46 protein-coding genes and 1 tRNA gene (1 of these 47 running past the window's edge) are annotated in these 57,671 nt (G+C 37.5%); 23 read left to right on the top strand and 24 right to left on the bottom strand.

Annotation, left to right across the window (positions count from 1 at the left end; genetic code table 11):
- The 5 genes from AC1W31_RS01480 to AC1W31_RS01460 all read right to left on the bottom strand — a co-directional run.
- Positions 1–281, bottom strand: partial view of a site-specific integrase gene (locus tag AC1W31_RS01480; RefSeq protein ID WP_481732622.1) — the 5' end (the start) only. 886 nt of this gene lie to the left of the window's left edge; the window shows 281 of its 1,167 coding nt (coding positions 1–281); its start codon is at positions 279–281; its stop codon lies beyond the left edge, outside the window.
- Between the two features lie 192 nt (positions 282–473).
- Positions 474–544, bottom strand: a tRNA-Cys gene (locus AC1W31_RS01475).
- 206 nt (positions 545–750) lie between these two features.
- The gene (gene rpsA, locus AC1W31_RS01470) at positions 751–2,577 is read right to left on the bottom strand and encodes a 30S ribosomal protein S1 (RefSeq protein WP_481732621.1); all 1,827 of its coding nucleotides are present in this window, start codon (positions 2,575–2,577) and stop codon (positions 751–753) included.
- 128 nt (positions 2,578–2,705) lie between these two features.
- Complete coding sequence (locus AC1W31_RS01465; protein WP_481732620.1) at positions 2,706–3,380, bottom strand: TVP38/TMEM64 family protein; 675 nt, start codon at positions 3,378–3,380, stop codon at positions 2,706–2,708.
- A gap of 95 nt (positions 3,381–3,475) precedes the next feature.
- Positions 3,476–3,952 carry a cytidine deaminase gene (locus tag AC1W31_RS01460; protein ID WP_481732619.1) on the bottom strand — a complete coding sequence of 159 codons (477 nt, stop codon included), beginning with the start codon at positions 3,950–3,952 and terminating at the stop codon, positions 3,476–3,478.
- A gap of 281 nt (positions 3,953–4,233) precedes the next feature.
- On the opposite strand from AC1W31_RS01460, the gene AC1W31_RS01455 reads away from it, so the two are divergent.
- Complete coding sequence (locus AC1W31_RS01455; RefSeq protein WP_481732618.1) at positions 4,234–4,794, top strand: Riean_0653 family protein; 561 nt, start codon at positions 4,234–4,236, stop codon at positions 4,792–4,794.
- Here the strand turns inward: AC1W31_RS01455 and AC1W31_RS01450 are convergent.
- Complete coding sequence (locus tag AC1W31_RS01450) at positions 4,781–4,975, bottom strand: hypothetical protein (protein ID WP_481732617.1); 195 nt, start codon at positions 4,973–4,975, stop codon at positions 4,781–4,783. The two genes, AC1W31_RS01455 and AC1W31_RS01450, sit on opposite strands and share 14 nt — an antisense overlap.
- A gap of 172 nt (positions 4,976–5,147) precedes the next feature.
- On the opposite strand from AC1W31_RS01450, the gene AC1W31_RS01445 reads away from it, so the two are divergent.
- The 3 genes from AC1W31_RS01445 (at position 5,148) to AC1W31_RS01435 (ending at position 6,740) form a co-directional block, all read left to right on the top strand.
- A complete protein-coding gene (locus AC1W31_RS01445) occupies positions 5,148–5,555 on the top strand; it encodes a DinB family protein (protein ID WP_481732616.1) in 408 nt (135 codons plus the stop codon).
- 173 nt (positions 5,556–5,728) lie between these two features.
- On the top strand, positions 5,729–6,238 hold the full coding sequence (locus tag AC1W31_RS01440; protein WP_481732615.1) for a gamma carbonic anhydrase family protein: 510 nt from the start codon (positions 5,729–5,731) through the stop codon (positions 6,236–6,238).
- Between the two features lie 112 nt (positions 6,239–6,350).
- The gene (locus AC1W31_RS01435; protein WP_481732614.1) at positions 6,351–6,740 is read left to right on the top strand and encodes an HIT family protein; all 390 of its coding nucleotides are present in this window, start codon (positions 6,351–6,353) and stop codon (positions 6,738–6,740) included.
- Positions 6,741–6,811: 71 nt separating this feature from the next.
- Here AC1W31_RS01435 and AC1W31_RS01430 read toward each other — a convergent pair whose 3' ends face one another.
- Positions 6,812–8,452 carry an ABC-F family ATP-binding cassette domain-containing protein gene (locus tag AC1W31_RS01430; protein ID WP_481732613.1) on the bottom strand — a complete coding sequence of 547 codons (1,641 nt, stop codon included), beginning with the start codon at positions 8,450–8,452 and terminating at the stop codon, positions 6,812–6,814.
- Between the two features lie 122 nt (positions 8,453–8,574).
- On the opposite strand from AC1W31_RS01430, the gene AC1W31_RS01425 reads away from it, so the two are divergent.
- From AC1W31_RS01425 to AC1W31_RS01410, 4 genes are all read left to right on the top strand, one after another.
- Positions 8,575–9,315 carry a hypothetical protein gene (locus tag AC1W31_RS01425; protein WP_481732612.1) on the top strand — a complete coding sequence of 247 codons (741 nt, stop codon included), beginning with the start codon at positions 8,575–8,577 and terminating at the stop codon, positions 9,313–9,315.
- 7 nt (positions 9,316–9,322) lie between these two features.
- Entirely contained in the window at positions 9,323–10,648 is a 1,326-nt protein-coding gene (locus AC1W31_RS01420; RefSeq protein WP_481732611.1) for a glycerophosphodiester phosphodiesterase, read from the top strand.
- Between the two features lies 1 nt (position 10,649).
- Positions 10,650–11,267: a hypothetical protein gene (locus AC1W31_RS01415; RefSeq protein ID WP_481732610.1), complete on the top strand. Its 618-nt coding sequence runs from the start codon at positions 10,650–10,652 to the stop codon at positions 11,265–11,267.
- A gap of 128 nt (positions 11,268–11,395) precedes the next feature.
- Complete coding sequence (locus AC1W31_RS01410; RefSeq protein ID WP_481732609.1) at positions 11,396–12,370, top strand: DUF4382 domain-containing protein; 975 nt, start codon at positions 11,396–11,398, stop codon at positions 12,368–12,370.
- Between the two features lie 58 nt (positions 12,371–12,428).
- Here the strand turns inward: AC1W31_RS01410 and AC1W31_RS01405 are convergent, their stop codons facing one another.
- The gene (locus AC1W31_RS01405; protein ID WP_481732608.1) at positions 12,429–13,454 is read right to left on the bottom strand and encodes an NAD(P)H-dependent glycerol-3-phosphate dehydrogenase; all 1,026 of its coding nucleotides are present in this window, start codon (positions 13,452–13,454) and stop codon (positions 12,429–12,431) included.
- Between the two features lie 246 nt (positions 13,455–13,700).
- On the opposite strand from AC1W31_RS01405, the gene AC1W31_RS01400 reads away from it, so the two are divergent.
- Positions 13,701–14,270: a hypothetical protein gene (locus tag AC1W31_RS01400; RefSeq protein WP_481732607.1), complete on the top strand. Its 570-nt coding sequence runs from the start codon at positions 13,701–13,703 to the stop codon at positions 14,268–14,270.
- A gap of 267 nt (positions 14,271–14,537) precedes the next feature.
- On the opposite strand, the gene AC1W31_RS01395 is transcribed toward AC1W31_RS01400, so the two are convergent.
- The 3 genes from AC1W31_RS01395 to AC1W31_RS01385 all read right to left on the bottom strand — a co-directional run bounded on the left by AC1W31_RS01395 (position 14,538) and on the right by AC1W31_RS01385 (position 20,651).
- The gene (locus tag AC1W31_RS01395) at positions 14,538–18,230 is read right to left on the bottom strand and encodes a PVC-type heme-binding CxxCH protein (protein WP_481732606.1); all 3,693 of its coding nucleotides are present in this window, start codon (positions 18,228–18,230) and stop codon (positions 14,538–14,540) included.
- A 441-nt stretch (positions 18,231–18,671) separates the two neighbouring features.
- The gene (locus AC1W31_RS01390; protein WP_481732605.1) at positions 18,672–19,784 is read right to left on the bottom strand and encodes a Gfo/Idh/MocA family protein; all 1,113 of its coding nucleotides are present in this window, start codon (positions 19,782–19,784) and stop codon (positions 18,672–18,674) included.
- 45 nt (positions 19,785–19,829) lie between these two features.
- Positions 19,830–20,651 carry a sugar phosphate isomerase/epimerase family protein gene (locus AC1W31_RS01385; protein ID WP_481732604.1) on the bottom strand — a complete coding sequence of 274 codons (822 nt, stop codon included), beginning with the start codon at positions 20,649–20,651 and terminating at the stop codon, positions 19,830–19,832.
- Positions 20,652–20,786: 135 nt separating this feature from the next.
- On the opposite strand from AC1W31_RS01385, the gene AC1W31_RS01380 reads away from it, so the two are divergent.
- Positions 20,787–21,638, top strand: a complete 852-nt coding sequence (locus tag AC1W31_RS01380) for an AraC family transcriptional regulator (protein WP_481732603.1) — start codon at positions 20,787–20,789, stop codon at positions 21,636–21,638.
- Between the two features lie 115 nt (positions 21,639–21,753).
- On the opposite strand, the gene AC1W31_RS01375 is transcribed toward AC1W31_RS01380, so the two are convergent.
- The 3 genes from AC1W31_RS01375 to AC1W31_RS01365 form a co-directional block, all read right to left on the bottom strand.
- Positions 21,754–22,197, bottom strand: a complete 444-nt coding sequence (locus AC1W31_RS01375; RefSeq protein ID WP_481732602.1) for a transcription elongation factor — start codon at positions 22,195–22,197, stop codon at positions 21,754–21,756.
- A gap of 135 nt (positions 22,198–22,332) precedes the next feature.
- Positions 22,333–23,343: a GntR family transcriptional regulator gene (locus AC1W31_RS01370; RefSeq protein WP_481732601.1), complete on the bottom strand. Its 1,011-nt coding sequence runs from the start codon at positions 23,341–23,343 to the stop codon at positions 22,333–22,335.
- Between the two features lie 124 nt (positions 23,344–23,467).
- Positions 23,468–24,556: a Gfo/Idh/MocA family protein gene (locus AC1W31_RS01365; RefSeq protein WP_481732600.1), complete on the bottom strand. Its 1,089-nt coding sequence runs from the start codon at positions 24,554–24,556 to the stop codon at positions 23,468–23,470.
- A 412-nt stretch (positions 24,557–24,968) separates the two neighbouring features.
- On the opposite strand from AC1W31_RS01365, the gene AC1W31_RS01360 reads away from it, so the two are divergent.
- Complete coding sequence (locus AC1W31_RS01360; protein WP_481732599.1) at positions 24,969–25,394, top strand: MarR family winged helix-turn-helix transcriptional regulator; 426 nt, start codon at positions 24,969–24,971, stop codon at positions 25,392–25,394.
- A gap of 117 nt (positions 25,395–25,511) precedes the next feature.
- Here the strand turns inward: AC1W31_RS01360 and AC1W31_RS01355 are convergent, their stop codons facing one another.
- From AC1W31_RS01355 to AC1W31_RS01310, 10 genes are all read right to left on the bottom strand, one after another.
- Positions 25,512–28,070 (bottom strand): TonB-dependent receptor, encoded by a 2,559-nt coding sequence (locus AC1W31_RS01355; RefSeq protein WP_481732598.1) that lies wholly within the window; start codon positions 28,068–28,070, stop codon positions 25,512–25,514.
- 79 nt (positions 28,071–28,149) lie between these two features.
- A complete protein-coding gene (locus tag AC1W31_RS01350) occupies positions 28,150–28,887 on the bottom strand; it encodes a sulfite exporter TauE/SafE family protein (protein ID WP_481732597.1) in 738 nt (245 codons plus the stop codon).
- Positions 28,888–28,980: 93 nt separating this feature from the next.
- Positions 28,981–29,340, bottom strand: coding sequence for a winged helix-turn-helix domain-containing protein (locus tag AC1W31_RS01345; RefSeq protein ID WP_481732596.1), 360 nt, complete (start codon positions 29,338–29,340; stop codon positions 28,981–28,983).
- Between the two features lie 70 nt (positions 29,341–29,410).
- A complete protein-coding gene (locus AC1W31_RS01340; protein ID WP_481732595.1) occupies positions 29,411–29,629 on the bottom strand; it encodes a PLDc N-terminal domain-containing protein in 219 nt (72 codons plus the stop codon).
- A 53-nt stretch (positions 29,630–29,682) separates the two neighbouring features.
- Positions 29,683–30,846: an AIR synthase related protein gene (locus tag AC1W31_RS01335; RefSeq protein ID WP_481732594.1), complete on the bottom strand. Its 1,164-nt coding sequence runs from the start codon at positions 30,844–30,846 to the stop codon at positions 29,683–29,685.
- Positions 30,847–30,942: 96 nt separating this feature from the next.
- Positions 30,943–31,323 carry a HEPN domain-containing protein gene (locus tag AC1W31_RS01330; RefSeq protein ID WP_481732593.1) on the bottom strand — a complete coding sequence of 127 codons (381 nt, stop codon included), beginning with the start codon at positions 31,321–31,323 and terminating at the stop codon, positions 30,943–30,945.
- Positions 31,316–31,642, bottom strand: coding sequence for a nucleotidyltransferase domain-containing protein (locus AC1W31_RS01325; protein ID WP_481732592.1), 327 nt, complete (start codon positions 31,640–31,642; stop codon positions 31,316–31,318). The genes AC1W31_RS01330 and AC1W31_RS01325 overlap by 8 nt, the downstream gene beginning before the upstream one ends.
- Before the next feature lie 46 nt (positions 31,643–31,688).
- Positions 31,689–36,407 carry a hypothetical protein gene (locus AC1W31_RS01320; protein ID WP_481732591.1) on the bottom strand — a complete coding sequence of 1,573 codons (4,719 nt, stop codon included), beginning with the start codon at positions 36,405–36,407 and terminating at the stop codon, positions 31,689–31,691.
- A gap of 211 nt (positions 36,408–36,618) precedes the next feature.
- Positions 36,619–37,452: a 50S ribosomal protein L11 methyltransferase gene (gene prmA / locus AC1W31_RS01315; protein ID WP_481732590.1), complete on the bottom strand. Its 834-nt coding sequence runs from the start codon at positions 37,450–37,452 to the stop codon at positions 36,619–36,621.
- A 255-nt stretch (positions 37,453–37,707) separates the two neighbouring features.
- Entirely contained in the window at positions 37,708–38,868 is a 1,161-nt protein-coding gene (locus tag AC1W31_RS01310) for a LacI family DNA-binding transcriptional regulator (RefSeq protein ID WP_481732589.1), read from the bottom strand.
- A gap of 352 nt (positions 38,869–39,220) precedes the next feature.
- Here AC1W31_RS01310 and AC1W31_RS01305 point away from each other — a divergent pair, with 352 nt between their 5' ends.
- The 12 genes from AC1W31_RS01305 to AC1W31_RS01250 all read left to right on the top strand — a co-directional run bounded on the left by AC1W31_RS01305 (position 39,221) and on the right by AC1W31_RS01250 (position 57,612).
- Positions 39,221–40,558, top strand: coding sequence for a putative oxidoreductase C-terminal domain-containing protein (locus tag AC1W31_RS01305; RefSeq protein ID WP_481732588.1), 1,338 nt, complete (start codon positions 39,221–39,223; stop codon positions 40,556–40,558).
- A 110-nt stretch (positions 40,559–40,668) separates the two neighbouring features.
- Positions 40,669–42,045, top strand: coding sequence for a Gfo/Idh/MocA family protein (locus AC1W31_RS01300; RefSeq protein ID WP_481732675.1), 1,377 nt, complete (start codon positions 40,669–40,671; stop codon positions 42,043–42,045).
- 43 nt (positions 42,046–42,088) lie between these two features.
- Positions 42,089–43,255, top strand: a complete 1,167-nt coding sequence (locus AC1W31_RS01295; RefSeq protein WP_481732587.1) for a Gfo/Idh/MocA family protein — start codon at positions 42,089–42,091, stop codon at positions 43,253–43,255.
- A 242-nt stretch (positions 43,256–43,497) separates the two neighbouring features.
- Positions 43,498–45,129, top strand: coding sequence for an endo-1,4-beta-xylanase (locus AC1W31_RS01290; protein ID WP_481732586.1), 1,632 nt, complete (start codon positions 43,498–43,500; stop codon positions 45,127–45,129).
- 147 nt (positions 45,130–45,276) lie between these two features.
- Complete coding sequence (locus AC1W31_RS01285; RefSeq protein WP_481732585.1) at positions 45,277–47,856, top strand: glycosyl hydrolase 115 family protein; 2,580 nt, start codon at positions 45,277–45,279, stop codon at positions 47,854–47,856.
- Between the two features lie 80 nt (positions 47,857–47,936).
- A complete protein-coding gene (uxuA, locus tag AC1W31_RS01280; RefSeq protein WP_481732584.1) occupies positions 47,937–49,148 on the top strand; it encodes a mannonate dehydratase in 1,212 nt (403 codons plus the stop codon).
- Positions 49,149–49,161: 13 nt separating this feature from the next.
- Positions 49,162–49,677: a gluconate 2-dehydrogenase subunit 3 family protein gene (locus AC1W31_RS01275; protein ID WP_481732583.1), complete on the top strand. Its 516-nt coding sequence runs from the start codon at positions 49,162–49,164 to the stop codon at positions 49,675–49,677.
- A gap of 12 nt (positions 49,678–49,689) precedes the next feature.
- Positions 49,690–51,414, top strand: a complete 1,725-nt coding sequence (locus tag AC1W31_RS01270) for a GMC oxidoreductase (protein ID WP_481732582.1) — start codon at positions 49,690–49,692, stop codon at positions 51,412–51,414.
- 196 nt (positions 51,415–51,610) lie between these two features.
- Complete coding sequence (locus tag AC1W31_RS01265; RefSeq protein ID WP_481732581.1) at positions 51,611–53,698, top strand: alpha-glucuronidase family glycosyl hydrolase; 2,088 nt, start codon at positions 51,611–51,613, stop codon at positions 53,696–53,698.
- Between the two features lie 60 nt (positions 53,699–53,758).
- A complete protein-coding gene (locus AC1W31_RS01260; RefSeq protein ID WP_481732580.1) occupies positions 53,759–54,574 on the top strand; it encodes an SDR family NAD(P)-dependent oxidoreductase in 816 nt (271 codons plus the stop codon).
- A gap of 117 nt (positions 54,575–54,691) precedes the next feature.
- Entirely contained in the window at positions 54,692–56,608 is a 1,917-nt protein-coding gene (locus tag AC1W31_RS01255) for a sialate O-acetylesterase (RefSeq protein WP_481732579.1), read from the top strand.
- Between the two features lie 218 nt (positions 56,609–56,826).
- Positions 56,827–57,612 carry a polysaccharide deacetylase family protein gene (locus AC1W31_RS01250; protein ID WP_481732578.1) on the top strand — a complete coding sequence of 262 codons (786 nt, stop codon included), beginning with the start codon at positions 56,827–56,829 and terminating at the stop codon, positions 57,610–57,612.
- Positions 57,613–57,671: the final 59 nt, after the last annotated feature.

The raw sequence follows: 57,671 nt of genomic DNA, 5'->3' as shown, positions 1-57,671 counted from the left end.
TGGTATTGAAAATCTGTAAGAGTAAACCGCCCGTTTTTAATTCTAAAATCAGATTCAAATTTCTTTAATTCTTGGATAAGTGTTTCACAATTTCGATTAACAGAATTATCCTTTGGGCGTTTTTTCTCAATGTTCCATCCATCTGGCTTAATACTTAATCCTGTGCCTTTAATCTTGGTTTCGCCATTTTGATACATTCTAATTTCAATAGGTGCTTCACCTCTTAAATCAATACTATTTTTTCGATTAAATAGTAATGAATACCTTACAAATTCATTCATTTTACGAGTGTTTTAAAATTACAGTCGCAAACGTAGGATTAAAAGGGTTGAATCTATTGGTAACAAAAAAGGTAACAAACCTAATGAGCTATAATGTACTCTATTGTATTCTAAACGGCTTTTTAAAAATAGTCTTTGCACCCCTAAAACAGATAAAGCCCTGATAGTCAGGGCTTTATGGTGTTATTAGTGAGGTCTCGAGCGGATTCGAACCGCTGTGGAAGCTTTTGCAGAGCTCTGCCTAACCTCTCGGCCACAAGACCATCTTATGTATTGAATGGGTTGCAAAAGTAATGCCGTTTTGTTTAAAATCAAAGCATTGAAAGAAGTATTTCAATAGATTTATACGCAGTTTATATCATAAAATCAGTACAAAACTGATAATCAGATAATTACGGTAATATATTTTTAATAAAAAAACGTCCTATCAGCAAAGCCAATAGGACGTTTCTATTATTCTAAAACCAGATTATTCAGCAACTTTCGCTTTTTTATCTAATTTCTTTTTCGCTTCTTCACGAGCTGAATCTTCCATTTGAGCTTTCAAATTGGTAAGCGCATCTAAATCTCCCAAAGTTGATTTCTCAGCATTGTCAGTTGAAGATGATGATTTCTGTGAATCCTTCGTGTTTTTCTTCTTCTCTTCTACGGCAACCTCTTCTTTCGTGTCGTTGTATGTACGAACATGTGAAAGTTGAATCTTGCGGTCTTCTTTGTTGAATTCAGTTACTTTGAAATCTAATTGCTCACCAACCTCGGCTACTGAACTATCTTCTTTCACAATTTGCTTCAACGCCGACGAACCTTCAATTCCGTAAGGCAATTCTAAAGTAGCTCCTTTGTCATTTTTGGCAGTGATTGTACATTTGTGTACTGAACCTACTGTGAAGATTGACTCGAAAGTATCCCATGGATTTTCTTCCAATTGTTTGTGTCCAAGTGCTAAACGACGGTTATCTGCATCAAGTTCTAATACGATTACGTCCAATTTATCACCTACTTTCACAAACTCAGATGGATGCTTGATTTTCTTTGTCCAAGATAAATCTGAAACGTGTACTAATCCATCGATACCTTCTTCTAATTCAAGGAATAAACCGAAGTTAGTCAAGTTACGAACCGTTCCAGTATGCTTAGAACCTAAAGCGTAACGAGCTAATAAATCTTGTTTAGTCCAAGGATCTTCAGTCAATTGTTTGATACCTAATGACATTTTGCGTTCAGAACGATCAAGTGTCAAAACAACGGCTTCAATCATATCACCAACTTTCAAGAAGTCTTGTGGATTACGCAAGTGTTGCGACCATGACATTTCTGAAACGTGAATTAAACCTTCAACACCTTGAGTGATTTCTAAGAAAGCACCGTAATCTGCTACGTTTACGATTTTACCTTTTACTTTAGATCCAATTTCAGTTGTTTCTGCTAAAGCATCCCAAGGGTGAGCTTGTAATTGCTTCATACCTAATGAAATACGTTTCTTGTTTTCGTCGAAGTCCAAAACAACCACTTGGATTTTCTGATCAAGTTTAAGCATTTCTTGTGGGTGATTGATACGTCCCCACGAAATATCAGTAATGTGAAGTAAACCATCAACACCACCTAAATCGATGAATACACCGAAGTTAGTCATGTTCTTAATAACACCTTCCAATACTTGTCCTTTTTCAAGGTTAGTAAGGATTGATTGACGTTGTTGTTCAAGGTCTTTCTCAATCAATACTTTATGTGATACTACTACGTTATCGTTAGCGTGGTTGATTTTAACCACTTTAACTTCCATTTTCTTTCCAACAAAGATATCAAAATCACGGATTGGTTTCACATCAATTTGTGAACCTGGTAAGAATGCTTCAATACCATAAATATCCACGATAAGACCACCTTTTGTACGACGTTTTACAAATCCATCAATGATTGTATCTAATTCAAGAGCATCTTCAATGTTTTTCCAAGCAGTCATTACTTTAGCTAACTTACGAGAAAGAATCAATTGACCAGATTTGTCTTCTTGGTTTTCTACGTAAACGTCCACTACGTCGCCCACTTTCAAGTCGGGCATATCTCTAAATTCTGAAGTTGGTACTAAACCGTCAGATTTGAATCCGATGTTTAAGATAACTTCACGGTCAGTAATCCCTACGACCGTACCTTTTACTACTGCTTTCTCAGTTACTTGATTTAAAGTTCCTTCGATAAGCGCCTCTAATTGAGCTCTTTGTTCAGATGAGTAACCCCCTCCGAATCCTTTGGATGCGACTGAATCCCAGTCAAAATCTGCTAATTGATTAGCCATGTGTATAATTAACAGCCCTTTTTACATCATCGCCTCGGGCAAAGTGCGAAGAATTTTGTGAATCCCCATTTAATTGGGGGTGCAAAGATACAAATTTTTAGTTAATTAGTTGAAAATGAGGAGATTTTTTACACTTTTATTGCCTTTTTAATAAAATATCCTAAACCCAAAATCGAGCCACCAATTAAACCCAAAATCAAGAATTGTGTGATGTTACCTTCGCTTGGGTGTTCAATTAATTTTTTGATTTCCTGTGCTTGCGTGCCGATCCATATTGAAAGGATGGTTCTGGGTAACATTCCGAGAAATCCTGCGGTAAGAAAATTACGCAATTTAGTACCCGAAAAAGAGAATAATACATTGGTTACGGCAAAAGGCAAAACGGGCGATAATCGAGCAAGCAGAATAATTTTGAACTCGTCTTTTTGAAGATTTTCTAAGATTTGTTTCACCTTTGGTTTTTCGGAAAGAATTTGCAGAAAACGTCCTCCATCAATCATTTGGGCAGTTTTGAAACCTAAAAAGGAGGCAATCCAGTACGTAATAGCAATAGGAAAAAACGCTTGCCAACCTAAGAAATAACCACTCAGTAAGGCAATAAAGGTAGTAGGCGTGAGGGCAAAAGCCATCGTAAAACAGGCAATTATAAAAGCAATTACCCAATTTTGAAAGGTAAAATGTTGGATTTCCTGTTCGTGCGTAATGACCCAATAACTAATTGAAGCACTGACCAATAAAGGCATGAGTCCTAAGAAAAAGGTGTAAAGGATGGTGAAAGCATTTTTTTTGAGGAAATTGAGCATGGGTTAGGGATTGGGTAAGTAGGGACTATGTAATTAGAGATTAGGAGAAAATACTCTTTCCTTAATTCCTAATTACCTAATCCACAATCCCTATACTAAAATTCATTAAACTTTAAAGGTAATAAATCGCCAATTGAATCAGTAATTAATATTTGATTGTCAGCTCCCAACATCAATAAACGGATAGGTTGCTTTTGACGATTTTCGTATTCTAACATTGCCTGACGACATGCTCCGCAAGGAGGAACGCCTCGGAAAACATCGCCCGAACCTGGACGAGCAATCACGGCAATGGATTTGATTTTACGGTCGGGATAATTAGCGCCAATCCAAAAAATCGCTGATTGTTCCGCACATGAACCTGAAGGGAAAGCGGCATTTTCTTGATTATTGGCAGTAATAATTTGGTCATCATCTAACAACACCGCCGCTCCTACGTGAAATTTTGAATAAGGTGCATAAGATTTATAAGTGGCTTTGCGGGCTTCCGACAAAAGTTTTTGTTCAATTAGTGTAAGTTCGTTTTCGTTATCGTACTTTTCGAGTGAAATTATTAAATTAAGTTTCTGCATATCAGTTCATTAGTTGTTTATTTTATAAGATTTTGAGATGGGGAAATACATAACTAATTTGTGATAATAATAGTTCAAAGTTGTCTATGGCACACGGGTTTTACGGATTAGACACGCATTAAAATCTTTATTCTTCTACAGATTAAAACTGTGTGCTATCAAATTACCGTAGAATAAGTATCAATATTAAATTTCCATGAATTGTACAATTATTTCAAAATAATGTATAATTTGCAACCACATAAAAAGGATAGAAAACATCGTTCAAAAAATAGATTAAAATGAAATTAATGAAGTACGTAATCACATTATTTGCTTTTGCAGTGCTAACGAGCTGTGAAGTAAATGATTATGTACAACCACAAGAATTACCCGAACCCACACAAATGGGAAAACAGACTTTTGGTGTGAAAATTAATGACGCAATTTGGACTCCTTTTCAACGATACAGGTCTAATCCAAATTTCAAACCCGTGCCAGTTGTTTGGGGGCGTTTTCAGAGTGAAACCTTGAGATTGACCGTAACTAATCAAGAAACTCGTGAATCAATTAGCTTGATGGTTGATAAAGTAAAAGGCATTGGAACGTATAAATTTATGACGTATTTTCCAAAAAATGCCATTGAGTTTACGCCTTATGCAAGTGTATATCAGCGTTGTGTGGGTGGCAATTGCGGACAATACCCAATTGCTCAAACGGGCGAAAACGAAGTAACCATTACGCATTTTAACCCAATCACTAAAATTTATGCAGGTACATTTAGCGTAACTTTCTGTAATAAAGACAATCCTTCGGAAGTATTTAGTTTGAAAGATGGACGGTTTGATATTAAAAGTGAATAGTCGATCTCAAAATCCCCACCGCATCCTCCCTTTCCATCAAATTCATCGCCGCAAAACCCATTCGACAGGCGTTTAATCCTTCATAAGCCAAGCCATTTGATAAATAAAGTCCTTTTTTGCCTACTTTTTCGGATAACTCTACCAAAGAAATACTTTTGTCTAACTTTGTCCACATTGCCATTCCACCGTCTGGAATCCTAAAATCAATGATGTTTCCTAATTAAATGTTAGAATTTAACAGAATTATGAATATTTCACCACCGTCGCCAAGTGATAATTTTGGGAATTTTATTACCTATATCAACAAGGTTATAGCTCAAGATTTGCTGATAGGTTTGCGAGAAAATTAGCAATTGGTTGAGCAAAAAATACTTGCTCTTTCCGAAGAACAATTGAACCATGAATATCAAGTTGGCAAATGGTCAACTAAGGAAGTGATAGGACATATTATTGATACTGAACGGATTGTTGCCTACCGAGCTTTGCGTTTTGCCCGAAAAGATAAAACGTCTTTGCCAGGATATGACGAAGTGCTGTTCGGAGATACTTCAAACACAGGGCAAAGAGATATTCAAAAACTGATAGCTGAATTTGTGGCAGTTCGTCAAGCTACGATTTTATTATTTGAAAGTTTTAATGAAGAAATGCTCGCAGAAAGAGGTATTGCGAGCAATTTTGAGATTTCGGTACCAGCACTGGGTTTTGCCATTTTAGGACATTGTATTCATCATTTGCAAATAATTGACGAACGTTATTTGTAATATTTAGTGATTGAGAGAATTGCGAATTAGTGATTTTTTTATTTGATGAGCTAACGAGAAATCTTCATTAGCCTTTTTTATGGTCTTCAAAATGAGGAGGTGTATATTTGTTGGAATAAAGTCAGTTATGAAGTTCATAATACTTTGTCTATAATACCTAATACTTTCTAAATATGCCGTTAATTAAACCCGTAAAGGGAATTTCGCCCAAATTTGGGAAAAACTGTTGGTTTGCCGAAAACTCAACAATTGTGGGAGATGTGACGATGGGAGATAATTGTACGATTTGGTTTAATGCCGTTGTGCGTGGAGATGTTAATGCTATCATCATCGGTCATAATTCAAATATTCAGGATGGTGCGGTGATTCATTGTACGTACCAAAAATCACAAACGATTATTGGAAATTACGTGTCAATTGCTCATAATGCGGTGGTTCACGGATGCACAATTGAAGACAAAGTGTTGATTGGCATGGGAGCAATCGTAATGGATGGAGCGGTAATTGAAACAGGCTCAATTGTCGCAGCAGGGGCAATTGTTACGCAAAATACTCGTGTACCCGCAGGTTCAATTTACGCAGGAAATCCCGCTAAATTATTGAAAATGGTTTCTCCAGAAGCATCCGAAGTTTTTATGCGTACAGCTAATAATTATGTAATGTATTCAGAATGGTTTAAGTAGAGGAGGAAGGTAAACGGGAGGAAGGGAGAAATGAAAAATATACTACATTTCTCTTTTTACTCTGCTTTGTTTCCATTTCTCCCATCTCCTTTCCTTCTTTATTCCTAAAAAAATGACAATATTCACAAAAATCGTTAATGGCGAAATTCCTTGCCATAAAATTGCAGAAGATGAGCGTTTTTTAGCGTTCTTAGATATTACGCCTTTGGCGGATGGACACACACTCGTAATTCCGAAAAAGGAAGTCGATTATATCTTTGATTTAGAAGATGATTTACTATCAGGATTGATATTATTTGCTAAGAAAATTGCTCCCGCAATCGCACAGGCGTGTCCGTGTCGGAAAGTTGGGTTGTCAGTAATTGGCTTGGAAGTTCCTCATGCACACGTGCATTTGATTCCTTTGAATTCGATGAATGATATTAATTTCACGAGAGAAAAATTGAAGCCTTCGCAGGAAGAATTGAAGGCTACTGCGGATAGGATTGTAGGATATTTATAGCGGGTTTTAATACTTGAATTGAACTTCCCGAAAGTAAAAAGAACTTTCGGGAAGTTGTAGTAACGCTCTCTTTATTTCCCCTTCCGCTCAATTTCCTTTAAATTTTCCATTTTCTTATTCCGCAAGAAGCCGTTAATGTCTTCAAAATGCTCGGTTACTCGTTTGTTGCCAAATTCAAAGACTTTTTCAGCAAGTCCGTTTAAGAAATCTCTATCGTGAGAAATCAGAATTATCGTTCCTTCAAAAGCTTTTAAAGCATCTTTCAAAATATCCTTGGTTTTTAAATCCAAGTGATTGGTTGGCTCATCTAAGATTAATAAATTTACGGGTTCGAGGAGGAGTTTTACCATGGCCAAACGGGTTCTTTCGCCACCCGACAATACGTTTACTTTCTTGTGAACATCGTCGCCACCGAACATAAATGCCCCTAAAAGGTCTTTGATTTTTGTTCTGATTTCACCCACGGCAATATTATCAATCGTTTGGAAAACCGTTAAATCTCCGTCTAAAAGTGCCGCTTGATTTTGGGCAAAATAACCAATCATTGAGTTGTGACCCAATTTCATTTCGCCTTCAAAATCAATTTCGCCCATGATGGCTTTCACGAGTGTTGATTTCCCTTCCCCATTTTTACCCACAAACGCTACTTTTTCCCCTCTTTCTATCGTTAGTCTTGCGTCTTTGAAAACCAAGTGGTCATCGTATTTTTTAGTTAAATCTTCCACAATCACGGGATAATTTCCAGAACGTGGTGCGGGCGGAAATTTCAAATGTAAAGCCGAAGTATCCACTTCATCCACTTCCACAATGTCCAATTTTTCGAGCATTTTTACCCTTGATTGTACCTGCAAAGTCTTTGAATATGTCCCTTTGAAACGGTCAATAAATTCGGTGGTGTCCGCAATAAACCTTTGTTGTTCCGCAAACTGTTTTTGCTGTTGTTCCTGACGTTCTTTGCGAAGTTGGAGATAGTGTGAGTAATTTACTTTGTAGTCATAAATTCTACCCATCGTGATTTCAATGGTACGATTGGTAATATTATCGACAAAAGTTCTATCGTGAGAAATGACTATTACGGCTTTGGCAGAATTCATCAAAAACTCTTCTAACCATTGAATCGACTCAATATCCAAGTGGTTGGTTGGTTCATCTAAAAGAATTAAATCCGGATTTTGCAAAAGGATTTTTGCCAATTCAATCCGCATACGCCAGCCACCACTAAATTCAGAAGTTTTACGGGTAAAATCTGTTCGTAAAAAACCTAATCCGAGCAAAGCTTTTTCAACTTCTGCATCAAAATTGATTTCTTCGATAGAATAATATTTTTCACTCACTTCTGAAACCCGCTCAATAATATTCATGTAAGCGTCTGATTCATAGTCTATTCGAGTTTCTAATTGATGATTTAATTCATCAATCTCAGCTTTCATATCCAAAATTTTTGAGAAAGCCTTGGTTGTTTCTTCAAAAACGGTACTGTCATCAGTCGTTAAAAGGTGCTGAGGAAGATAGGCAATTACGGCATCACTGGGAGCCGAAATTTTGCCTCTCGTGGCTTTATCAGCTCCTGCGATAATCTTCAATAAAGTAGATTTACCCGCCCCATTTTTACCCATCAGGGCTATTCTATCTTTTTCGTTGATGTTGAAAGTTACATCACTAAACAAAGCTCGTCCACCGAACTCAACCGTTACATTATCTACTGAAATCATAATTTTCTTAAATGAGGTACAAAGATAATCATGGTTCTGATGAGATTTATGTTGAAATTCGTAATTTACTCAATCACTGGTACAGTTTTTTACAATCATTTAAGTTAAAAATCAGACCGTTAATGAAATTATTTTTTACCTTAATCATATTCCTATTTTTTAATATCTTCAATCTGTTTGCTCAAATAGACAGTTCAATAACTGTACGTCCGAGGAGAATATTTGATATTGAGAAAAATAGCTTCATTCTTCCTCACATTTGGAAGCCAGGTCAATTGAAGGCTGCCGTAGGGCTTACTTCTACTAAATTCCCGTTGGATTACGTTGAATCAGCTCTCAGAATTCCTTTGATTGATTTATCTGCTACCATTGGATTGCCCAAAGGCTTTGATTTATCCGCAAATATTACTTCCATATACATCGCAAATCAAGCAAAATTAGGCCTGCATTGGAACAGGCAAGGAAAAACGCTTTCTGCCAAAGTGGGTTACGATGTAGGTTTTATTTTTGGGGCATTGACTCAATATGGTTTTAATAATCGTACGACGGCATGGTCGCATTATCCAAATGTTTCTTTGGGCTTCAAACTCAAAGATGTGGCCTTTACGGTAAAGTCGGAAGTAAATGTGATAACCTACATAAATACCACTGCAGGAGGAATCAAAGTAACGGAGTTTTCGGATTTTTTTAATGGTGGTTCGCTGGGTGCGTATATCGAACAACGCCTCTGGGCAAATCACGTGTTGATTATCGGTTGTCGGGATAATTACGTAAAATATTATTATCCAGTTTGGCCTTCATTTAGTTCTTTTAATCGAAAATATCATAACATAGAATTTTCTTTGGGATTGATTATCAAATAGTTATCTTATGAAATTCAATAAAGTTTCTGAAAATACAAACGCAGGTAGCGTTCAAAACGCTACCTGCGTTAAAATTTACTGGTTTAACCATATATTACTTTTACTACTAATTATCACCTTAATGAGTAGTTGCAATGATTATGACCTACCCGAAATCGTAAATGTTATTCCACCAATTACAGATGGGCAATCTTTAAATAATACTTCTAAAAGAAAATTAGAAGGAATTTATAAGGTCATAAAAGGAAGAGAAATATTTGGAGATACCCTGATTTTGAAGTGGAATAATCTCAATAATTTATCCATTTTTGGAGGGTCAAATGGTTTGTATGCCGTAACGAAAGGAATGAAAAAAGATTCGTCCATATACATTTACGGATACTGGCGATATGCTCTAAATAGTGAAACGGGAGGGATAAATTTGCAATTAAATCCCAGTGAAGGCAGTAATGCTATTCTTTCAGAAAATCAGCCCAGAGTTTCTAATTTGATGATTACAGGAAAATTTGGCTTAGGGAATAATGCAGCTACTGAACCATTGGAAATAATGTTTGTTAGACCTTTTTCGGAGAAAGTTTTAAAGGATGATTTCCGAATATTAGCCCATCGTTCAGGCGGAAGGACTTCTGATTTATTAGCTATTTCCGAAAATTCATTAGAAATGATTGGTTTCACCGAAAATTTTGGCTCAACGGGCATCGAAATAGATGTAAGATTAACCAAAGATAATATCCCTGTGTTGTATCACGATGAAGACATTAATATTCGATTGACCAAAAAAAGCCCTTTGAATGGTCCTTTAATTAATTATACGTTTGCAGAAGTTTCAAGATTTATTCGATTAGTCAACGGAGAAAAAATTCCAACTTTAGAAGATGCTCTTTTGAAAGTGGTAGATAGTACAAACTTGAAAGTAGTATGGTTAGACATGAAATCGGTCAATAATGCCATGGCGAGAGTGATTCCGATTCAGCAAAAATTGTTAGAACGTGCCAAACAGAAAAATCGAAATTTATCTATTTACATTGGATTGCCCGATCCGCAAGTATTGGACTTTTTCAAAACTTATGCCAATTATCAAAATATTCAATCTCTTTGTGAATTATCGGTGGAAGATGTAAATGATATTCAAGCAAAAGTGTGGGCTCCAAGATGGACTTTGGGCTTATTAACACCCGAAGTTAGTGCAATGCACGCTCAAAATAGAAAGGTTTTTTGTTGGACATTAGACAATGAAGGCTTCATTAAAAAATACATCAAAGAAGGTGATTTTGACGGAATTTTAACTAATTATCCCACCATCGTAGCCTACAATCACTATTTAAGACAATAATATGAAAAAGCCTTTAATAACACTGTTGGTGTGCTTTTTACAACAATTTTGTGTAGCACAAAACACATGGAATACCCGTGATAGCGTGGCAAGGGGCGTAAGTGTTTATGTAAGTACGGGTATAAGTCATTACATCAATACGCTTCAAATTGACCCTTCAAGGGTTGGGTTAAGACAAAATTTTAGCTGTTCTTCCTTCAAATTTATGTGGGAACCCGAACACCGATTGAGTATGGGCGTGGAGACAGGATACTATAAAGTATATGAAGTACAATTGGCGGAGGGTAAGGATATAAATACCGCAAGTTTAACGGTAATTCCTATTTTATTTTGTGTGCAAATGAGAATTTTTAAACACTTTTTTGCAACAGTTGGCACGGGTGTTTCTATTCATCATTCCGAAGTAAATTATCAAAGAAATCATTCCGAAAGTGAAGCAATGGCATTTTCAAATTTGCAGTTTTCGGCGGGGTATATTTATCCTGTTGCCAAGCAATTTGGCTTAGGAATAAAGTGTCAATTTTTGAGTGAAAATAAAACGGAAGACGGGATTTTTTCGCTTCAAGCCGTGGCTCGCTACCAATTTAAGCGGCGGTTTAAGAGAATTAGGGAAAAATGATATAAAAGTAAAAGTCGTTGATTTTGAGGAGGTTGTATTTATTACCTAAAGGTAAACATACCGCTCACTCATTCTTTACAATCTATGATTTGTGCGTTTCGTTGTATTCTAAACAAACACATACAAATATGAATAAGTTAAAGAAAAGTTTTTCGGTAGTAATTACCATTTTGTTGGCAACTTTAGTGATGGAATCGTGTAAAAAAAATGACGATTCAGTAACGCCTGATCAAACGACAGGAGTGCAAGGAATGGTAAATGTTGAAATTACAGATGCGCCATCTGACGATGCGAATGTAAAAGGTACGTTCGTAACTGTAACGGAAGTGAGAATTGATGGCCAAAAATTTGGCGGATTTAGTGGGAAAAAGACCATTGAATTGTCTGCCTACCAAAATGGGAATGTAGCAGCTTTAGGTTTAGGAAATATTAAAGCGGGCACTTACAGTAATATTTCTCTGATATTGGATAATGCAACAGACCAGAATGGAAATTCGCCTGGATGTTACGCACTTTCAACTGATAATACAAAGTATAATTTAACGGGTTCGGTAAGCGGACAAACTGAAGTGGTCAGCTCAAAGGCGTTTGAAGTAAAAGAAAATCAACAAACCAATTTAGTGCTTGATTTTGATATTCGAAAAGCGGTAATGGATGAAAATGGGAGTGCCGTAGGTGGGTATCGTTTTGTGAGTTCGAGTGATTTGAATGCTTCAACCCGTCTTTTGGTAAAAAGTCAAGCTGGAGCTATTAAAGGGAATTGTGCTAATTACAATGAAACCAATAGCAAACTAATTGTTTATGCTTACAAAAAAGGGACTTACAATGTTTCTGAAACCAAGGCACAAGGAAGTGGAAATGTACAGTTCAAAAATGCTGTGACCAGTTGCGTGGCGGATGGAAATGGTAATTTTAATTTAGCATTTTTAGAAGCGGGAGATTATGAACTTCAATTTGCATCTCATAAAAATAGTGGTAATGGGCAGTTTGCTCTACAAAGTATGCTTAACCTAAGCAGTTTGATAAATCTAAATAGTGTTTCGGTGCAGGCTAATACGTCTGTAACACTGAGTGTGACGGTTTTGGGTTTATTACCAATATAAAAAGTACTAAAAAGCGTCCTAATTTTTAAAATTAGGACGCTTTTTAGTACTTCATTTCTTATTTCAAAAACCCCTTTAAAATCCCAATCTCAGCCATTGGATTGGCTTTTTCGTAGAGAATTCTATAAACTGCATCAATAATTGGCATTTCTACGTCGTGAATTTCGTTGATTTTATGAATACTTTTCACGGCATAATATCCCTCCGCAACCATATTCATTTCAATTTGGGCTGATTTTACAGAATATCCCCGACCAATCATGTTTCCGAACGTACGATTTCTCGAAAATTGTGAATAAGCCGTTACCAATAAATCTCCCAAATAGCCCGAACTGTGCAAATCTCGATTGGCTTGCGGGTAAACAATATCCAAAAAACGTTTGATTTCTTGCATGGCATTAGAAACCATCACCGCTTGAAAATTATCTCCAAAACCTAATCCATGCGTGATTCCGCAGGCAATGGCTATTATATTTTTGATCACCGCACAGTATTCAACGCCGTATAAATCTGCTACGGGATTTGCTTGAATGTATCGGCAAGTCATCAAATTGGCAAATTCTTGCGCTAAATGAATATTAGGCGAGCCAATGGTGAGATACGACTGTTTTTCTTGAGCAACTTCTTCGGCATGGCAAGGCCCCGCAATAACGCACATTTGCGTCAAGGGTACGCCAAAGACCTTCTCCATCCAATCGGTTACCAACATGTTTTCTTCGGGAATCATGCCTTTGATAGCTGAAATGACTTTTTTACCCGCAAAATTATTACGAGTCAAATTTTTCAAAGCATCAGGAACGAAAGCCGCCGGAACGGCAAGCACCACATAATCAACACCTTGAAGGGCATCGTACATTTTGTAATACGCTTTCACTTTGCGTGGATTCAGTGGAGCATCGGTCAAATATGACGGATTATGATTGTATTTTTTGATAAAATCAACGTCCGATTTGCGGCGTAACCACCACTTGACTCTGACGTTGTTTTCAGTCAAAATTTTAATAATTGCCGTAGCCCAACTGCCACCACCCAATACTGCAATTTGGGTTGGGAGACTCTTTTTAAATGCTGGAATTTCTGTCATGTTGCAAAGGTAAGGACTTTTTGTTTTTGCCACTAAGGCACGAAGGTACAAAGAATTTATAATGTTGATTTAAACTAAAAAAGACGGTATTGCTCTGAGCGATGCCGTCTTTAAAACCAGCCTTTAAATTTAGAACATAAGACCACGTTATTATGTTTTTACTTCAAATTTGTTATGGATTCGTGCAACAAATCTTAGAATTTTCCTGTTAAAATAATAGAAATTAACCTTACAAAACCTCATAAAATGCAAGACATTGAACCTCATTATCGTTGGGAAAATCTATACGTTGCCTCACGAGATGAACGCTCGCCTTTCTACGAGCGACTTTATAATTTGGATTATTACGAAAATGCAATCTACGGTTATTATATTCACCCCATGTGGGACGAGATAGGTTCTGAAACGCTCTATTGCAAGATTTTATACGCCGATTACGAAAAAAAATTTGCCATTATCGAGATGTTTGGCGAATGGAATGATACGATCCACAACGATATTATGTATTTCAAACGAGTGGTAATTGACCATTTAGTGAACGAGGGAATTAATAAATTTATCCTTTTGGGCGAAAACGTGTTGAATTTTCACGGTTCGTATGAAGATGATTATTATGCTGAATGGTTTGAGGAGGTGGAAGATGGTTGGATTGCTGCTTGTAATTTCCCAGACCACGTAGCCAGTGAATTTGCGAAATATAATTTGGATATTTACATCAACATGGGAGGTACTTTGAACATCGCCAATTGGCTAACGATGAAGCCTCTGCAGTTTTTTGATTTGGTTAATGGGTTGATTGTTAGGAGATTATCGTAAAAAATATTAGACCACGGATTTTGCGGATGTTACGAATTTATACGGATTTTTTCTTTTAGAAAATTCTAAATTCACTACACAATTAAATACACTGTTAATTAAGCTCAATCAACTTCCCGAAAGTTTCAAACTTTCGGGAAGTTCACCCAGAAGCTGATTTCAGCACTTTTAGAGAATAATAATTATTTAATTAACAGTGTAATAATTCTAAAATTTTATTCGTGTAAATCCTCCTAATCCGTAAAATCCGTGGTGTAATCTTAAATACTACTTCACCACTTTCATCACGCCATTCATAATACTCCAATGCCCCGGGAAAGTACACACATACGGATAATCACCCACGATTTCTGGTACTTTGAAGGTTAATTTATAACTTCCATCCGAATTCACTAAAGGCGTTGAAGCAATGATTTGAGGAATATTAGGGATATAACTTTTCTGAAGTGCATCCTTTTGCATAATCATTTTAGTGGCAGCTTTCCCTATGATTTCCAGCGACTTAGGTTTGCCAATTACCAAATTGTGTTGCATCGCATCGGAATTTTCAAAGATGATTTCTACCGTTTTTCCAGCCGGTACGGTGAACTCTTTTTTATCGTAACTCATGGCCTCTTTCACCGATTTTATCACAATCGTAATCTTATTTGGGTCGGCTACTTCGTCCGTTTTAATTTGCCACGCTTGCATCAAACGACTCAATCTATCGTTGTTTTCCGAAACCAAATTCTTTTTTAAACTTACTAAAAATGCTTTATCGGTTTCATTGACCGTTACTTTTCTCTTATAATTCCAACCATCCGTAATTCCTCGCAATAATGCTGATGCCGTGGTTTCTTCCATTTTTGGAAATTGCTTCAATAGTTGAACCACTGAATCTACTGCTGAAACCGCTGAATAACCTCTCATGGCCCTTTCGAGAGCATAATTGGTCATGTTTTGTGGAGTAGAGAAATTAACTTTTTGGGTAAATGTATTGTTCTTTTCATCACTTTCAGCGATGGTATTTGCTTTATCTAAATCAATAACAATGCTAAAATCTCCCGATACATCAGAACCAAAATTAATATCACCTGTCCAAGGGCCATTGTTTGATTTGGTAATAATGATGGATTCGCCCGCAGGAATTCCTTCATTAAAAGTACGACTGATTACATCGACTTTTCTACCCATTCCAGCAAAACGAATATCCAATGGCACAATAACTCCTTTTTCTAAGGCAATTCCTCCTTGGTTTTTCACCTCAATTTTCACATTAATATTATCCCTAACTACTGGATTTGCTGGGGTAAGAATAAGTCTGGTAATCACTAAATCTGGCTTGTTTGATGCTGTGATAGCAGTAGTTTTTGCGGCATCCTGCATCATCTTCGAGTGGTCGTGATGAGCAGCGGGCATTTCGTTTGCTTTTACCTTTGGCGAAGAAGAGTTTTGAGTAAGTTTTTGTACCAATTTCTTCAATAAATATTGTTTGTTACTGGTCAAAACGCTGGCAAAAGCATCGGGCAACCAACGGTCGTTTGTTTCATTTGATTGTTCTAAACGGTTCATCAACGCTTTTTCTGATTCAGCCGTTAAAGGCATTTCTGAAAGGGCTAAAAGTGTGTTTAAAACGACCAGCGGTTCTTTGTCGTTCAAAAGGTTTTTTTGTAATAACTCATTAACTGACTGAGTATTACGGGGTAAAATCTGAATTGCATTCTTGCGTACACCCGCACATTGATGCGTGAGTGAGGCGTACAAGGCTTGTTGCACATTTGGCTCATTCAAAACACCCAAACCTTCCAACGTTCTAAGCGCATGAATAACGGTAGGATTAATACCAATTTCGTCCAAGGATTGGTCTTTTGTTAATTCAATTAAAGTTGGCACAACGTCTTTTTGACCACGTTCAATCAATAATCTTTGGGCAGTCATTCGCCAAAATTGATTGTCGTTTTTGAGGGCGTTAATCAATTCGTTTGGATGATTTTTACTCAAACTTAAAGGCGTGTAAGCAGGCGCTTTGTTGTAGCCAACTCTATAAATTCTACCGTGGGTATAATCCCGTAAATTAGTTTCATAGGCATTACCAACACCCATCGTAAAGCCAGTTGGTTTTGGGTTATGTTGAATGATAAAACTATACCAATCCGCAATCCAAACGGCTCCGTCGGGTCCAACTTCCGCAAAAACGGGCGAAACCCATTCATCCGCTCCCGCCAAAAGATTAAAGCCTTCAACGTCTTCATAATCGGTGCCTTTTTTCTCCATTACATTTTGGTGAACGACGTGTCCCGTTGGCTCACAAACGAAGGCCGTTTTGTTCCAATATTTCTTTGGAAAAGCCCTTGCAGTGTAGAAATTATGCCCTGCGGCGGCGGTATATCCACCCCAAACATCCACTTGACGAACCCGTGGTGTGATGGTTTTCATATCTTTGTGCGAATCCGTGCTTCGACTCCCATTATTTGCCGTCGAACCATTCAAAATATTGCGGTGCGGAATGGCCATGTACCAACCGTGCGAGTTATTGGCGGTTGAGCCAAAAACATCTCCCGTTTCGTTAAAAGAAAAACCCCAAGTATTATTAGAAGTTGAAGTAATGTGTTCAAAATCAGAGCCATCGGCTTTAAATCTGAAAAAACCTTGCCCAAAATTTACAGAATCTTTTGGCGCAAATTTTGTCTTGATTCCCGAATACCCAACGCATCCCCAAATCCAATTATCGAATCCATAATGTAAGTTCGATGGCCCTGCGTGAGTATCACCCGTACCAAATCCAGAGAACAAAATTTTCTTTTCATCAGCCTTATCATCTCCATCGTTATCCTTCAAAAATAACATATTGGGTGCTTGTGAAACGATAAGTCCACCATTGGCAAAAACCATTCCTGTTGGGATGCTCAAACCATCGGCAAAGTGGGTGAATTTATCGGCTTTGCCATCTTTATTGGTATCTTCACAAAGCAAAATATAGTCACTTCCGCCCGTCTCTTTTCGTTCGTTTGGGTAGTCTTTTGTGATCAATACGTACAACCTTCCTTTTTCGTCCCAAGCCATCGCAATTGGGTGCATTACGTTGGGTTCAGAAGCGAAAACCTCCAAATTAAAATCTACGGGAATTTGCATCAATTTCACCGATTCTTCAGGCGAAAGTGGCAATTGTTGCACCTGTGGGTCGGGACGTTTTTCGTAATTGGGCAATTTAGCATTTCTAAAAACCAAAGGCTGCGGATTGAGTCCCGCATGAGCCACCCGTGCTTGGTCGTCCACTGCCCAAATGATGGCATTTTCTAAGAGTTTATGAAAATCTGGATTCTCCCAAGTCTGTTCATCGTGTCCAAAAGCGGTGTAAAAAACTCTGCCTTTGCCATAATTTCGAGTCCACGTATAAGGTTCAGTTTTGGTTTCGGGACGGTCTTTTGTTTGGTCAGCTTTGATTTCACGATTCATCAACACATTATTATCCGCTTGTAATTTGCTGTGCAAATACGTTTCGTCAAAAGCTTTTAATTTTGATAAGCCATTCATTATCTGGTGGTTAGGCTGCACAATATTGGCAGAAATAGTATCGGTAGTGTGTTTCCAGAATTGTCCACCCACCATTTTTACGTATTCGGGCGAATTTCTAAAACAGAAAGAAGCACAATGAATCGGTAAGATTCCTTTGCCCGAAGCCACGTAAGCCAAAAGGGCTGTTTCGGCTTGAGGCGTAATTTCGTCCCAATTGGCATAAATCATCAAGGCATCAAATCGGTTAAGATTTTCCAGATTGAGGTCTTCTAATTTATTGGTATAAGTGAAATTGATTCCCTTATTTCCCAAAGCCGACATGATAGAAGGCAATCTCTCCACAGGTTTATGATGCCCATTATCACCCAAAAACAAAACCTCCAATCGGCGTGGTTTTAGGGAATTTTGAGCAAACGTGGAGAGGGAAAGGAGGGTTAGAATGAGGAGGATGATGGGTTTTTTCATTGTGTTTTTGTGTTGTTTTTGCTACTAAGTCACGAAGGCTCAAAGGATTGGTAATTGTGTTTTTTTACTATTTGTCCTGTGGCTGATGTTCTACAGGAACGCCCAGTTCAGACATTATGTAACAGCAGTCTTCTGAATATATTAATATCTGATTGTCGAGTAGTTATGGTTAAACGAGTAGTTATGGTTAAAAGTGAAGGGTAAAATTGTACTTTGGATTACTATTGCACGATGCGGAAACAAATTATTTGGAATGAACTTCCCGAAAGTTTTAAAACTTTCGGGAAGTTAACATTCTGAACATTTTACAACTTATATTTCTTAAAACTTTCGTGCCTTTATTGCAAATCACAACCCCTTAAAATTCAGGCAAATAAATAATCTTCCTACGACCTATAATTACACAGAGCGTCTCGCTCATTCTACAAAATCCACAACCCCTTAAAAATCAGGCAAATAAATAATCTCCCCACCCTTCATCGCTGATTCATGAGCCAAAATTCCAACGCTCGTCCAATTGGCAGATTGTGCCGCATTTGGGAATGGGTCACGGTTTTCAATTAATGCCATCACAAACTCGTGGGCAAGGTGCGGATGCGAGCCTCCGTGTCCTCCGCCTTGGGCAAAACTTAAATGGGTATTATCGTCAGAATCATAAACGCCTTTGCCCGTAAAAGATTGAATTTCTTTGGGTAAATAATGGGCGTAATCAGGCACTTTTACCTTCTCTGGAATTTCTGATTCGGGCTTTTTGGCGGTATGAATTACGTGTTCTTCGTCTTCAATTAAGGCCCATTCAAAAGATTTTTTTGAGCCATACACCTCAAAACTTTCACGGTATTGGCGAGCCACATCAAACAGTGAACGATAGACATAAGCACTCAAATCTGAATCCTTAAATTTGATATGGGCTGATTCCACCGCAAAAGGTGAATTATGGATTTTTACAAGGTCTTCACTGATTCTACCCGATCCAAAACAAGACACATATTCGGCCTGTAATTTCAACAAACCTGCCACTGGACCCACGCAGTGTGTAGCGTAGTGCATCGGAGGAAGCCCAGGCCAATAGTCGGGCCAGCCTTCCATATCTTGCTGATGTGAGGCTTTCAGGAATTGTACTTTACCAAGTTCTCCTTTTTCGTAAAGCTCTTTTACAAACAGAAATTCACGGGCGTACACCACCGTTTCCATCATCATATATTTCTTGCCAGTTGCTTTGCACGCATCCACAATTTTCTGACAATCTTCTACCGTTGTCGCCATCGGAACGGTACACGCTACGTGCTTGCCTGCGTAAAGTGCTTTCAGACTTTGCTCGGCATGATTTGGAATCGGCGAGTTGATATGAACGGCATCAATACTGGGGTCTTTCAACAATTCATCATAATCAGAATACCGTTTTTCGATGTTAAACTCATCGCCAATGGCATTCAATTTTTCTACGTTACGCTGACAAATGGCGTACATATTGGTATGCGGATGACGTTGATAAATAGGGATAAATTCTGCCCCAAATCCTAAGCCGATGATAGCAATGTTAATTTTTTTCATGTTAATTTTATATTATGTAGGGCGTTTGCAAAGCCTATCTATCTTCTACTCCTGTTCCGTTTTACTTTTCAAAAAATCCAATCCTTCTTTCATCAAAACTTCCTCACTTTCAAACATTTTTCGCCAAATATTGGCAGCGGAGAGTTTTTGACTGAATGCTTCTATGGAGATAACATCTTGATAATCAATGTCTTTGATGGCTTTGAAAACGCCTTCCCAATCCACATTTCCTTTGCCTGGCGTACTTCGGTCATTTTCGGAAAGTTGTACAAAAGCAATCCGATTACCCATTTGTCGGATGGCATTCCCAATGTTTTTCTCTTCAATATTAGCATGAAAAGTATCAAACATGATTTTACAATTCGGGCGATTGACTTCATCCACAAAACGAATTAACTCATCGGTACAACTGGTCAAATACATTTCAAAGCGATTCAAATATTCCAAACAAATCATCACGCCCATAGTATCAGCGTATTCGGATAATTGTTGGATGCCTTCCACACCCCAAGCCCATTCTTCTGCCGTAGCAGCTTGTCCCGTAAAAATGCCCAAAGCCGAATGAAAAGGCCCCATTAATTTATCCGAACCCAAAACTAAAGCACAATCTACGCAAGATTTTAGATAGTCTAATCCTGCTTGACGAATGGCTGGGTCTGGACTAATCAGATTGGTTTCTGCTCCGCAAAATGTATCGCAAACCCTTTCCAAACCCAAATCATCCAACTTCTTGCGCCATGCGTACCAATGTTCGGGATTTGGGTTGAAAATGGGTACTTCAACGCCATCAAAACCGATAGATTTAATGAGTTCTAAGGTCGGGAAAAGACTTTCATCTACTTGTGTTCCCCATAAAAGGAGGTTCATGTACTTTTTCATAATACAAATTTATCGTAAAATAGTGCAATAAAATACGCTTATTTTGATTAACTTTGACTGTATTTTGATATTTATTAAACGTATATCATTTTTTTAAGTAAAGAATAGCTTTTGAAAAATCCCTTGAATAAAAGCATTGATTCGCCCAATCATGCTTATACCATCCAACAATTAAGAGAAAAATATTTCGAACCGAATTGGCATTTTCACCCTCATTATCAGCTTTTTGTGGTTTTAGAAGGTACTGGAACTCGTTTTATTGGCGATAGTATCAAGCACTTTGAAACTGGAGATATGGTTTTTCTGGCGCCAAACTTACCGCATCTTTGGCGAAGCGACGATTGTTATTTTCAAGAAAATTCTGAATTATTTACGCATGGTATCGTGGTCTATTTTACGGAGGATTTTTTAGGAAAAGATTTCTTTGAAAAATACGAAATGATGAAACTCAAAACCCTTTTTGCCGAAGCAGGTAGAGGTCTGGAAATAAAAGGAGATTTGCAACAAAATATCTTTAAAATCATGAAGCAACTATCTGGTTTACAAGGATTTGAAGGGATTTTGAAGCTCTTAGAAATGCTTAATCTTTTGGCAAATTCTACGGAATACGAGCCAATTAGTAGCATCGGATATTCAAATCCTTATAAAACTTCGGAGACAGAAAGGATGCGAAAAGTGCATGAATACGTGATGCAAAATTACCGAACTTCGCTTCGTTTAGATGAAGTTGCTTCTTTGGCGGGAATGGCAACGGCAGCTTTTTGCCGATATTTTAAGGCAAGAACCAATAAAACTTTTTCGGATTTTGTGAGTGAACTTCGGGTGGGTTACGCCTGTAAATTGTTGATGGAAAATAAGTTAGGGATTACGCAAATATGCTACGAAAGTGGCTTCAACACGCTTTCTAATTTCAACAAACAATTTAAAGATTTGCAAGGAAAAACACCTTCGGAATATCGGGGAGCGTTTAGGTAAGGGAGCATCCAATTAATTAAATACCCTCATTTGCCGTTCAACTTCCCGAAAGTTTTAAACTTTCGGGAAGTTCCACCGAAGTGGGTATATTTAAATTTAGAAGCTCCCTAATTTGTCATTCTATCGCTAAAATCTCCGCTTCTTTTCCTCTAAAATTAAATTTATCAGCCACCATTTTGCCCATCAATAATGCCCCAATGGGCGACTGAGGCGAAATAATCATGATTGGTTTTTCGTCAATTTTTACTTGCCCAATGCTTACAGAAAGAAAGAAATCGCCCATAGAAGTGCTTATAAATGCCCCCAAAGCCCCTTTTTTAAAATCAATATTTCCATCAATTCGTTCAATCAATTTTCGTTCTTCACGGGTTTGCTGATACATACGAGCGTGCATATCACGGTCGAGATGTCCCATTGCTCGTGAGGTTTCGTATTTATCTCCTGCCGATGATTTTGACTCTCCGTTGGCCGATTCTTGGGCGGCATTCATCGCATCCAAAGAAGTTTGCATTCGTTGGTCTAAATAGGTTTTTACGTATTGAAGAATGGTTGATTTCACGGTGTTTATTGGTGAGTTGTGATTGAGTGAAGTAGTGATTTTGGATTTTGCTTGTGTTAATAAAAATAAATCGGATTAATCTCAAGATTTGGAGGATAAATCACTATTTCACAATTCACAAAATCACCTAATTATTTAAAGCGTCTCTCTCCGAATCATATAAAACGGATTTTTTACTTTGATTTTTATATTGTCCAACATTAAAGCGGCGGCCGTTCTGCCCATCGTTTCAAAATCGGTGGTGATTACGGTAATTCCCAATAATTCTTTCAAAGTTGTTTCATTGAAAGAGATAATTCCGATGTCTTTTCCAACGATAAGACTGGACATTCGGGTTTTCTTCACTAATTCTGCCAAGTCGGTTTCTTCCACCACCACATAAACCGTTTGTGCTTGTAAAATTTCGTTTTCAACGCTCTCTTTTATCATAAATTCTTTCTGCGAATTGACGCAAAAATACCGAACTCCCCGCACAATTTCGATTGGATAATTACCATCACTCGGAAAAACCAAAACCACTCTTTGGTATTTTATCATCAAGTCATTGGCATCTTCCAAAGCCTCGGCAACGTCTCTTTCAAAATCTTGATAAACCGTTAAACATTCATGCTTGAAATCAGGCAAATCTTTATCCAACAGAACTAATTCATCCTTCGGGATTTTTTCTAATACCTTGATTGCTAAGTTTTTATCAGATTCTGGGAAAAAATGAGGCATCACAACGTAGTAATTGTATTTCCCCAAATTTTTATCAATAATTTCTTCAAAAAGTCGAGCATTATAGTGGTGGATTTGTAAATCTACGGAAGCTTTATCACCCAAAACTTTCAAAAAAGCGTAGTAAATCAATTTTTTATAAGAGCTTAATTTATTGAAAATTAGCAGAATTCGCATTTTTCTACTTTCGCCACTATTCACATAATAACCTTTTCCTTGAACGGACGTAATGAAACCTCTTTCTCGCAATTCACGATAAGCTTTTTCGACGGTATCACGGGCCAAATAATACTCTTCACTGAGTTCAGAAATGGAAGGTAATTGCTCGTTTTTCTTCAAAACATTGCGCTCAATATCTGCCATTACTGACTCAATAATCTGTTTGTATTTGGGCGTTTTATCGCTTGGATTTAAGTTTAATTTGTACATTTTTGGTGGGGGATTTTCAGAATGTAAAACTAACGATAAAATACTAAATTTGAGGCAAACTGGTCACCGACCTTTGATTGACGTGATTTCTATTCTGTAAGCTTTTTAATTTTGAATAGCCTTACTATTCAAAAAAACCTTTAGAGGTTTTCATAATCTGGTCAATTAAATGATGCTGCTTCAAAGCATCTTCAAAGTTACTTGCTTCTGACGTACCATTCCTTTTGTCACTTGCATAGGTGGCATAGAGATATAACACATCTTTTACACTGGCATCTAAATGAGAACCTATATTCAATTGATATTCATCGGGTATTGGCAGAATAGAAAGAGATATTCCTTCACCATTAACACCTTCAATAAGGTTGTCTTCTTTGTTCCCAAAAGAAAGAAGATTCGTTACTTTCAACACTCCTTCTGTACCAGTTATGTCTATTTGAAGTCCAGTACAGTGTTTTTGACCGCCTTCTATTTGAATTGAAAACAAGCCACCATTTTCCAAAGTACCAATAATCATTGCTTCGTTCGGATTTGTGGTTGGAACTTGTTCACCAGTTTCTATGATTGTAAAGAATGGAAATTGATTTTCAATCACCGAAGTCAATTTTTTCGGAAAACCAGTTGCCTGAAAAAGCATATCCATAAAATGACCTCCATAAATAGAAAGTACGTGTGAAAAATTGGAAGCGTGAAAAGCCCAAGAATGTTTTTCGGACATCAACGGTACAAAAGCATCCGCACTAACAGTCATTCGAGCAGACCTGATTTTTCCTACATATCCTTGCTTAACTAAATCTCGCATATATCTTGCACTGGGTCCCAAACGCCTTTGCAAACCCACAATGTGTTTTACACCTTTTGCTTCAGCCAAAGCCAGCAATTCTTCTGAGTCGGCAGTATTGGTAGTTAGAGGCCATTCACTATAAACATCTTTACCTGCTTCAATGACCATTTTAACAAGTCGGAAATGTTCGGGAGCAGGAGCTAAAACTGCAACAAGGTCAACATCAGGATGGTTAACCATTGCCTGTACATCATCAAATGCAAGGCGAATATTGAACTCTTTTGTATAGGCTTCTGCGATTTCTTTTTTACGACTCGCAACAGCAACAATCTCAAAATCTTCCTTCAAAGATTGTAGTGCAGGAATATGACCGTATTTTGCCCAGCCACCTAAACCAATAATTCCTACTTTAATTTTTACTTTTTCCATTTTTATATTATTGTTTATCGTAATGTGAGTTTTTAGCAAAAGGCATTTATTAAATTAATGATTCAAGCTAAATACTGTCGGAAAAATTAACTTCATAAATTTTAAGTGACTGTGTAATCAATGTATCCAAGCTGAATACATAGTTTTAAAGGGCTGTAAAACACCTATAGTTTGAAAAATATTGTTCTATTTGATACTTAATTCTTTAAATAGTGGTGCAAATATACAAGAGTCTCTTACATTATTTATATCTTTAAATTAATAAATATTTAATAAAAAGCTGAAATAATATAAATTGAGAAGTTGAAATGATATTTATATAGTATTTTTAATACAAGATTATCTTGTATCGTTATTTGTGCAAAGATTTGATTTTCAAAAAGTAGCTGTATTTTTGTGTAAAAATGAATTTATGGAAGATAGGACAGTTTGTTTAGTGCAGAGAATAGCTACGGAAGTGGAGTTAGGTATGGCAAATGCAATGACTGATATCGACATCACACCGTACCAATATACTATCATGAGTTTTATGGATAAAGACAATGGTAATTTTTCTGCGGCTCAATTATCACGCCACTTTTTGATAACGCCCCAATCAATGAATACATTGGTACAGACTTTGATGCGTAAAGAATTCATTGAAAAAATCAATGACCCGCATAACAAAAGGATTCGCCGCCTTGCCTTGACAGATAAAGGAAGAGAAGTATTAGCAGCCAGTAACACCGCCATAGATGAATCTGAAGTAGATTTATTCAAATCATTAAGTGAATTAGAACTTAAGATTTACCGTGATTTGACGGAGAAATTGTTGAACAGTAAACAAAAAAGTGCTTAATTACTATTCAACAACCTCATCTTTATCTTTCATCAATTCCCCTAATTTCTGAATAGCTTTATCAATTTTAAAATTCCACAAGGACTTTATCATTTTAGAGAAGTATAACAGTACATTCTACAAATTTACACTCACCGTCAAATAATAAAATCCACCCACACTTGGGCCTGCCAAAAAGTTGTAATAATAGTTATTCAAAAGGTTGGTTCCTCCCAATTTGAACGTCAGTTTTTGCACGGGTAATGCGTAGGTAATTTGCCCATCAAGCGTTGAATAGGCAGGTACATCTCCCGTTGCTAAGGACGATTGCCATAAAAAAGCCTCTTGCCATTTCAGATTCAAATTGAAGCCCAAACTTTCAGTAATTTTATGATTACTCACGCCAATATTCATAATCCATCGTGGCGTGTTGAACGATTCTTCCAAGCCATCATTATTCGTTTTGCTGTCCAATTGAGCGTAAGTAGCATTTCCTGAGATAATAAAATCTTTGTAGGCACGATAACGCAAGCCAAGGCTTGAGCCATAATTAAAAACCGTCGTCTTAGAATTTGTCCATAATCGATAGCGTTGGTTTTTATTTTTGTCGTTAAAAGCAAAAGCGAGTGAGTCGAGATTGGTGCTTTTTGTGAGAGGCAAATTGGTTTCAACCTGTGCCATGAAATTTTGGTATTGATTGTAATAAAAATCAACGTCAAGGTACAATCGTTTATCAAAGAAAAGCCCTTTGTAGCCAATTTCAAGGCTATTTGCCGATTCGGGTTGTAGATAAGTATAATCGTTTTTCTTTAAAAGATTTTCATTTTTAATGACGGCTTGGGCAGTTGTTAAACCATTTTTATTGACATCGTTGGTAATTGCTGTTTGAAAAGCATCAATGGAAGTCTTGAAATAAGAGTTTTCAAAAATACCATTCGACATAATCGGCAAACCACCCACTCGTTTCACACCCCCACTATTTACATTTGAAAAAGCCTCGAAAAGACTCGGAAAACGATACGCATTTTGGTAAGAAATTCTAATATTATGGTCTTCGGAAGGAGAATAAACCATGGCCAATCTCGGATTCCAACGTAAATCAAAATATTGATTTTTATCGGCTCGCAACGAACCATTCATTTTAAGTTTTCCGTCAAAAAGCAATTTGGTTAATTGAATAAATCCGCCCGTTTTGGAGTAAGTTAGATTTTTACCCGATTCTACAGGATTGATAAAATAATTGCCATCGGGATAAACTTCAAACGTTCTGAAATCCGCTCCTGCCAAAATACTCAAACCCCATTTTTCTCTTAATCCTTTCAACCATTCTTGTGTTATATCTGCCTGAAATTCAGCGTGATATAGCCAAGATTGAACCCTTAATGCGGCACCAACATCCCAATCATTGATATCGCCTAATTTTTTAGCTAAAGCATCAAATTCTGCCGAATGTGGTTGCGGACGACCTTTATCAGCTTCACTTCTTGCCGTTTGAAAGGCTTGCGTAGCGTTCATTCCTGCTATGGTATTGGCGTTAAATTGGGTCGTAAAATCAGCAAACCATTTATCGTCAGATTTAAAACTTTTGTCAATATTTTCCGCCATCGAGCGAATATTGTACGAATCGCCCGTATTTTCATGCGTTAAATAGGCTTTAACTTGAATAGAAGGCGATTTTAGGCTAATACTATGTTGGTCGATACGATAATTATTGAGTCTAAAACGGTTGGTTCGTTGGTAGAGATTGTCTAAAATACCAAAACGATAGGTGTAAGAAATTTCCCAATTCTTTTTGGGACGAACGAATAAAGCAATATCACCTTTGATATTTTTAAGCGAAAAATCGGCAATATCTTTTTCAGTATATCCCGTTCTGGCAACGGAATATCGTTTACCGTCCAAGGTTAAACTTCGTCTATTCGATGACTCATTTCCGTAAGAATTAATGCCGTCGTAAGCAGGATTGTCTTTGCCAAAAAGATTCAATGTTGCATTTCCATTGGGATTTAAATCGGTGTTATTATCCGAAATCCAATCATAACCCGTTAAATATTCAACGTTGATTTTGGTAGCAAGAACGTTATTCCAAGCCTTCGCCCAACGAATATTACTTTCACTAAAAATGTGAGCGGAAGTATTATTATCGTTAAAATGATTTGCCCCAGTTTTTTGCTGAAAACTAAGTCCTTGATAGTCAAACGGGCTTTTTGTAAAAATATTCACCAATCCATTCAAGGTATTCATACCGTACAAAGCCGAAGCCGCCCCGTGCAAAATTTCCACTTTTTCCACATCCAAATCCGTGGGTGCTAATGCCCCCGCAATGGGCGAGCCAATGTGTGGAGCTTGGTTGTCCACACCATCCACCAATTGCACAAACCGCACATTGGTTGGGTTGGCAAAACCACGAGTATTATAAACCTTAAAGCCCAAACTTGGGGTTAATAATTGCACGCCTTTGATATTTTCCAGCGCATCATAAAACGAAGGAGTTGCTGAATTTTGAATGGTTCGATTATCCAACAAAGCAATGCTAATGGGCGATTTCAAAACATTTTCGGGCGTACGTGAAGCCGACACCACAACTTCTGATAATTGTCGAACGGTATCTTTATAAATAGTTTGTTGGACTTTCTTTTGAGCTTTTACCGTAAAACTTGCCAAAAGAAGGGTAAGAATTAAGTATTTATGTTTCATTTTAATTTCGTTGTATTTTATAAAATATAACGATTGGTAAAAAATGAAGAAACTACTATGGTTTCTTCATTTTAATCAATTAAGTAAATATCAATTTTCCGCAAGCAATGATTAAACCCAAAGCAAGCATATACCGAAGCGTGGGTAAATTGAATTTTTGACTACCAAAATATGAACCCAATAAACCGCCTAAAATAGTTGCTAAAATTGCCCATTGCAGGTTTTCAGGAATCTGAAATCCACCTTTTGAAATTTGTCCGTACAAGCCAGAAATGGAATTCACGAAGATAAAAAGTGCTGAAACGGCTGCGGTTTGTTTCAATTTTGCCCACTTCATCAATAACATTACGGGACTCAATATAATACCACCACCAATGCCAATCATGCCTGATAGTAACCCAATTACACCTCCCGTTGTGAGTCCTGCCCATATGGGGATTTCACGATTTTCAGATTCTTCATTTCTAAATTGATATAACAAACGGGCAATGGAAATGAGAATACAAATGGCTAATATTTTCTTATAAATAGCGTCAGAAAGCGTCATGGTACCACCCAAATACGCCATCGGAATACTGGCAATGGCGAAAGGCCAAAAGAGTTTCCATTTAAAAAAACCTGCTCGGTAAAATCCAAAGAATGAAAATAGTGAAACGGCAAGATTCATTAGCAAAGCCGAAGATTTCATGAGGGCGGGGGCAATGCCCATAATTGCCATAATTGCCAAATAGCCACTCGCCCCACCGTGACCAACCGATGAATACAAAAATGCCACAATGGCTAAAAGTGGGAGAAAAAGTAGAAAATTTGAATCCATAAATTCGTTATATTTTTGCAAATATAACGAATGACTTATTTAGTACCGCAGGTTTTAACCTGTAAATATTTTGACAAGTTAAAACCTGTAATACTACAATTTTTGATTTTCCGCTAAAAGAAATGCTTGAAAGCGATTTTGAAGGGCTTTATAATCTTCAATGGCTTGAAGACCCTCGGCGGTTATGATGGTTCCTCCACCGCTTTTTCCCCCAGTTTGCGTGATTACGAAGGGTTTTAAAGCCTGAGAATTCATGGAATTTACTAAATCCCAAGCTCGTTTATAGGACATTTCCATGGCTTTTGCAGCTTTAGAAATAGAACCGTGTTCGATGATGAGTTGTAATAATTGAATCCGTCCTTTTCCCAAAAAACGCTCAGAACCATCGTGGCGTTCTATCCAGATTGCTCCTGTAATGTTTATTTCGGTTGGATTGGGAAGGATGTTTTTCATTGAATAATTTTACTGTTTTGTTATAGAAAAAGTCGTCTCAAACAATTTGAGACGACTTTTTCTATAATTATTAAGCCTTAATTCTTTGTTTTCTACCTATCGAGAAGTAAATCAACCATCCAAATGGAACAAAGAGACAAAGCAAAAGCCAAAAGATTTTTTGATTTCCTTCAAACTTGTTTCGAGCAATATCAATACTGGCAATTATTAGAAAGATTATCCATGACAGAAGAAATATTTGCCATAAAATGAAAATGATTTCAAATCTGATTATACTAAGAAATTCCATAATTAAAGGTTTTAAATTTAGGTATCTTGAATTGTAGATAAACGTATAAAGTCTCAATAAACAAACTCTCCAAATTCTGATTTTATCGTAACTCCTTTATTTTCAGCCGCTTCCACTCGTCCAATTATCTGTGCATTGATTCCAAACGATTTTGAAATATCAATGACCGCCTGAGCGTATTGTGGATTTATGTATATTTCCAAACGGTGTCCCATGTTAAAAACTTTGTACATTTCTTTATAATCCGTACCAGACTCGGCTTGAATCATTTTGAAAAGTGGCGGCAATTCAAACATATTGTCTTTGATAATATGAACATTATCGACAAAATGTAAAACCTTCGTTTGAGCGCCACCCGAACAATGAACCATCCCATGAATCACTGGGCGTAATTCATTCAATAAAGCCTTCACAATGGGAGCATACGTGCGAGTAGGAGAGAGGACTAATTGCCCCACATTCAAAGGACTTCCTGCTACGGAATCCGTCAATTTTTTTGAACCGCAATAAACCAAACTTTCGGGAACGGAAGGGTCAAAACTTTCGGGATATTTTGGGGCTAAATAATGCCCTAAAACATCGTGACGAGCAGAAGTCAGTCCGTTTGAACCCATTCCGCCGTTGTAAGTATTTTCGTAAGTGGCTTGTCCGTCCGAAGCCAAACCAACAATTACATCACCGTCTTGAATGGTATGATTTGAAATTACATCCGAGCGTTTCATCCGAGCAATTACCGTTGAATCCACGATGATCGTACGCACTAAATCGCCCACATCGGCCGTTTCGCCACCCGTACTCCAAATGCCAATGCCATTATCACGAAGCATCTCCAAAACTTCTTCCGTTCCGTTGATGAGTTCCGCAATAACTTCGCCTGGAATTAGGTTTTTATTACGCCCTATCGTGCTGGATAACAGCATATTATCCGTTGCTCCCACACAAATTAAATCGTCGGTATTCATCACCACGGCATCTTGGGCAATACCTCTCCACACGGAAATATCGCCTGTTTCTTTCCAATAAAGATACGCCAAAGCTGATTTTGTACCTGCCCCATCAGCGTGCATGATGTTGCAATAGTCATCATCTCCGCCCAACATATCGGGCGAAATTTTACAGAAAGCCTTTGGAAAAAGCCCTTTATCTAATTTTTCGATGGCTTTGTGGACATCTTCTTTGGAGGCAGAAACGCCTCGTTGCATATAGCGATCGGTCATTGGAATTGGTTGTCTGTAATTAGTTATTCAATAAACCACAATTTCTAATAACAGGATTTTAAAAGTAAAGTCCTCTGATATGGAGGACTTTATATATTACAATTTATCTATATTTTCTTTAACAAAAGCTAAAAACTCTTCTGTCCAATTAATCATTTCTTGTACTTCTTCTTCGGAAAAACTACTTTCCAAATCATAATCAGCTTCCTGTCTATAATCCATCAATTTAGCTAAATATTTACCATAGATTTCAGGAATAATTTCTGTCTTGATATATAATTCACTAAACTTACTTTTCACTCCATTATGAGTCTTTACAAATATATCTTTCTTAAAAAGTAATGTTTTGGCTAACCAAAAATAAGCATAATAACAACGATTAACAGTCGCTGAAATATGATTGGCTTTTAAGTCGTCTTTACCAGTTTCTAAAAAGTCTTCTGACTTTAAAATTGCTAATTCTATATTCCTATCCATAAATTAGTTTCCCGTCTTTTCTAATGAATTTGAATAAATATTCCTCTGAATGCTCATATCGGTCATTTGTTGTTGGGATTACTGATAAATCTATTAAATATTTTAAAAACAGTTTCCACAACATTTCACTAATAGAGTCTCTTTCTTGGCGAGTTTTTACCTCCTCATCGTTTAAAACTACTAATAAATCTACATCCGATTCATCATGGGCTTCTCCACGTGCATACGAACCGAAGAGAATTATCTTCGCCAGACGGTTGCCATAATGTGCTTTGGCTTGTTCCGTAAATTCTGCAATGATTGGCTGAATGTCTTTCATGAATTGTGTTACGATTTTGGAAAATCGTGCTACATTTTTTACAAATTTAAAAACCTTCCTTGACTTCCTCCTTCTTTTTCTCTTCTTTTTTCAATTCGTCTTTTTTTACGACTTTTTTACCCTTTTCGGTTTTGGTTCTGAATGTGTCGGTAAAATGCTCAGTAAAGGCAAATTTTTCTTCTGCCCCAACGCCCAAGAAAACGTAGGCATTTTTGCCACTGCCTTTTTTCACCCCTTTCGATTTGGCAGATACGGCATTGTTAAACTCACCGTCGGACGATATGACACCCATTTCGTTTTTCAAATATCCCATGAAATACCAAACATCGGTTGAGGGTTCTAAATACAAATAAAATTCATCTCCTTCGGGCGTTTTTTTAATTTCAACCATGCCTTCAATTTCCGAATTAATATCCGTTCCTCCGATGCTGGCAATGCTCAATTTTCCAACTGAATAAAAGGATGATGCTTGTTCAGAATAACGTAAATTTGCCTTTGAAATTACCATTGTCGTATTCAATTTGGCATTAATTGTGTGTAAAGGTACGTGTTCATTTTTTAGTCTTCGCTCGGATGCGTCAATGGTTTTTCCTCCTAAAATATTCGCTAATTTCGATATTAAATGTTCTTTATCTTCTGGTTCATCGGCACTTGCATTGTCTCTACTATCAAGATTGGTTTTCACAATTTTATCCGCCATTGCTTTCAAAACTTCTATGGGCATCGGGAAATTCAAAACCATCATTTGGTCGAATTTATACTTGCCACTATCAACCCGCATTTCCGCAAAACCAGCCGTTTGAATGTAACTTGAAGGATTATAAAAATTAAAATTACCTTCTAATTTCAACGTTCGCTTGTCATCGTCATACGTGTATCGACTCGCTTCGTACGATTTATTTTTATCATCTGGACCAATTTCAAAACGAGATGTTTTCGGAATATCTCGTAATTGACCATTCACCGTAAAAATATCCTCGTCTTTAGGGTCTTCTTTGCTCGTCAAGAAAGTTGTATATAAACCCGTAGAGGTTGTTCTGGCGTGTAAACCTGCGTATATAGGGGTGTTTAAATCGCCTTTCATATTGGCTTGAATCTGAATATTTACATCGTTTGTACTATTGCCTTTATACGCAACCCAATTGACCACATCCGCCCGATTTTTGTATTCTGGACGCACGAAACCATTGAGCATCAGGTTTTTGTCGGTTGCTACCATCGTAATATCACCCCGATATAGTATTTTGGAAGAGAGGTGAAATTTATCGGTTTGTTCAACCGTTGCCTTTGCCGTGGTGGTGTATCCTTTGATTTTTTTACGACCATCAACGATTGATTCTTTAAAATCAAAATTACCCATTTTGACATTCATCGTATCTCCCGCAAGATTTGGAAATCTATACGTAGCATCGCCTTCAAACTTAATTCTTGAAATAATTCTGATATTTCCATTCACTAAATTGTGGTAGCCATTGACGGTATCAATCTGCAATTTTGCATTATAAAATCCCCGCATCTCCGCATCTCTACGGATAGAAACGGCCCCTTTATCGGGAATTATTTTCGCATCTGCCGACTTGATAAAAGGTACACCCGTAATGTTAAGTGACTGTTTGTCAATCTCATACAAAGCCTCGGAGCCATTAAATGAAAGTCCCTCTTGTGATGGTTCGATGGAGGTGAATGTAGTATTTTTAACGTCACCTTTCATCGTAATGGTTTTCTTGTTAATATCCCATTCGGCACTGTTGATAGATGTTCTGTAAGCCGTGTAAGGGAAATATAAACTCGTAGAATCGTCCAATTTAAGGTTAGTTGGCGTTTTAATACTGACTAATCCTGTTGCTAAATTAAAGCTGACGTTCATATTATTACCGAGTAAAGCGGGTTTAGAAACTTTCAAATTATTACCTACCGAAAGTGTTGCCATGTCTGCTGTGAAAGCTTCTTTTCCGAATTTAATATTGTTAGATTCCGTCTCAGAATCTTGGCGTTTCACTTTCCCAAAACCAAATAAACCCGTTTGACGTACCAATAATTTTCCTTCTAATTTTGAACTCGCCGCATAAAAATCAAACGAATTGCCTTTGGTTTCAATCAACATACTATCCGACTTGGGTTGCCATTTCAAGGAGTAATTTTTAATATCAACTTTCGTATAATATGATTGTCCAACTGTGCCTTCGTTGATGATACCCGTTGTGCCATTTGCCGTAACAGAATCAATGGTAAAAAGGGCATATTTTGCTTGAATTTGGGAAGTCAAATGGTTGATTTCACACTCTGCATGAAGCCCTTGTTTATCCATCAAAAGCGGTTTTTCAAACTTCACGAAGGTTTTACTATTATAAACATTGTACTTTCCATCGGTTACTTTATGGCTGAAACCCAACGAGTTATCGGGCATTGAAATCAACGTTTCTTTGAATGGCGGAAAGATTCCATCCGAATTAAACGTACCCACAAAGTCAATATCTTTGATGTTCAAACTATCAAAATCAATACTTGGTACTTTAAAAAATATCTTCTTATTGTACACGCCATTGGCACGATATGGATGGTCGAAATAGGCCGTTACGCCCGTAGGAACAACCAAACGGGGATATTCAACCAATCGCTGACGACCCGATTTATTATCAGGTTTATTGATGTAAATTACGCCTGCTTCATACTTCAAATCTCCCCCAATTTCAATTCGTCCTTTCTTGGACAATTCTTTTTGAGGAACGAAAGTAATGGAGTCAATTTTGTTTAATTTAACGCTAAATTCACCGTAATTAAACGATAAATCTTTTCCTCTAAATCGGAAATTGCCCGTTTTTAATTCGCCACTAATGCCAAAATTTCTATCCTTATTTACTTTGATAATATTGTCATAAGGAGCCATAAAAACATTTAAAGAATCGGAAAGGTAAAATTGCTTTACTCCCCTGACAATCAATTGGTTATCCTTTAAATTAAGACTGGCATTCGATGTTGTATCCTTCGTATTGGAAGAATAATAGGAAGGAATCAAAAAGTTGTCGTAATCTTTTCTTGCTCCGTAAGCTGCCAAGTTGTGCATTCCTTTTCGAGATAATTTCAACGTTTCCACATCGGGGTCATACTCAAAATAACCCTTCTGCATCATCTCTAAAAAAACGGGTCTTAATGCCGTTGCATCTTTGTTGAATGCTTTTGCAAGGTCAGTCAGTGTGGTTGATGGTAAGTTGTTTTTTCGGATATAATTAGAAACGACCAGGAGTGGATTAAAGCTATAATTGGCCGAAATCTGAGCAAAACGTTCGGGATTATAATAGTCAAAAGATTCAAAAAGAGCAGGTACCACGTTCTTCGCCGTGAGGATTGAAAAGTCCATTCGTTGGTCGTTCATATTCCAACTCATGGCATCAGCGGTGATGTCTAATTTATGATAACTGTCAGAATATGAGGATTCTCTGAATCCACCAGCATCCACTTTATTCAAACGGAGAATGGAATTTTTACGGTTATAATTCAACTTAACCGAAGGATGATACAGCGAATCTGACCCCGCAAAATAACCCGTAAAAATTACCGAGGGAGAACTAATCAAAGAATCACCAATTTCAAAACGTTTACTGGTAATTCTGAAAGCAATTTTTCCATCCTTTTTAATGACAATTGTGGCATATTTTGATTGCAAAGATGAACTTGAAATCTTATTGCCAACCATTGTAAAGCCGCCTTTGTAGTCAATGTCGACACTATTTTTCAAGATTACATCATTTTCCAAAGACATAAATCTTGGATAAAATGTTTGGGCGTTTTTAGTCCGTTTTTTACTCTGAAATTCAAAAATTCCTTTAATGGGGTCATTCAATTTTTGATTATTCGTAATGGTTGCTAATTCCGAAGTAATCTTCGGATTTAGTATTTCCATATTGTAATTATTCAAGGTGGCAAAAACCTCTGGCATTCCCACATTTTCCCAAGAGAAATTCCCGCCCGTTCCCAATAAAATTCCTTCTTTTATACTCAAAATAGCAGACGTATTTTTCAGCGTAACCGAGTCGTTCGCCGTTGAAATTATCAAGTCGATTTTATTGAATTCTATGACGGGGCCTGGGTTCAAAAATTGCATGGCAGGTTCCTCAACAGGGGCTTGTGCGGGAGCGTTACTGGCCGTAGGAAGTGGTGCGTCCCAATCCTCCCAAGCATTCGTTTTCTTTTCGATTCCGGGAGTAGTAGTTGTGGGTTGATTGGTTGTAACGGGCTTTTCTGGCTTATTGATTTCAATTTTTTGGTCATTAAATTTGAACCCAATTGAACCATTCTGAGCGTACAAACGATTGAAATTTGTAAAATAAATTGCCCGATTATTAAAGTACAAACGGGTAATTTCAATGTATCGTAAGGTCGTTTTTGTATCCCCCGTTTCAATAGATTCACGAAGCGTTTCTAAATAATTATCTAATAAAGTTTGGGGCATTAAGGCATTATTTACGCCCAAAATAACCGCATCAAAAAGCCCCACAAAATGCGGTGGTTTATAACCCTTTTTGAACATAAAATTTGAAACACTCGCCAACTTACTTTTCTGTGCGTCAGTAAGTTTGCCAGCGTTCCAAAGTTTATCAAAATTTTGAGCAATTTGCTCCGCCTGCGGATTATTTGAAAGAGCCAAGAAGTTCTTAACATCCGCCAAAAATTCTTCGGGTTTGTCTGATAGTTTTAGCCTTTGTGCATTTGAAAACGAGTAAACAAGTACGAGCGTTAAACTAATTAACAATGATTTGATATTCATAGATTTTACGGATTATCTTCTGTAAAATTAACGAATTGTTCGGATTGATATTTGATTTTGCAACGATAAAGAGTTGGACGGCACATAAAAGTTAGACCACGAATTATATAGATCGAACAGATTTACACGATTTTTTTAATACTTATCCGTGTAAATCCGCATAATCGTTACAATTCGTGGCCTAATTCAAAAACTTGCCGTTTTGTATAATTTACGCTCGCTCAAAAATAACCGCCGCCCAATTATTTTTCTGTTCCATTTTCGTTTTTACCAACCCCGCCGCCTTTGCTACATTTTCGATGTCGGCAATATCATGTTCATAAAAACCACTCACAACCAATGTCGATGGGGCAGATTTCATAAATTCTACGTATTTTGGAATATCTCGCATCAATATATTACGATTAATATTCGCTAAGATAATATTATATTTTTCGGCAGGTTCATCTTCAATTGTTCCTTGACGAATGATAATATTCTGACAATCATTCAATTGATAATTTTCACGAGAATTTTCCGCCGCCCATTCTTCAATATCAAATCCTGCAACTTCCGAAGCGCCTAATTTAGAAGCAAAAATTGCCAAAATGCCCGTTCCACAGCCCACATCAAGCACTTTTTTGTTTTCGTGGTCAATATCCATTTGCAAACTCAACACCATTGAAGTGGTTTCATGATGTCCCGTTCCGAACGACATTTTTGGATTAATTAACAATTCATAATCCACATTCGGGTCAGGTTCGTGGAAATGTGCACGTACTCGTACACGTCCGTTAGCCGCCAAAATAGGTTCATAATTTTTTTCCCATTCTTCGTTCCAATTCTTTTTTTCTAAGGTTTTATAAGAATAACTAATCGGAGTCATGCCTAAATATCGCTCCATGATTTCGTCCACGGCATTCTCCGAAAAAATATCTTCGGTAATGTAGGCATTCAAACTATCGGATTCTTCGGTAAAAGTTTCGTAGCCAATTTCACCCAATTCCGCCATGAAAATATCTGAAAATTCAGGATTGATTATTAGTTTTAATTCTATGTAATTCATGGTTTTGGGGAGATTATTTTAATTTTTTAATTGAATTTAGTGCAAATAAAAGCCCTAAACGTTTATGTTTAGTGCTTTTGTGAAAAAATACGTTAAATAGATTGTTAGCAAACCAAAGAGTTTGATAAAACATTAAATAGAGTTTCCACTCATCGTATCAGAATTAAGTAGATTTATAACTCTGGCAAGCGTTTAAAACGCTTGCCAGAGTTTGTTTTACAAGTGTTTAGAACACTTGCCAGAGTTTGGTTTGGTTTATAGCTGTTTTCTTAAAGATGAATCCCTAATAATCAATTCACCTTTGACTGTTTTGCTATATTGGTGGGTGAAATTTTCTTTATGGATAATATTATCAATTAATAAACTGGCTGCGGTTTCGCCAACTTGATAAGGAAAAAGATGAAAAACGGTCAATGATGGGTCGAATAGTTCAGCAATTAATTCATCGCCAAAGCCAACAAAAGCAATTTCTTCGGGTATTTTAATCTTTCTTTTTTTGACTTCCACCATCATTTCAATGGCATTTGCGTAATGTACGGTAAATATTCCGTCGGGTGGGTTGGGTAAATTTAGCCAGCGATTAAGGGCAATTGACGATTCTTCTTTTATGAAATTACTGTGATAAACCAACTCTTTGTCGAAGGCAATTCCGTGTTTTTTAAGAGCCGCTACATAACCCTCAAAACGTGTTCGACTTATCAATAATCTTTCGGGGCCAGCCATAATGGCAATCCTTTTACAACCTTGTTCGATAAGGTGTTCTACCAAATCAAAACTGCCTTTAAAATCCTCTTGAATTACTTTTGGCGTATCTAATTCATTACAAACTCTATCGAAATGGACAATCGGAACGCCTTTGTTGAGGTGTAATTTGATATGTTCGAACGAGGAAGTTTCTTTGGAATGACTAATCAAAAGCCCATCAACCCGACTTGCCATTAATGCTTGAACGTTCAAGATTTCTGTTTGATGGGTTTCATTCGACTGACAAATAATTACTCTATATCCAGCATTGCTCGCCATATGTTGAATGCCTGCTAATACACCCGCAAAAAACGGTCTTTCGATATTGGGAATAATTACGCCAATGGTATGGGTTTCGCCACGGTTGAGACTTTGAGCCAATAAATTAGGTTTGTAGTCCAATTCATAAGCTACTTTCAAGATAGCTTGTCGAGTAGCAGGATTTATTTCAGCTTTATTATTCAAGGCTCTCGAAACGGTGGAAGGTGCCACTCCGAGATGTTTTGCAATATCAATTATCGTAGTTTGATGCGGCTTTCTGCTAATTTTCTCACCCGCAATTTCCACGGTAAAATGTACATCACATTGCTTACAATAATACCGTTGTTTTCCTCTTAAAAATCCTGCCTTCGCTACATGGTCAGTATTATCACATTTTGAACAATTACTCATATTTAGAATTGTATTTTTTTTTAGAATCGCTAAAATTTATCCTAAAATATCTATTATTCACTAATCAAGATGCTTTTTAATTATTGTAAAATTATATAAAAAAAACAAGATTAATGAAAACCTATCGGAATCGTTTGCGGTAACTGTTTCGATATTTTATATTTGTAATATGCATAAGTTTATTTTTTTAATACAAAAATTAGTCTCAAATTTGGTTAGAATAGCGTTAACTAACCCAATGACATTATTTTTAGAGATAGGTATAGATAGTTTTAAAATTATATTATTTCAATAAATTACAAATAGTATTCATAGAAACTAAATACTCGCAGAAACAACATCCCAAAATAATATGACCAAATACTTTTTTTTCTTTTTTTTGATGGTAATTCATTCATTAGCCTTCTCACAAAGTAAACCTGTGAAGTTTATCACGCTCGACCCTGGGCATTTTCATGCAGCTTTGGTTCAAAACAAAATGTACGATAATGTTGAACCTTTGGTGAATGTATATGCTCCTTCGGGACAAGATTTGCAAGACCATCTTAAGCGCATTGAATCGTATAATTCTCGTGCAAAAAATCCAACAAATTGGCAAGAAAAGGTTTATCAAGGCAATGATTTCTTTGAGAAAATGATTGCTGAAAAATCTGGAAACGTATTAATCATTGCAGGAAATAACCGCAAAAAAACGGAGTATATTCTGAAAACTGCCGAAGCAGGTATTAATATTCTGGCGGATAAACCCATGTGTATTGATGCGAAAGGCTATGAACAATTGAAAAAAGCCTTCGAGGTTGCCAAGAAAAATAAGGTTTTGCTCTACGATATCATGACTGAACGCTCGGAAATTACGACGGTTTTGCAAAAAGAATTATCGCATTTACCCGCCATTTTTGGCAAATTAGAACAAGGAACACCCCAAAATCCTGCAATTTTCACGGAAAGTATTCATTATTTCTACAAATATGTTTCAGGAAGTCCGCTCAAACGCCCGACTTGGTTTATGGATGTTTCGCAACAAGGCGAAGGAATTGCCGATGTGATGGTTCATTTGGTAGATTTGGCACAATGGATGAATTTTCCGAATATTTCATTGATCAATAACGACATAAAATTCAACGTTGCTAAACGCTGGGCAACGCCAATGACAATTAGCCAGTTTTCGACGATTACAGGGGCCTCTAAATTCCCCGATTTTCTAAAAAAAGATTTAAAAAATGATTCGACCATTAATGTTTTTGCCAATGGCGAAATCAATTATCGTCTGCGAGGCGTGAATACAAAACTACGTGCCTTGTGGAATTATAGTGCTTCTGAAGGTGGCGACACGCATTATTCTTTGATAAGAGGCACGAAGGCAAATATCGAAATTCGACAAGGGAAAGCGGAGAAATTTGTCCCACAATTGTACATAAAACCCGTAAATCTTTCAGAAAATGAGCTTATTCAAACTTTTGAAAGCTTAAAAGTAAAATATCCAGGCATCAATTTGAAAAAGCAAGGAGCGGAATGGTTAGTCGAAATTCCAGATTTATACCGCACTGGTCACGAAGCACACTTTGGAGAAGTAATGGAACGTTTTTTAAAATATCAAGCAAAAAATCAACTCCCTGCTTGGGAAGTGCCAAATATGTTGGTGAAATATTACATCACCACAAAAGCCTTAGAAATAGCGAAAGCCAAATAATAATTGAGTAAAAATAACAGGTTTCTAACTTGTCAAAAATAACCAACCGACAGGGTAGAAATTTATTATCCATTTCATGAAAATTGCCCAATAAATTAACAAATAAAATGATGGAACGTAGAAAATTTTTAGGACAAGCCCTTACTGGGGTAGCCGTTACAATGGGTTTTCCAACCATTGTCCCTGCCTCGGTATTTGGCAAAAATGCTCCAAGCAATAAAATCAACATTGGTCAAATTGGTTGCGGACGAATTGGTCGTGACCATGACATGGTAGGCACGATGCAACACGATGTTGCCCGTATGATGGCGGTTTGTGATTTAGACAGTAATCGTCTAAAAGATGGAAAATTGCACGTTGAAAATTATTATCAAAAGAAATTGGGCAATAGCAAATACGTTGATGTAAAAATGTATGACAATTATCAAGAAATGCTTTTGAATAAAGACATTGATGCGGTAATTATCAGTACGCCCGATTTTTGGCACGCTCAACCGGCTATCGAAGCAGCCTTGGCTGGGAAAGATATTTATTTACAAAAACCCACTTCTTTGACCATTGCGGAAGGGCGTTTGTTAAGTGATGTTATCAAAAAAACGGGGAGAATTTTACAAGTTGGTACGCAACAACGTTCATCTCCGCAATTTAGAATTGCCGCCGAATTAGTCAGAAATGGACGTATTGGAAAACTTCATACAGTAAAAGTTGGACTTCCTGGCGACCCGTCTGGGCCAAGTGCTGCACCGATGCCCGTTCCAAAAGGATTTAATTATAATGCTTGGTTAGGTTCAACGCCCGAAGTCCCTTACACTGAAATTGGCGTTCATCCGCAAGTGGGTTATGGCCGACCGGGTTGGTTACGCATCGAGCAATTTGGCGCTGGCATGATAACTGGTTGGGGACAACATCACTTTGATTCGGCCGCTTGGGGCATGGATACGGAATTAACGGGACCCATTTCAGTACAATCAGTGGCGGAATTTCCAAAATCTGGTTTGTGGAATGTTCATGGCGATTTTATGGTGAAAGCAGATTATGCCAATGGCGTAACGATGTACACGAGTGGTGGTTATCCAAATGGCATTCGCTACGAAGGAACGGAGGGTTGGATTTTTGTATCGAGAGGTGACTATGTTGCTTCGGCAAGTGACCCTGTTTCTAAAGCGCAAAGTAGTAAAGCATTGGATGCCAGCGACCCCAAAATATTGAGCTCGGTGATTGGTGAAAATGAAATTCATTTGTACAAAAGTGCAGAACAACACGGCAACTGGTTGGATTGTATTCAAAGTAGAAAAGAGCCGATTTCTCCCGCCGAAATTGGACATCGGTCTTGCAGCGTTTGTTTAATAAGTCATATTGCGATGAAACTGCCACGTAAATTAAATTGGAATCCAGTTACGGAGAAATTTATCAATGATGCGGAAGCCAATGCGATGCTTTATCGTACACAAAGAGCGCCTTACGGCACTAATTATATTAAAATGTAAATGATTGTAAATCAGTGTTTTATCGAATAATTTAATATCCAACATGGAAAACTCAAATAACAATAGACGTAATTTTCTTAAAAAATCAAGTACAGTAGCGGCTGGATTGATGGCAATTCCGATGTTTCAAAATAATGCTTTGGGACAAATAAAAACAGAAAAAGTAAATGCTACAAAACAAGTGATTTACGATTCACCACGCATTAATTTTTCGGTAATTGGCATGAATCACGGGCATATTTATAGTCAAGTGGAAGCGGTGAAAAAGGGGGGTGGTCAATTGGTTTCGTATTTCGCCAAAGAGGCAGATTTAATCACTGTTTTTGCTAAACGTTATCCCGATGCAAAATTGGTAAAAGATGAAAAAGAAATTTTAGATGATAAATCCATTCAACTGGTATTGAGTTCGGCCATTGCTTCTGAAAGGGCTCCTTTGGGGATTCGTGTCATGAAATCTGGGAAAGATTTTATGTCGGATAAACCTGGCATCACCACGCTTGAACAATTGGCAGAAGTCGGTAAAGTACAAAAAGCTACGGGACGGATTTACTCAATTATGTACAGCGAACGCTTTGAAAATAAAGCTACCGTAAAAGCGGGAGAATTAGTCAAAGCAGGAGCGATAGGGAATGTGATTCAAACAATTGGACTTGGGCCACACCGCATGAGTCCAAAAACAAGACCAGAATGGTTTTTTGATAAAGACCAATTTGGCGGAATTATCACGGATATCGGCTCTCATCAATTTGACCAATATTTGTTTTTTACCAATACCAAAAAAGCCGATATTGTCGCCTCACAAATAGGTAATGTTCATCATCCACAATATCCAAAGTTTGAAGATTTTGGCGATGTAATGTTACGTGGTGATGGCGGTATGGGCTACATCAGAGTGGATTGGTTTACGCCCGATGGTTTAAAATCTTGGGGAGATGGAAGATTAACGATTCTGGGAACGGAAGGTTTCATTGAAATTCGTAAAAATATTGATATTGCCGGCAGAGAAGGCGGAAATCACTTATTTTTAACTAACGGAAAAGAAACCACTTATTTCGATTGTTCCAACCAAAATTTGCCTTACGGAACGCTTTTAGTCGATGATATTTTGAATAGAACTGAAACCGCAATGACCCAAGAACATTGTTTTTTAGCCACGGAACTTGCTTTGAAAGCGCAAAAAAATGCGCAGAAAATAACGTTAGTTAAATAGGTTTGGTTAACGCTTACCAAATCTATGATCAGTTGTATAAAGAAATATAATTCAGAAGTCATGAGAAAATTCTCACAAAATCTTGGATATTAATAATTTTAAATGGTTAAAGTTTAGTTTTAGGGGCGTATGCTATATGTCCCTAATTTTTTATAAACAGTATATCATCATAACATTCACTTTTTTAAATAAATCTGTTTATCATTGAAAAAAAATATAAGCATAAATTCCAATCGTCAATCATGAAAAATTTACGCATTATTACCACCATAAATATTCTTCTTTCGATGGCCCTATTTTCTGCCTGTAAAAAAGAAGAAATGGGTGTAGTTACTCCAGTTACCCCAGTGGTCATACTTTCGGAATATGACCCTTCTACCGTAACAGGTTTCTTGAAAGATGCTACTGATATTTCTTTGGGCGTGGCGATTTCTTACGAAGAATACACAAAAAATGGCGCCAATTACTCCTCAATTATAAAATCTGAATTTGATAATGTCACTTTTGGCTATCAAATGAAACACGGTGCCATCGTCAAAAATACGGGGGCATTAGATTTTACTCGTTGCGATGAATTGGTGAATTTAGCGGGAATGCCCATTTTTGGACACGTATTGGCTTGGCATCAAAACAATAACGGTGACTATTTGCGGTCGTTGGCAACGGGGAGTGCTTCGAGTGCAACCGCTCCAAATTTAATCAATAATGGCGATTTTGAACAAGGAACGGGCAACACATTTACCGATTGGACTAATTTAGTCGGCGGAACTGCCGAAGGTTCATACACCGCCGAAACCACTGATACTGAACCAAATACCAATAGCAAGCGTGCTTTGAAAGTTACCGTTACAAAAGCGGGAACGAACGCCTACGACATGCAATCGCTCGGACCCAATTTTACGGCAGTTTCGGGAAAACAATATCGGGTAAGTGCTTCCATTAAGTCATTGACGGGCAAAGGACAATTAAAATTGGTTGTTCAGAATACCGCATATTTAGAAAACCAACTGACTTTTTCTGCCAATACTTGGGCAACTTATGTCTGGAATGTGACCATTAATGAAGCAAATCCACAGTTTAAATTACATTTCAACGGCGAAGGAACGTACCTGATTGACAACATCAAAATTGAGGATATAGCCTTACTAACGCCTCCAACCAATGCAGAAATTACGAAGAAAGTTGATGCCGCTCTGAAAACTTGGGTGCAAGGAAACGTGGGGCATTATAAAGATAAAATAAAGGCTTGGGATGCCATCAATGAAGTTTTTACGGACGGCGTACCCGCTTTACGCACGGGTTCATCCACGGGTGATACCTATTATTGGGCTACTTATTTAGGCCGTGGTTACATTGCTAAAACCTTCAAATATGCTCGTGAAGCCAATCCTGATTGTGATTTATTTGTTAATGATTATAATTTAGAATCAAATGCGGCAAAATTAGATTCAACCATTGGTTTAGTGAAGGAATTACAGGCTCAAAATGTTCCCGTTACGGGCATCGGCACGCAAATGCACATGAGTATTAATACGCCTCAAGCTGGCATTGTGAGTATGTTTCAAAAAATGGCGGCAACGGGGTTGAAAGTAAGAATTTCTGAACTTGATATCAGTATTAATCCCAGTAATACAGCAGGTTTTGCACCCACAAAAGCGATGTATGATGCGCAGGCGGCAATGTTCAATTTTGTCGTAAAATCTTATATCCAATACATACCCCTTGCTCAACGTTTTGGCATAACCGTTTGGGGCGTTTCGGATAAAGATAGTTGGATTCCAACCACGTTCAATCGTCCAGATTATCCTTTAATGTGGGATAATAATTTTATGAAAAAATTGGCTTATGTCGGGTTTTGGAAGGGGTTTAAGTAGGTAATTATGTACTAATAAATTGTGGTTCTTCCGCAACTTATACAGAAAATTAGAATTTGGGCTAACGCTGGCAGGGTTCAAAACCCTGCCAGCGTTCATTCCTGTATAAATATTGAAAATCAAAAAACATAACACGTCAAATATAAAATGTCCATAAAATCAATACTCATATTTCTACTTTTTCTCTCCTTTCAATCCCTTGCGGTTGATGTGGATACTTATATTGTCTTTCAAAAAACAAAAGGCAGTTTCCCAATTGCTGAAAAAGGAAAAGTTTCAGCCATTTTGATGGATAAAGCTGACTTTGCGGGAGCTATTCGTGCGGGGGAAAGTTTACAAGCTGATATTCAGAAAGTTACGGGTATTGAACCTCTATTTTCTACCGAGAATCTTACCAATAACAAGCAAATAATTATCATTGGAACACTCGGAAAAAATCAATGGATTGACCAATTGGTAAAAGATAAAAAACTAAATATTAGTGATTTACAAGGAAAATGGGAGAAATTCCAAACACAAATCATTGAAAATCCATTCAAAGGTGTGGAGCGGGCTTTGGTAATTGTGGGTTCGGATAAAAGAGGAACGATTTATGGGGCGTATGACATTGCCGAACAAATTGGCGTGTCACCGTGGCATTGGTGGGCGGATGTTCCCGTGAAGAAACACGCTGATATTTTTGTGCAAGCTGGAAACCATACCAAAGGTGAACCAAAAGTAAAATATCGGGGCATTTTTATCAATGACGAAGCCCCTGCCTTATCAGGTTGGACGAATGAAAAAAATGGTGGATTTAACCATAAATTATACGAAAAAGTCTTTGAATTAATCCTCCGAATGAAAGGGAATTATCTTTGGCCCGCCATGTGGGGGAGTGCTTTTCAAGTCGATGACCCGATGAATCCCGTGTTGGCGGATGAATACGGAATCGTAATTGGCACTTCTCATCACGAGCCGCTGATGCGAGCCCACGATGAATGGAGACGTTACGGAAAAGATAAAGGAAAATGGGATTATGCCAAGAATGATTCAACGCTTAGAGAATTTTGGAAAGAAAGTATGCAGCAGCGTTTTACCCGTGAAAATATCGTTTCGGTAGGAATGCGGGGTGATGGCGATGAACCTATGTCGAGGGAAACGGCAACTAATTTATTAGAAAAAATCGTGACCGACCAACGCAAAATAATTAGCGAAGTTACAGGTAAAGATGCTTCTGAAACACCCCAGCTTTGGGCTTTGTATAAAGAAGTGCAAGATTATTACGACAAAGGAATGCGAGTACCTGATGATGTTACACTTTTATTGTGTGATGATAATTGGGGGAATGTTCGTAAACTGCCAAATTTGGATGCAAAACCCAGAAAAGGTGGCTACGGGATTTATTATCATTTTGATTATGTGGGCGGTCCAAGAAATTATAAGTGGATGAATACCAATATGATACCTCGAATTTGGGAGCAGATGAATTTGGCGTATCAATACGATGCCCGACAAATTTGGATTGTAAACGTAGGTGATATCAAACCAATGGAATTGCCAATTTCTTTCTTTTTAGACCAAGCTTGGAATCCTGAAAAGTGGAATGCCGACAACATTAGTTCCTACACAACGACGTGGGCAAGGAAAACTTTTGGCGATAAATATGCCAAAGATATTGCAGATTTTGTGGATAAATACGCCAAATATAACGCCCGTTGCAAACCCGAATTATTATCGCTCGGTACTTATAGTTTAGATAATTATAACGAATTTCAAACGGTTGTTTCTGATTATAATTCGCTGGCGGAAAAGGCTCAGAAAGTTTATAATAACCTTGATGCTGAGTACAAAGATGCGTATTATCAGTTAGTTTTATTCCCGATTTTGGCTTGTGATAATTTGAATGAATTGTATTATACCGTGGCGCTTAATCGGAAATATGCCAAACAAGGACTTGCCGAAGCCAATGTTTTAGCCGATAAAGCCGAGGCATTATTTAAAAAAGATGCTGAATTGAGCGAGTATTTTAACACAAAATTGGCAAATGGAAAATGGAATCACTTTGCTGACCAAACGCACATTGGCTATACGTATTGGCAACAACCTAATAAAAATGCCATGCCAAAAGTGGAACGAGTAAAAACTGAGGATATTAAGCAAGAAATCAAGAAAGATTCTACTCAGAATAACTGGGTAATTTTTCCACCCAATTTAGCCAAAAAGTCATTTGTTGAAATCAATAAATACGTATCAATGGAAGCAGTAAATTTTTCCAGAAAAATTAATTCTGAAACAATCACTTGGAAAACTATTCCAGACATTGGTAGGACAGGACACGGAATCACCATGTTTCCTGTTAATTTTAAACCTATTGAATTAACAAAAAATAGTCCTCATTTGGAATATGACATGAATTTGAGTAGTGAAGGAGCGACAAAAGTGTCCGTAATGCTTTCGCCAACCTTGGAATTTAACAATAATGTGGGACTAAAATATGCTATTTCTATTGATGATGAAACGCCCCAAATCGTTGAAATCCATAAAGATAGAAGTCAAAGAGAATGGAATAAGATGGTGGCTGAGAACATTAAAGTACTCACAACAACGCACACAATATCGAGCAGAGGAAAGCATACTTTGAAATTTTGGGCCATTGACCCAGCGGTAATTTTACAAAAAATTGTAGTGGATTTTGGGGGTGTAAAACCTTCCTATTTAGGTCCACCAGAAAGTTTAATAATGAAATAAATCTGATGTTCGTTTTTCGATGTTTGATGTTCGTTGTCCGAACATCGAATATCGAAAAACGAACATCGAACATCGAAAATATGATACAAACAATGCGTTGGTTTGGTCCAAACGACCCCGTTTCTTTAATGGATATTCGTCAAGCGGGATGTTCGGGCGTGGTTACGGCTTTACATCAAATTCCTGTAGGAGACGTTTGGAACGAAGCCAGTATTTTAGAGAGAATTAATATTGTTGAAGCTGATAATCAGCGATTTACACCTTTGACTTGGGAAGTGGTAGAAAGTTTGCCCGTTCACGAAGACATTAAAAAAGGCTTGCCAACTCGTGAAATTTACATTGAGAATTACAAAATATCCTTATGTAATTTAGCAAAATGCGGAATCAAAATCGTTTGCTATAATTTCATGCCCGTTTTGGATTGGTCACGGACAAATCTCAATTATGAAATGCCCGATGGTTCACGGGCTTTGCGGTTTGTTTGGGAAGATATTGCACTTTTCGATTTGTACATTTTGAAACGTCCAAATGCTCAAAATGATTATGCCGAGGAAGTTCAAACGTCTGCCAAAAAGAAGTTTGAATCCATGATGGAGGAAGAAATTTTGGGATTGAGAAATACCGTTTTGTTGGGTTTGCCAGGTTCGGAAGAGGCTTTTGAATTAGAGAATTTTCAGGGACTTTTGGATAATTATGCCAACATTGGCGATGCTGAATTACGCCAAAATTTGTATTATTTTATTCAACAAGTTGCTCCCGTAGCGGAGGAATTGGGCGTGAAATTATGTATTCATCCCGACGATCCACCTTTTCCATTGATGGGTTTATCGAGAGTAGTTAGCACTGAAAATGACTTGGCACAATTGATGGCGGCTTGCGATGTCAATGCCAACGGAATTACGTTTTGTACGGGTTCTTTGGGCGTGAGAGCCGATAATAATTTGCCCAAAATGATTGAGCGATTTGGCGATAGAATTCACTTTATTCATTTGAGAACGACCAAACGAGAAGAGAATTCTCCGGGCAACGTTTTGCAGAATTTCCACGAAGCAGCGCATTTGGCGGGCGATGTGGATATGTATGAAGTGGTAAAAGCTTTAGTTTTGGAAGAAAAAAGACGAAAAACGGAAGGAAGAATTGATGCAAAAATCCCCATGCGACCTGATCACGGGCATCAAATGTTGGATGATTTGCATAAAAAAACCTACCCAGGTTATTCTGCTATTGGTCGCTTGAAAGCTTTGGCTGAATTGAGGGGTTTGGAAATGGGAATCATTAAATCAATGTCATAAAATTTTTATCAATATGAAAAGACGTTTGTTACTTAAATCCCTATCGGCTTCGGTTGGAGCTTTGTTGGTGATGCCCGCTTGGGCAAACAATTGGAACTTGCAGTCGGTCGGGATTCAAACCTCTTTTCTGAAGTTGGAACAAGCTAATTTATTAGCAGAAATTGTCGGTACCATCATTCCAGAAGGAAAAATTCAAGGGGCAAAATCTTTGGGCGTTCCTGTTTTTATCGAAAAAATGATAAAAGATTGTTACGAAAAAAATGCCCAAGACGATTTTAAAAAGGGCTTAGAAAATGTTGAAATGCTTTCAAATGGTGCTTATAATCAATCATTTATAAATTTATCGGTTCCTCAGAAAGAAGCATTATTGAAAAAAATGGAAGTTTCAACGGATGTCAAACAGAAGGAATTTTATGGGTTAATTAAAAATTTAACCATCCAAGGTTACACAACTTCTGAGTACGTAATGGTGAATTATCTCAAATATGAAATGGCTCCTGGTCATTATTATGGTTGCGTAAACGTCTAATCAATCAACACAATGGCACATTTTAATATTGATAGTAAAAAAAATAACACTTACGATGCCATCGTAATAGGCTCGGGGATTAGTGGTGGTTGGGCGGCAAAAGAATTGTGTGAGAAAGGCTTAAAAACCATCGTTCTGGAACGTGGACGGGATGTAAAACACGTGAGCGATTATCCCACAGCGATGAAAAATCCTTGGGAATTTGAACATCGTGGCCAAGTTCCGTTGGAAATTAGAAATCAATACGGAAATTCTCGCTCGTTTATGCGGGAAGAAACGTTGCATTGGGCGATTAAACCCGATGAGCAACCCATCATTCAAGAACAACCTTTTACGTGGACTCGTGGGTATCACGTGGGTGGAAAATCGTTGCTTTGGGCGAGACAAACTCAACGTTGGAGTGACTTTGATTTTGAAGGACCAAAACGGGATGGTTTTGCCGTAGATTGGCCCATTCGGTACGCAGATATTGCTCCGTGGTATAGCCATGTGGAAAAATTTGCGGGTATTTCGGGAAATAAAGATGGTTTGCCCGAATTGCCAGATGGTGAATTTTTAAAACCTTTTGAATTAAGCTGTGCCGAAGAACATCTGAAAAAATCCCTTGCCAAAAATTATCAAGGTGGTCGTCATTTGATTCAAGGTCGGGCGGCTCATATTACGGATGCCAAACAAATTCATTACGACCAAGGTCGTGGTCAATGTCAGAACCGTAATTTATGCGTTCGGGGATGTCCTTACGGTGGTTATTTTAGTAGCAATGCTTGCACTTTGCCTTGGGCTGCCAAAACGGGAAAAATGACCCTTAGACCCCATTCGGTGGTACATTCTATTATTTATGATGAGAAAAAAGGGGGGACCGCCAACGGTAAGGCAACGGGCGTGAGAGTGATTGATGCCAACACAATGGAAATGATTGAATATTATGCAAAAATTATTTTTGTAAATGCTTCAGCTATCAATTCAAACGCTATTTTACTCAATTCTACTTCTAATCATTTTCAGCAAGGTTTAGGAAATAATAATGGTTTGATGGGTAAATTTTTAGCGTGGCATAATTACCGTGGAAAAGCTAATGCTGAATTTGACGGTTTAAAAGATAAGAAAACGGACGGAAAAAATCCGAGTAATGGCTACATTCCAAGGTTTAGAAATATTCATAAACAAGAAACTGATTTTCTGAGAGGATACGCCATTGGTATTGGCGGTGGACGTGGTTACGGTTCAAGTCGGGATGGAATTGGCGAAGATTTGAAAAATTCTTTGCTCAATCCACAATTAGGAAAATGGTATATGAGTGCTTGGATGATGGGCGAATGCGTACCAACGGAGGCAAATCATATCCGATTATCAACCGACCAAAAAGATAAATACGGAATTCCTCAAATTATTTTATCGGCAAAATGGACGGAAAACGATGATAAAATGGTCAAAGATTTTACCGAACAAATTACCGAAATGTTCACTTTGGCAGGTTTTACCAATGTGAAAGCCGTTGATTCTCATTCAAATCCAGGGTCGGATATTCATGAAATGGGCGGTGTAAGAATGGGAAAAGACCCGAAAACTTCGTTGCTAAACGAATGGAATCAATTGCATGAATGTAAGAATGTTTTTGTAACCGATGGTGCTTCAATGACTTCAACGGGGACACAAAATCCATCTTTAACTTACATGGCTTTAACGGCTCGTGCGGTTGATTATGCTGTGAAAGAAATAAAGAAAGGACATTTATAATTCCGTTGACTACTTAAATACTGGCGTAACATAATAGTTATTTAATCACTATTTATATGGAAAATTGTAAAAATAGCCTATAATGTTTGACTTGGATTAACTTCCCGAAAGTTTTAAACTTTCGGGAAGTTCAACGGTAAATAACTAATACTTTTAAATTTACAATTCCCTTAAATTCTCTTGAAAATATAACAAAATGCTTAAAATAACCACCCTACTTTTCTTTTCAATGCTATTTTTTAAAGCCAATGCCGACGACGGTTATCGACTTTGGTTGAAATACGATTTATTGAAAAATGCTTCACAAAAAGCTGAATACAAACGATTTACGAACTTTGTTGATAATCAATTTGGTGAATCCATTATTGTGAATACCGCCCAAAAAGAACTGAAAAACGGTCTTGCAGGAATGTTGGGCATAGCCTTACAAAGTTCTTCAAAAAAGGTAGGAGGTATCGTGTTGAAAAAAGATTTAAACATCGCCAAAGAAGGGTTTAAAATTCAAAATATTGGCGGGAATATCATCATTTCGGCACAAACTGATAAAGGGATTTTGTATGGTGTTTTTGATTTTCTAAGACAAATCCAAACGGAAAGTTCGATTGACAAAATCAATATTGCCAGTTCACCCAAAATCCAATTACGGATGTTGAATCATTGGGATAATGTGTTGGGAACGATTGAGCGAGGTTACGCAGGTTCGTCGCTTTGGAAATGGTATGAATTACCCGAAAATATTGACCCACGTTACATAGAATATGCCCGTGCAAATGCCTCTATCGGTATCAATTCAGTAGTTTTGAATAATGTGAATGCCAGTGCAAGATTTATGACGAAAGAATATTTGGCGAAAGTAAAAGCCCTTGCCGATGTTTTTAGACCTTACGGAATTCAGGTATTTTTATCCATAAATTTTGCGTCACCAAAGATATTAGGCAAACTAAAAACCTCTGACCCGCTCGACCCACAAGTACGAACATGGTGGAATAATAAAGCCAAAGAAGTTTACAGTTTTATCCCAGATTTTGGAGGATTTTTAGTGAAAGCCAATTCAGAAGGTGAACCTGGTCCGCAAGAATTTGGTAGAACGCACGCCGACGGAGCCAATATGCTTGCCGAAGCGGTAAAACCTTTTAACGGCTTGGTAATTTGGCGAGCTTTTGTGTATGGCCCCGACCCAAAAGGCGATAGATTCAAAGAGGCGTACAATGATTTTAAACCTTTGGATGGAACATTTGCAAAAAATGTAATTGTGCAAGTGAAAAATGGCCCGATTGACTTTATGCCACGTGAGCCATTTCACCCGCTTTTTGGCGCAATGCCTAAAACGCCTTTGGCCATGGAATTTCAGATTACCCAAGAGTATTTAGGATTTTCAACGAATTTAGTTTTCATGCCTTCGCTTTTCAAAGAAGTCCTACAATCAGATACTTACGCCAATGGAAAAGGCTCAACGGTGGCAAAAGTGGTGGATGGTACGGTTCATAATTATCCAATTACTGCCATTGCGGGAGTGGCTAATACGGGTTCAGACCGTAATTGGACGGGGCATTTGATGTCGCAAGCCAATTGGTATGGTTACGGACGTTTAGCTTGGAATCATGAAATTTCACCCGAACAAATTGCCGATGAATGGATAAAAATGACCTTAACAAAAGACCCAAATTCCTATAAAATTATTAAAAATATTTTGTTAAAATCAAGAGAAATTTACGTGAATTTTACGAACCCGCTTGGTTTACATCACATCATGGGACAAAGTATTCATTTTGGAATGGAGCCGTGGCTCGAAAAAAGTGCCAGACCCGATTGGACGGCCATTTATTACCACCGTTCGGATTCTCTCGGAATTGGTTTTGATAGAACTTCAAAAGGAAATAATGCTTTGGATTTGTATGCGCAAGAGGTTCAAAATAAATGGAATAACCCTCAGACAATGGATTTGAACTATTTATTGTGGTTTCATCACGTCGGATGGAATCAGAAACTTTCAACGGGAAAAACCCTTTGGGACGAACTTTGCACCCGATATTACACGGGCGTTGAGGAGGTAGAAAAAATGCAAAATGAGTGGAATCAAGTAAAATCAAACGTAGATGCTGAAATGTTTGAAGATGTAAAAAGCCGATTGGCAGCCCAACATCGAGAAGCATTAAATTGGCGAGATGCGTGTGTTTTATACTTTCAAACGTATTCAAAACAACCCATTCCAGCCCCTTTCAAAAAGCCCGAAAGAACGTTGGAAGAAATGAAAAAAATAGTAGAAATTTATCAATTGAAATAAGTGAACGGAACGTCTTTAAACAAAAATAAGTCAAATATAATTGATATTATAAACAAGTAAATGAATACAACTTATAGCACAAACGGATTGGATTTAGCAGTAGAAACTAATCCAATTTTTTCTAAAATTTTCTCATTAGATGGCAAAATTGCCCTCATTACGGGTGGCGGAAGCGGCATCGGTTTTGATATTGCTCAGTGCATGATTTCGGCGGGAGCTACGGTTATTATCACGGGAAGAAGAGAATTTGCCCTTCAAGAATCCATCAAAACATTGGGAGAAAATGCCCATTATATTGTTAATGACGTAACTGAACTCAAAAAGTTAGAAGGTTTAATCGAAGAGATAGAAACCAAGTTTGGCAACATTGACATTTTGGTCAATAATGCAGGAATAAACATGAAAAAACCTGCTTTAGAAGTAACTGATGAAGATTTTGACAGAATCATACATACAAATTTGAATTCCGTTTTTGCTTTAACTCGTATCAGTGCAAAAGGTATGATTGAACGTAAAAGTGGCTCAATCTTGATGATTTCTTCGATGGCAGCGTATTATGGAATTGACCGTGTGGTAGCGTATGCCGCCTCAAAATCGGGCGTAGAAGGGATGGTGAAAGTGTTGGCTTCGGAGTTTTCAAAATACAATGTTCGGGTCAATGCTATTGCACCAGGATTTATTGAAACCAGCATGATGAAAACTGCGATGGGAAGTGACCCCGACCGTATGAATAGAGCTTTAAATCGTACGCCAATGGCAAAATTTGGACAACCACAAGACATTGGTTGGGCAGCAGTTTTTTTAGCTTCGGAAGCAGCTGCTTATGTAACAGGTGTGTCATTACCCGTGGACGGTGGAAACTCAATTGGATTTTAAAAAAAATATAGTTCAAATATGATTTATACGGGAATGAACGCAGGCAGGGTTTAAACCCCTGCCTGCGTTAGACAGATTCTGATTTCTGTATAAGTCATAGCTGAATCAAGAATATCAATGAAAAAATTACTTTATATTTTCTTGGGAATTATTTTATCTCAAAATTCTTTCTCACAAATCCGTTTGCCCAAACTCATTTCTGATGGCATGGTTCTGCAACGAGATAAACCCTTAAAAATATGGGGTTGGGCATCACCAAAGGAAAAAATCAGCATCAATTTTAATAAAAAAACGTACAAAGTCATTACCCCCGAAACGGGCAAATGGGAAGTTACACTGCCCAAATATCCCGCAGGAGGCCCTTTTGAGATGATTTTGAAGGGTAAAAATGAGTTAAAAATAAAAGATATACTCATCGGTGATGTATGGTTTTGCTCAGGACAATCCAATATGGTGCATCAAATGGAATTACACCGAATTACCTATGCCAATGACATTGCCCAAGCTAATAATTCAGCAATCCGCCATTTTGGAATACCTACTACCACCAACGTAAATGCTACAAATGATGATTTCAATAATGGGAGTTGGAAAGTTTGTAATCCAGAAAATGTTAGGCAATTCTCGGCCGTAGCTTACTTTTTTGCCAAGAAAATCTACGATAAATACCAAGTACCCATCGGGCTAATCAACGCCAGTGTTGGGGGAACTCCCATTGAGGCGTGGATAAGTGAAGAGGGTTTTAAAGACTTTGCGAAAATCAATGAAATCATTGCCAAAAATAAAGATACAGCTTATGTAAACAGTTTTAGTAGAAGATTTAACCGACCGCAAACGCCATCACCTATTCAAGATAAAGGCTTGAACGGGACAAAAACTTGGTTTGATGTATCGTACCAACCAAAAGGCTGGAAATTCATTAATATTCCTGGCTATTGGGAAGACCAAGGCATTAAAGATTTGAACGGAACGGTTTGGTATAGAAGAGAAATTGAGATTCCTGCCTCCATGATTGGCAAACCCGTCAGCGTATTTTTAGGTAGAATTATTGATGCCGATATGTTATACATCAACGGAAAACAAGTGGGTGTAACCACTTATCAATATCCACAACGCCGTTATCAGATTCCCGCTGATTTATTGAAAGCTGGCAAAAATCTGTTTGTAATAAAAGTAACAAATACCGCAGGAAAGGGCGGTTTTGTACCCGATAAACCTTATTACTTGTTTTCAGAAAAAGATACGATTGATTTGAAAGGAATATGGCAGTACAAAGTAGGTGAAGTTTTTGCACCCATGCAAGGGAACTTTGGCGGTGGTTTTTCAGCCCAAAATCAACCCACCGCTTTGTACAATGCAATGATAGCTCCAAGCATCAATTTTGCCATAAAAGGGTTTCTTTGGTATCAAGGTGAAACTAATTCGGGCAAAGCTGATGAGTATGTGAAACTGCAACCCGCTCAAATATTGGATTGGCGTACAAAATGGAATCAAGGCGAATTGCCTTTTCTGTTTGTCCAACTTCCCAATTTTATGGATGCCAATTATTTGCCCAGCGAAAGTCAATGGGCTGCTTTGCGAGACGCTCAACTCAAATCGCTTTCCGTCCCAAATACTGCTATGGCCGTAGGAATTGACGTAGGCGAATGGAATGATATTCACCCCGATAATAAAAAAACGGTGGGGGAAAGATTAGCTTTGGCAGCTCAGAAATTAGTTTATCACGAAAATATTACGGCTTCTGGCCCTTTGTTTCAATCGGCTACCATCGAAGGCAATAAGATTATTCTCTCTTTTACAAATGTTGGGATTGGTTTAAAAACAAATGATGAGGAGGATTTAAGAGAATTTGCCGTAGCGGGTACCGACAAAAAATTTGTTTGGGCAAATGCTAAAATTGTGGGTGATAAAATTGAAATCTCGAATAATAATATCGCTGCTCCTGTGTATGTACGATATGCGTGGGCGGATAACCCAAATGTTAATTTTTATAACAAAGAAGGATTGCCAGCCTCTCCTTTTAAAACAGATTAAATACACTATTTAGTAAGTTTTTTTGAATAATTCTTAACCCAAAATCTTTGTTTGAGGAACTTCCCGAAAGTAGAAAGAACATTCGGGAAGTAGTTGAAAGATTCACTTCCCGAAAGTTCCTTCTACTTTCGGGAAGTTCCCCGGTAATAAATACATTTTTGAGGTTTAAAAGTGTCGGTCTGAAAAATATTTACCTAAAAGTAAAACAATACTCAAAAATGAAAAAACTATTAACCTTACTGATTAGCATAACTTTTTTTAATACCAACGCCCAAAATAAAACCATCTGGAACGGCAAAAAATGTGCTGTAGTCTTGACGTATGACGATGCCTTAAATGTTCATCTCGATAATGCAATTCCAGTATTAGATTCCTTGAATTTGAAAGGCACGTTTTATCTAACGGCTTCATCACCAGCAGGTTCTGGACGTATTGCAGATTGGCGAAAAATTGCTCAAAATGGACACGAATTGGGCAACCATACGCTCTATCATCCCTGCGATGCTACAAGAGAAGGCATGAGTTGGGTAAAACCCGAATATGATTTAAGCAAATATAGTTTAAGAAGAATTCAAGATGAAATCAAAATGTGTAACGCTTATCTGAAAGCCATTGACGGAAAAGATAAACGCACTTTTGCTTTTACTTGCGGTCATAAAAAAGTAATTGAAGGAGAATTTATCCAAACACTCGAAAATGAATTTGTAGTTGCCCGTTCAGTAAGGGGTCAAATGCACGCAATTGATGAAGTAAAATTGATGGATATTGATTGCTACGGAATAAATGGCGAAACGGGCAACCAATTGATTGAACTGGTCAAGCAAGCACAAGCCTCTGGAAAATTGTTGGTATTTTTATTTCACGGGGTTGGAGGCGAACATTCTTTAAACGTTTCATTGCCAGCTCATCGTCAGCTTCTGAATTATTTAAAACAAAATGAAAAAGACATTTGGGTAGCTCCGATGGTAGAAGTAGCGGAGCATATTAAAGCGGTAAGAAAATAGTAAAAATACCCATCCTAAAAGCATTTAACCAATGAAAAACCGCATACTGATTTTATTTA

This window comes from Arcicella sp., assembly GCF_964672035.1.
The sequence above is the reverse complement of the archived record's forward strand: the minus strand, read 5'-3'. Positions and strand labels throughout refer to the sequence as shown.

Excerpts from the sequence above, each read along its gene's own strand:
- prmA (WP_481732590.1), bottom strand. The coding sequence starts at position 37,452 with ATGAATTACATAGAATTAAAACTAATAATCAATCCTGAATTTTCAGAT.
- AC1W31_RS01360 (WP_481732599.1), top strand. The coding sequence starts at position 24,969 with ATGGAAGATAGGACAGTTTGTTTAGTGCAGAGAATAGCTACGGAAGTG.
- AC1W31_RS01435 (WP_481732614.1), top strand. The coding sequence starts at position 6,351 with ATGACAATATTCACAAAAATCGTTAATGGCGAAATTCCTTGCCATAAA.
- rpsA (WP_481732621.1), bottom strand. The coding sequence starts at position 2,577 with ATGGCTAATCAATTAGCAGATTTTGACTGGGATTCAGTCGCATCCAAA.
- AC1W31_RS01300 (WP_481732675.1), top strand. The coding sequence starts at position 40,669 with ATGGAACGTAGAAAATTTTTAGGACAAGCCCTTACTGGGGTAGCCGTT.
- AC1W31_RS01260 (WP_481732580.1), top strand. The coding sequence starts at position 53,759 with ATGAATACAACTTATAGCACAAACGGATTGGATTTAGCAGTAGAAACT.
- AC1W31_RS01420 (WP_481732611.1), top strand. The coding sequence starts at position 9,323 with ATGAAATTCAATAAAGTTTCTGAAAATACAAACGCAGGTAGCGTTCAA.
- AC1W31_RS01440 (WP_481732615.1), top strand. The coding sequence starts at position 5,729 with ATGCCGTTAATTAAACCCGTAAAGGGAATTTCGCCCAAATTTGGGAAA.
- AC1W31_RS01335 (WP_481732594.1), bottom strand. The coding sequence starts at position 30,846 with ATGACCGATCGCTATATGCAACGAGGCGTTTCTGCCTCCAAAGAAGAT.
- AC1W31_RS01270 (WP_481732582.1), top strand. The coding sequence starts at position 49,690 with ATGGCACATTTTAATATTGATAGTAAAAAAAATAACACTTACGATGCC.
- AC1W31_RS01250 (WP_481732578.1), top strand. The coding sequence starts at position 56,827 with ATGAAAAAACTATTAACCTTACTGATTAGCATAACTTTTTTTAATACC.
- AC1W31_RS01330 (WP_481732593.1), bottom strand. The coding sequence starts at position 31,323 with ATGGATAGGAATATAGAATTAGCAATTTTAAAGTCAGAAGACTTTTTA.
- AC1W31_RS01265 (WP_481732581.1), top strand. The coding sequence starts at position 51,611 with ATGCTTAAAATAACCACCCTACTTTTCTTTTCAATGCTATTTTTTAAA.
- AC1W31_RS01450 (WP_481732617.1), bottom strand. The coding sequence starts at position 4,975 with ATGGCAATGTGGACAAAGTTAGACAAAAGTATTTCTTTGGTAGAGTTA.
- AC1W31_RS01370 (WP_481732601.1), bottom strand. The coding sequence starts at position 23,343 with ATGTACAAATTAAACTTAAATCCAAGCGATAAAACGCCCAAATACAAA.
- AC1W31_RS01455 (WP_481732618.1), top strand. The coding sequence starts at position 4,234 with ATGAAATTAATGAAGTACGTAATCACATTATTTGCTTTTGCAGTGCTA.
- AC1W31_RS01350 (WP_481732597.1), bottom strand. The coding sequence starts at position 28,887 with ATGGATTCAAATTTTCTACTTTTTCTCCCACTTTTAGCCATTGTGGCA.
- AC1W31_RS01305 (WP_481732588.1), top strand. The coding sequence starts at position 39,221 with ATGACCAAATACTTTTTTTTCTTTTTTTTGATGGTAATTCATTCATTA.
- AC1W31_RS01340 (WP_481732595.1), bottom strand. The coding sequence starts at position 29,629 with ATGGAATTTCTTAGTATAATCAGATTTGAAATCATTTTCATTTTATGG.
- AC1W31_RS01390 (WP_481732605.1), bottom strand. The coding sequence starts at position 19,784 with ATGAAAAAAATTAACATTGCTATCATCGGCTTAGGATTTGGGGCAGAA.
- AC1W31_RS01290 (WP_481732586.1), top strand. The coding sequence starts at position 43,498 with ATGAAAAATTTACGCATTATTACCACCATAAATATTCTTCTTTCGATG.
- AC1W31_RS01310 (WP_481732589.1), bottom strand. The coding sequence starts at position 38,868 with ATGAGTAATTGTTCAAAATGTGATAATACTGACCATGTAGCGAAGGCA.
- AC1W31_RS01295 (WP_481732587.1), top strand. The coding sequence starts at position 42,089 with ATGGAAAACTCAAATAACAATAGACGTAATTTTCTTAAAAAATCAAGT.
- AC1W31_RS01255 (WP_481732579.1), top strand. The coding sequence starts at position 54,692 with ATGAAAAAATTACTTTATATTTTCTTGGGAATTATTTTATCTCAAAAT.
- uxuA (WP_481732584.1), top strand. The coding sequence starts at position 47,937 with ATGATACAAACAATGCGTTGGTTTGGTCCAAACGACCCCGTTTCTTTA.
- AC1W31_RS01405 (WP_481732608.1), bottom strand. The coding sequence starts at position 13,454 with ATGACAGAAATTCCAGCATTTAAAAAGAGTCTCCCAACCCAAATTGCA.
- AC1W31_RS01465 (WP_481732620.1), bottom strand. The coding sequence starts at position 3,380 with ATGCTCAATTTCCTCAAAAAAAATGCTTTCACCATCCTTTACACCTTT.
- AC1W31_RS01365 (WP_481732600.1), bottom strand. The coding sequence starts at position 24,556 with ATGGAAAAAGTAAAAATTAAAGTAGGAATTATTGGTTTAGGTGGCTGG.
- AC1W31_RS01415 (WP_481732610.1), top strand. The coding sequence starts at position 10,650 with ATGAAAAAGCCTTTAATAACACTGTTGGTGTGCTTTTTACAACAATTT.
- AC1W31_RS01385 (WP_481732604.1), bottom strand. The coding sequence starts at position 20,651 with ATGAACCTCCTTTTATGGGGAACACAAGTAGATGAAAGTCTTTTCCCG.
- AC1W31_RS01410 (WP_481732609.1), top strand. The coding sequence starts at position 11,396 with ATGAATAAGTTAAAGAAAAGTTTTTCGGTAGTAATTACCATTTTGTTG.
- AC1W31_RS01285 (WP_481732585.1), top strand. The coding sequence starts at position 45,277 with ATGTCCATAAAATCAATACTCATATTTCTACTTTTTCTCTCCTTTCAA.
- AC1W31_RS01355 (WP_481732598.1), bottom strand. The coding sequence starts at position 28,070 with ATGAAACATAAATACTTAATTCTTACCCTTCTTTTGGCAAGTTTTACG.
- AC1W31_RS01320 (WP_481732591.1), bottom strand. The coding sequence starts at position 36,407 with ATGAATATCAAATCATTGTTAATTAGTTTAACGCTCGTACTTGTTTAC.
- AC1W31_RS01395 (WP_481732606.1), bottom strand. The coding sequence starts at position 18,230 with ATGAAAAAACCCATCATCCTCCTCATTCTAACCCTCCTTTCCCTCTCC.
- AC1W31_RS01345 (WP_481732596.1), bottom strand. The coding sequence starts at position 29,340 with ATGAAAAACATCCTTCCCAATCCAACCGAAATAAACATTACAGGAGCA.
- AC1W31_RS01460 (WP_481732619.1), bottom strand. The coding sequence starts at position 3,952 with ATGCAGAAACTTAATTTAATAATTTCACTCGAAAAGTACGATAACGAA.
- AC1W31_RS01430 (WP_481732613.1), bottom strand. The coding sequence starts at position 8,452 with ATGATTTCAGTAGATAATGTAACGGTTGAGTTCGGTGGACGAGCTTTG.
- AC1W31_RS01275 (WP_481732583.1), top strand. The coding sequence starts at position 49,162 with ATGAAAAGACGTTTGTTACTTAAATCCCTATCGGCTTCGGTTGGAGCT.
- AC1W31_RS01400 (WP_481732607.1), top strand. The coding sequence starts at position 13,701 with ATGCAAGACATTGAACCTCATTATCGTTGGGAAAATCTATACGTTGCC.
- AC1W31_RS01325 (WP_481732592.1), bottom strand. The coding sequence starts at position 31,642 with ATGAAAGACATTCAGCCAATCATTGCAGAATTTACGGAACAAGCCAAA.
- AC1W31_RS01425 (WP_481732612.1), top strand. The coding sequence starts at position 8,575 with ATGAAATTATTTTTTACCTTAATCATATTCCTATTTTTTAATATCTTC.